General features: G+C 66.1%; 52 protein-coding genes, 2 tRNA genes and 1 other RNA gene (1 of these 55 running past the window's edge). 29 read left to right on the forward strand and 26 right to left on the reverse strand.

Translation table 11 applies throughout. The features are described 5' to 3' along the window. Positions 1-472: 472 nt before the first annotated feature. The gene (locus AC5QAB_RS18565; protein ID WP_014646159.1) at positions 473-877 is read left to right on the forward strand and encodes a DUF6165 family protein; all 405 of its coding nucleotides are present in this window, start codon (positions 473-475) and stop codon (positions 875-877) included. An 18-nt stretch (positions 878-895) separates the two neighbouring features. On the opposite strand, the gene AC5QAB_RS18570 is transcribed toward AC5QAB_RS18565, so the two are convergent. Then, positions 896-1,942, reverse strand: coding sequence for a glycosyltransferase family 9 protein (locus AC5QAB_RS18570; protein WP_046429133.1), 1,047 nt, complete (start codon positions 1,940-1,942; stop codon positions 896-898). A gap of 20 nt (positions 1,943-1,962) precedes the next feature. Between AC5QAB_RS18570 and AC5QAB_RS18575 the strand changes: the two genes are divergently transcribed. From AC5QAB_RS18575 to AC5QAB_RS18585, 3 genes are read left to right on the forward strand one after another with little or no spacing between them, the layout of a single operon-like run. Beyond that, on the forward strand, positions 1,963-2,712 hold the full coding sequence (locus AC5QAB_RS18575; protein ID WP_032958195.1) for a 3-deoxy-D-manno-octulosonic acid kinase: 750 nt from the start codon (positions 1,963-1,965) through the stop codon (positions 2,710-2,712). Continuing rightward, the gene (locus AC5QAB_RS18580) at positions 2,712-3,479 is read left to right on the forward strand and encodes an MBL fold metallo-hydrolase (RefSeq protein WP_032958196.1); all 768 of its coding nucleotides are present in this window, start codon (positions 2,712-2,714) and stop codon (positions 3,477-3,479) included. The genes AC5QAB_RS18575 and AC5QAB_RS18580 overlap by 1 nt, the downstream gene beginning before the upstream one ends. Continuing rightward, positions 3,476-3,865 carry a nuclear transport factor 2 family protein gene (locus tag AC5QAB_RS18585; protein ID WP_049405685.1) on the forward strand — a complete coding sequence of 130 codons (390 nt, stop codon included), beginning with the start codon at positions 3,476-3,478 and terminating at the stop codon, positions 3,863-3,865. The genes AC5QAB_RS18580 and AC5QAB_RS18585 overlap by 4 nt, the downstream gene beginning before the upstream one ends. A 90-nt stretch (positions 3,866-3,955) precedes the next feature. Here the strand turns inward: AC5QAB_RS18585 and ffs are convergent. Then, positions 3,956-4,052: signal recognition particle sRNA small type (gene ffs, locus AC5QAB_RS18590), an RNA gene on the reverse strand. A 301-nt stretch (positions 4,053-4,353) separates the two neighbouring features. Between ffs and AC5QAB_RS18595 the strand changes: the two genes are divergently transcribed. After that, positions 4,354-4,671 (forward strand): DMT family transporter, encoded by a 318-nt coding sequence (locus tag AC5QAB_RS18595; RefSeq protein WP_005415486.1) that lies wholly within the window; start codon positions 4,354-4,356, stop codon positions 4,669-4,671. A gap of 359 nt (positions 4,672-5,030) precedes the next feature. Further along, on the forward strand, positions 5,031-15,923 hold the full coding sequence (locus tag AC5QAB_RS18600) for an autotransporter-associated beta strand repeat-containing protein (protein ID WP_495233547.1): 10,893 nt from the start codon (positions 5,031-5,033) through the stop codon (positions 15,921-15,923). 100 nt (positions 15,924-16,023) lie between these two features. Here the strand turns inward: AC5QAB_RS18600 and AC5QAB_RS18605 are convergent, their stop codons facing one another. The 15 genes from AC5QAB_RS18605 to AC5QAB_RS18675 form a co-directional block, all read right to left on the reverse strand. Next, complete coding sequence (locus AC5QAB_RS18605; protein WP_032958203.1) at positions 16,024-16,650, reverse strand: hypothetical protein; 627 nt, start codon at positions 16,648-16,650, stop codon at positions 16,024-16,026. A 1-nt stretch (position 16,651) separates the two neighbouring features. After that, the gene (locus tag AC5QAB_RS18610; protein WP_032958205.1) at positions 16,652-17,338 is read right to left on the reverse strand and encodes a TadE/TadG family type IV pilus assembly protein; all 687 of its coding nucleotides are present in this window, start codon (positions 17,336-17,338) and stop codon (positions 16,652-16,654) included. After that, entirely contained in the window at positions 17,335-17,718 is a 384-nt protein-coding gene (locus AC5QAB_RS18615) for a DUF192 domain-containing protein (RefSeq protein ID WP_032958206.1), read from the reverse strand. The genes AC5QAB_RS18610 and AC5QAB_RS18615 overlap by 4 nt, the downstream gene beginning before the upstream one ends. Before the next feature lie 10 nt (positions 17,719-17,728). Continuing rightward, positions 17,729-18,619 (reverse strand): type II secretion system F family protein, encoded by an 891-nt coding sequence (locus AC5QAB_RS18620; RefSeq protein ID WP_197561579.1) that lies wholly within the window; start codon positions 18,617-18,619, stop codon positions 17,729-17,731. Then, complete coding sequence (locus tag AC5QAB_RS18625; RefSeq protein ID WP_014646168.1) at positions 18,616-19,470, reverse strand: type II secretion system F family protein; 855 nt, start codon at positions 19,468-19,470, stop codon at positions 18,616-18,618. The genes AC5QAB_RS18620 and AC5QAB_RS18625 overlap by 4 nt, the downstream gene beginning before the upstream one ends. Further along, positions 19,463-21,193: an ATPase, T2SS/T4P/T4SS family gene (locus AC5QAB_RS18630; RefSeq protein ID WP_197561578.1), complete on the reverse strand. Its 1,731-nt coding sequence runs from the start codon at positions 21,191-21,193 to the stop codon at positions 19,463-19,465. The genes AC5QAB_RS18625 and AC5QAB_RS18630 overlap by 8 nt, the downstream gene beginning before the upstream one ends. A gap of 13 nt (positions 21,194-21,206) precedes the next feature. Continuing rightward, positions 21,207-22,703 (reverse strand): type II and III secretion system protein family protein, encoded by a 1,497-nt coding sequence (locus tag AC5QAB_RS18635; protein ID WP_069117568.1) that lies wholly within the window; start codon positions 22,701-22,703, stop codon positions 21,207-21,209. Beyond that, a complete protein-coding gene (gene cpaB / locus AC5QAB_RS18640) occupies positions 22,690-23,484 on the reverse strand; it encodes a Flp pilus assembly protein CpaB (protein WP_014036170.1) in 795 nt (264 codons plus the stop codon). Before cpaB ends, AC5QAB_RS18635 begins: the two co-directional genes overlap by 14 nt. Further along, positions 23,481-23,666 carry a hypothetical protein gene (locus AC5QAB_RS18645; protein WP_014646171.1) on the reverse strand — a complete coding sequence of 62 codons (186 nt, stop codon included), beginning with the start codon at positions 23,664-23,666 and terminating at the stop codon, positions 23,481-23,483. Before AC5QAB_RS18645 ends, cpaB begins: the two co-directional genes overlap by 4 nt. Before the next feature lie 10 nt (positions 23,667-23,676). Further along, positions 23,677-24,345, reverse strand: coding sequence for a hypothetical protein (locus AC5QAB_RS18650; protein ID WP_014646172.1), 669 nt, complete (start codon positions 24,343-24,345; stop codon positions 23,677-23,679). Next, positions 24,329-25,144, reverse strand: a complete 816-nt coding sequence (locus AC5QAB_RS18655) for a TadE/TadG family type IV pilus assembly protein (protein WP_197561577.1) — start codon at positions 25,142-25,144, stop codon at positions 24,329-24,331. Before AC5QAB_RS18655 ends, AC5QAB_RS18650 begins: the two co-directional genes overlap by 17 nt. Before the next feature lie 15 nt (positions 25,145-25,159). Further along, on the reverse strand, positions 25,160-25,945 hold the full coding sequence (locus AC5QAB_RS18660; protein WP_197561576.1) for a hypothetical protein: 786 nt from the start codon (positions 25,943-25,945) through the stop codon (positions 25,160-25,162). Next, positions 25,942-27,471 carry a pilus assembly protein TadG-related protein gene (locus AC5QAB_RS18665; RefSeq protein WP_227864258.1) on the reverse strand — a complete coding sequence of 510 codons (1,530 nt, stop codon included), beginning with the start codon at positions 27,469-27,471 and terminating at the stop codon, positions 25,942-25,944. Before AC5QAB_RS18665 ends, AC5QAB_RS18660 begins: the two co-directional genes overlap by 4 nt. 112 nt (positions 27,472-27,583) lie before the next feature. Next, positions 27,584-27,856 carry a hypothetical protein gene (locus AC5QAB_RS18670; protein WP_014036176.1) on the reverse strand — a complete coding sequence of 91 codons (273 nt, stop codon included), beginning with the start codon at positions 27,854-27,856 and terminating at the stop codon, positions 27,584-27,586. Between the two features lie 539 nt (positions 27,857-28,395). Then, positions 28,396-29,112, reverse strand: a complete 717-nt coding sequence (locus AC5QAB_RS18675; RefSeq protein ID WP_230374590.1) for an OmpA family protein — start codon at positions 29,110-29,112, stop codon at positions 28,396-28,398. Here AC5QAB_RS18675 and AC5QAB_RS18680 point away from each other — a divergent pair. After that, positions 29,086-29,295, forward strand: coding sequence for a hypothetical protein (locus AC5QAB_RS18680; RefSeq protein ID WP_238381416.1), 210 nt, complete (start codon positions 29,086-29,088; stop codon positions 29,293-29,295). The genes AC5QAB_RS18675 and AC5QAB_RS18680 overlap by 27 nt on opposite strands. Before the next feature lie 152 nt (positions 29,296-29,447). Here AC5QAB_RS18680 and AC5QAB_RS18685 read toward each other — a convergent pair whose 3' ends face one another. Continuing rightward, positions 29,448-29,777 (reverse strand): hypothetical protein, encoded by a 330-nt coding sequence (locus AC5QAB_RS18685; RefSeq protein WP_126411778.1) that lies wholly within the window; start codon positions 29,775-29,777, stop codon positions 29,448-29,450. Positions 29,778-30,270: 493 nt separating this feature from the next. Further along, positions 30,271-30,363: transfer RNA gene (locus tag AC5QAB_RS18690), tRNA-Ser, on the reverse strand. Between the two features lie 143 nt (positions 30,364-30,506). Here AC5QAB_RS18690 and dnaX point away from each other — a divergent pair. The 4 genes from dnaX to AC5QAB_RS18710 all read left to right on the forward strand — a co-directional run bounded on the left by dnaX (position 30,507) and on the right by AC5QAB_RS18710 (position 34,009). Beyond that, positions 30,507-32,573, forward strand: a complete 2,067-nt coding sequence (gene dnaX / locus AC5QAB_RS18695; RefSeq protein WP_495233548.1) for a DNA polymerase III subunit gamma/tau — start codon at positions 30,507-30,509, stop codon at positions 32,571-32,573. Between the two features lie 6 nt (positions 32,574-32,579). After that, positions 32,580-32,900 (forward strand): YbaB/EbfC family nucleoid-associated protein, encoded by a 321-nt coding sequence (locus tag AC5QAB_RS18700; protein WP_005408298.1) that lies wholly within the window; start codon positions 32,580-32,582, stop codon positions 32,898-32,900. An 82-nt stretch (positions 32,901-32,982) separates the two neighbouring features. Then, positions 32,983-33,582: a recombination mediator RecR gene (gene recR, locus AC5QAB_RS18705; RefSeq protein WP_014646178.1), complete on the forward strand. Its 600-nt coding sequence runs from the start codon at positions 32,983-32,985 to the stop codon at positions 33,580-33,582. A 67-nt stretch (positions 33,583-33,649) separates the two neighbouring features. Continuing rightward, the gene (locus AC5QAB_RS18710; RefSeq protein WP_014646179.1) at positions 33,650-34,009 is read left to right on the forward strand and encodes a histidine triad nucleotide-binding protein; all 360 of its coding nucleotides are present in this window, start codon (positions 33,650-33,652) and stop codon (positions 34,007-34,009) included. A gap of 103 nt (positions 34,010-34,112) precedes the next feature. Here the strand turns inward: AC5QAB_RS18710 and AC5QAB_RS18715 are convergent, their stop codons facing one another. From AC5QAB_RS18715 to AC5QAB_RS18730, 4 genes are read right to left on the reverse strand one after another with little or no spacing between them, the layout of a single operon-like run. Then, a complete protein-coding gene (locus AC5QAB_RS18715) occupies positions 34,113-34,640 on the reverse strand; it encodes a Slp family lipoprotein (protein ID WP_014036182.1) in 528 nt (175 codons plus the stop codon). Continuing rightward, the gene (locus tag AC5QAB_RS18720; protein WP_495233549.1) at positions 34,637-36,586 is read right to left on the reverse strand and encodes a transglutaminase TgpA family protein; all 1,950 of its coding nucleotides are present in this window, start codon (positions 36,584-36,586) and stop codon (positions 34,637-34,639) included. Before AC5QAB_RS18720 ends, AC5QAB_RS18715 begins: the two co-directional genes overlap by 4 nt. Beyond that, positions 36,579-37,502 (reverse strand): DUF58 domain-containing protein, encoded by a 924-nt coding sequence (locus AC5QAB_RS18725; RefSeq protein WP_495233571.1) that lies wholly within the window; start codon positions 37,500-37,502, stop codon positions 36,579-36,581. Before AC5QAB_RS18725 ends, AC5QAB_RS18720 begins: the two co-directional genes overlap by 8 nt. Positions 37,503-37,525: 23 nt before the next feature. Next, entirely contained in the window at positions 37,526-38,479 is a 954-nt protein-coding gene (locus AC5QAB_RS18730) for an AAA family ATPase (RefSeq protein ID WP_032958559.1), read from the reverse strand. A gap of 42 nt (positions 38,480-38,521) precedes the next feature. Here AC5QAB_RS18730 and AC5QAB_RS18735 point away from each other — a divergent pair, with 42 nt between their 5' ends. Continuing rightward, a complete protein-coding gene (locus AC5QAB_RS18735; RefSeq protein ID WP_197606096.1) occupies positions 38,522-40,357 on the forward strand; it encodes a glycosyltransferase family 39 protein in 1,836 nt (611 codons plus the stop codon). A gap of 103 nt (positions 40,358-40,460) precedes the next feature. Here the strand turns inward: AC5QAB_RS18735 and AC5QAB_RS18740 are convergent, their stop codons facing one another. Then, positions 40,461-41,030 (reverse strand): Maf family protein, encoded by a 570-nt coding sequence (locus tag AC5QAB_RS18740; RefSeq protein WP_014646184.1) that lies wholly within the window; start codon positions 41,028-41,030, stop codon positions 40,461-40,463. Positions 41,031-41,143: 113 nt separating this feature from the next. Here AC5QAB_RS18740 and AC5QAB_RS18745 point away from each other — a divergent pair, with 113 nt between their 5' ends. The 17 genes from AC5QAB_RS18745 to AC5QAB_RS18825 all read left to right on the forward strand — a co-directional run bounded on the left by AC5QAB_RS18745 (position 41,144) and on the right by AC5QAB_RS18825 (position 55,585). Next, positions 41,144-41,653 (forward strand): YceD family protein, encoded by a 510-nt coding sequence (locus AC5QAB_RS18745; protein ID WP_164166527.1) that lies wholly within the window; start codon positions 41,144-41,146, stop codon positions 41,651-41,653. A gap of 107 nt (positions 41,654-41,760) precedes the next feature. Beyond that, the gene (gene rpmF / locus AC5QAB_RS18750) at positions 41,761-41,955 is read left to right on the forward strand and encodes a 50S ribosomal protein L32 (protein ID WP_004154640.1); all 195 of its coding nucleotides are present in this window, start codon (positions 41,761-41,763) and stop codon (positions 41,953-41,955) included. A 91-nt stretch (positions 41,956-42,046) separates the two neighbouring features. Next, positions 42,047-43,024 (forward strand): beta-ketoacyl-ACP synthase III, encoded by a 978-nt coding sequence (locus AC5QAB_RS18755; protein ID WP_014646186.1) that lies wholly within the window; start codon positions 42,047-42,049, stop codon positions 43,022-43,024. A 77-nt stretch (positions 43,025-43,101) separates the two neighbouring features. After that, positions 43,102-43,884: a BUD32 family EKC/KEOPS complex subunit gene (locus AC5QAB_RS18760; protein WP_049404890.1), complete on the forward strand. Its 783-nt coding sequence runs from the start codon at positions 43,102-43,104 to the stop codon at positions 43,882-43,884. A gap of 160 nt (positions 43,885-44,044) precedes the next feature. Further along, positions 44,045-44,989, forward strand: a complete 945-nt coding sequence (fabD, locus tag AC5QAB_RS18765; protein WP_032958546.1) for an ACP S-malonyltransferase — start codon at positions 44,045-44,047, stop codon at positions 44,987-44,989. An 82-nt stretch (positions 44,990-45,071) separates the two neighbouring features. After that, positions 45,072-45,815 carry a 3-oxoacyl-ACP reductase FabG gene (gene fabG, locus AC5QAB_RS18770; RefSeq protein WP_005408312.1) on the forward strand — a complete coding sequence of 248 codons (744 nt, stop codon included), beginning with the start codon at positions 45,072-45,074 and terminating at the stop codon, positions 45,813-45,815. Positions 45,816-45,967: 152 nt separating this feature from the next. Further along, positions 45,968-46,207 carry an acyl carrier protein gene (gene acpP / locus AC5QAB_RS18775; protein ID WP_005415509.1) on the forward strand — a complete coding sequence of 80 codons (240 nt, stop codon included), beginning with the start codon at positions 45,968-45,970 and terminating at the stop codon, positions 46,205-46,207. A 142-nt stretch (positions 46,208-46,349) separates the two neighbouring features. Further along, a complete protein-coding gene (fabF, locus tag AC5QAB_RS18780; RefSeq protein ID WP_049471064.1) occupies positions 46,350-47,612 on the forward strand; it encodes a beta-ketoacyl-ACP synthase II in 1,263 nt (420 codons plus the stop codon). Positions 47,613-47,704: 92 nt separating this feature from the next. After that, on the forward strand, positions 47,705-49,069 hold the full coding sequence (locus AC5QAB_RS18785; protein WP_014646190.1) for an aminodeoxychorismate synthase component I: 1,365 nt from the start codon (positions 47,705-47,707) through the stop codon (positions 49,067-49,069). Between the two features lie 192 nt (positions 49,070-49,261). Beyond that, entirely contained in the window at positions 49,262-50,323 is a 1,062-nt protein-coding gene (gene mltG / locus AC5QAB_RS18790) for an endolytic transglycosylase MltG (protein WP_046429210.1), read from the forward strand. Next, positions 50,320-50,985, forward strand: a complete 666-nt coding sequence (gene tmk, locus AC5QAB_RS18795; protein ID WP_495233550.1) for a dTMP kinase — start codon at positions 50,320-50,322, stop codon at positions 50,983-50,985. Before mltG ends, tmk begins: the two co-directional genes overlap by 4 nt. Continuing rightward, positions 50,982-51,938 carry a DNA polymerase III subunit delta' gene (locus tag AC5QAB_RS18800; protein WP_046429215.1) on the forward strand — a complete coding sequence of 319 codons (957 nt, stop codon included), beginning with the start codon at positions 50,982-50,984 and terminating at the stop codon, positions 51,936-51,938. The genes tmk and AC5QAB_RS18800 overlap by 4 nt, the downstream gene beginning before the upstream one ends. Then, positions 51,935-52,288 (forward strand): PilZ domain-containing protein, encoded by a 354-nt coding sequence (locus AC5QAB_RS18805; protein WP_005412452.1) that lies wholly within the window; start codon positions 51,935-51,937, stop codon positions 52,286-52,288. Before AC5QAB_RS18800 ends, AC5QAB_RS18805 begins: the two co-directional genes overlap by 4 nt. Positions 52,289-52,421: 133 nt before the next feature. Further along, positions 52,422-52,496: transfer RNA gene (locus AC5QAB_RS18810), tRNA-Val, on the forward strand. 172 nt (positions 52,497-52,668) lie between these two features. Further along, on the forward strand, positions 52,669-52,944 hold the full coding sequence (locus AC5QAB_RS18815; RefSeq protein WP_495233551.1) for a hypothetical protein: 276 nt from the start codon (positions 52,669-52,671) through the stop codon (positions 52,942-52,944). 357 nt (positions 52,945-53,301) lie between these two features. Continuing rightward, positions 53,302-54,309, forward strand: a complete 1,008-nt coding sequence (locus AC5QAB_RS18820; protein WP_495233552.1) for a nucleoid-associated protein — start codon at positions 53,302-53,304, stop codon at positions 54,307-54,309. Positions 54,310-54,457: 148 nt separating this feature from the next. Continuing rightward, positions 54,458-55,585, forward strand: coding sequence for a hypothetical protein (locus AC5QAB_RS18825; protein ID WP_495233553.1), 1,128 nt, complete (start codon positions 54,458-54,460; stop codon positions 55,583-55,585). Positions 55,586-55,671: 86 nt separating this feature from the next. Here AC5QAB_RS18825 and AC5QAB_RS18830 read toward each other — a convergent pair whose 3' ends face one another. Beyond that, entirely contained in the window at positions 55,672-55,878 is a 207-nt protein-coding gene (locus AC5QAB_RS18830) for a hypothetical protein (RefSeq protein WP_495233554.1), read from the reverse strand. A 104-nt stretch (positions 55,879-55,982) separates the two neighbouring features. Then, positions 55,983-56,111: the 3' portion of a hypothetical protein gene (locus AC5QAB_RS18835; protein ID WP_495233555.1), read on the reverse strand. 435 nt of this gene lie beyond the right edge of the window; 129 of the gene's 564 nt are visible here — the last part of the coding sequence; its start codon lies off the right edge, out of view — the gene reads right to left on this strand; its stop codon occupies positions 55,983-55,985.

Here is a 56,111-nt window from a genome sequence, read left to right on the forward strand (position 1 = left end):
ATCTGGCGCGGGACGCGACGCGCTCTGCGCGTCGCCCCACACGTTGCTGCGCAACGCGTGGGCCCCTCCCTTTGCCGGCCTCTCCCCGCCCCTGTCGGGGCAGCCCCTCAACAGAGGGGCTTGGTCCTCCAGATGCATCACGGGAGATCCGCGCGGTGCGTGGATGCGCGGCGGGAATCACGCCGTAGTGACCCTGTACTGATCTGGCGCGGGACGCGACGCGCTCTGCGTGTCGCCCCACACGTTGCTGCGCAACGCGTGGGCCCCTCCCTTTGCCGGCCTCTCCCCGCCCCTGTCGGGGCAGCCCCTCAACAGAGGGGCTTGGTCCTCCAGATGCATCACTGAGATCCGCGCGGTGCGTGGATGCTGTTCCTGCTGGCAGGCTCATCCACGCATGGCGTGGATCTACCGGGGATATCCGTGCGGACGCTGCGGGTTACCATGTACGCATCACCTGCTGGAGCTTTTCCCCATGACCGCTGAAATCCTCGTTCCCGTTTCTTTCGGCGAGCTGCTGGACAAGATTTCGATCCTGCAGATCAAGTCCGAGCGCATCAGCGACGAGGGCAAGCTGGCCAACGTGCGCAGGGAGCTGTCGGCGCTGGAGCAGACCTGGATGGCACACCCGGCGGCCGTGAAGGACATCGCCAGGCTGCGTGCCGAGCTGAAGGTGGTCAACGAGCAGCTGTGGGAGATCGAGGACGACATCCGGCTGAAGGAGAAGGCGCAGGCGTTCGACCAGGGCTTCATCGACCTGGCGCGCAGCGTGTACCTGCGCAATGACGAACGCGCGCGCATCAAGAAGGCGATCAACCTGGCGCTGGGCTCGGCGTACGTGGAGGAGAAGTCCTATCAGGATTACGCGCAGCGCGTGTAATCCCGGGCGGCCTGCCGCTCACCCCAGGTGGTCGGCGACGTAGCGTTCGAAGGCAGCGATACCGTCTTCCACGGTGATCAGTTCCATCACATCGTCGAACTCGATCTTGGTGCCCCACTTCAGATCGGTGGCCTGCTTGGCGAGGTACTTGCGTGCCGCATCGTCGTAGCGGTCCACGCAATAGCGACGATCCGAGTACGGGCCGCTGCGGTTCGGATTGCTGGCCGCATGCAGGCCCAGCACCTTGGCGCCCATCGCGTTGGCGATGTGCATCGGGCCGGAATCGGGCGTCATCACCAGGTTGGCGCGGGCCAGCAGGGCGGGCAGCTGCTTCAGCGTGTCCTTGCCTACCAGGTCCAGCGCCGGCGTGTGCAGCTGTGCCTGGATGGCGTCGGCCATGCTGCGCTCAAGTTCGCTGCGGCCACCGCACAGCACCACCTGCCAGCCGCGCGTGACCGCGTGGTTGGCCACGGCGGCGTAGCGGTCGGCGTACCAGTTGCGGCGCACGTGGCTGGAGCAGGGCGAGATCATCAGCACCGGGCGACCATCGTCGTGCCACTGCGCGGCGGCCCACTCATATGCCGACTGCGGCACGGCCAGGTCCCAGCTGACCTCGGTCTGGCGCAGGCCCAGCGGTTCGCAGAAGCTGCCGATGGCATCGAGCACATGGATGCCGGGACGGTCGGGAATGCGTTCGTTGATGAAAAGCCCATGCAGGTCCTTCGAGCGGCTGCGGTCGTAGCCGATGCGGCGCTCGGCCGGAATGAAGGCCGACAGCAGGTTGGCGCGGAACGCGACCTGCATCTGCAGCAGCGCTTCGAAGCGCCCCGGCGGCAGCTGCCTGCGCAGTTCCTTGACCCCGGCCATGCCGCTCTTCTTGTCGTAGGCATGGAAGGTGACGCCGGGCAGGCCGTCGAGCAGCTTGTGGCCGACCTTGTCGATGATCCAGTGGATCGGCGTGTCCGGGCGCGCGGCCTGCAGGGTACGCACCAGGGGCACCACGTGGGTGACATCGCCAAGTGCGGACAGGCGCAGGAGGCACAAGGAGGAGGACGCTGATGCCATGTGTTGTTAGACTCAATGAAATGGTCGCATTCGACGCCAATGAAGCGCTGACGCCATGCCGCGAGGGTCGCGGCATCGGGGCCATTCTGTTCGACCGCGAGCGGCTGCGGCAAGCCGAGATCGGCCTGTTCTCGCCCCAGCACTGGGGCAGCAGGGCCCGGCCGGTGGGCGAGGGCGGCCGCGGCAGCGCCTGGTTCGTCGATGCGCCGTTCGGTGCCAGCGTGCTGCGCCACTACCTGCGCGGCGGCATGGCGGCCCGTATCAGCCATGATCAGTACCTCTGGCGCGGCTCGGACCGGACCCGCAGCTTCGCCGAATTCCGCCTGATGCGCGCCCTGCGCGAGAAAAAGCTGCCGGTGCCACGGCCGATCGCCGCGTTCTACATGCGCGAGGGCCTGCGCTACCGGGCGGCGATCCTGATGGAGCGGATCGAGGGCGTGCGCTCGCTGGCCGACCGCGCACTGGTGGCCGGCCGGGGGGCTCCCTGGGAGGAGACCGGGCGCCTGATTGCCCGTTTCCATCGTGCCGGCCTGGACCATGCCGATCTCAACGCGCACAACATCCTGTTCGATGGTAGCGGCCATGGCTGGCTGATCGATTTCGACCGCGGCGTGATCCGCATCCCGGCGACCGCCTGGCGCGAGCGCAACCTCAAGCGCCTGCTGCGCTCGCTGATCAAGCTGCGCGGCGAGCGCAGCGTGGAAGACGTGCAGAAGGACTACGCGCGGCTGCGCCGTGCCTATGACATGGCCTGGAACCGGGGCACCTGATGGACTGGTCGCTGCGTTTCCTCGGCGTCGGCAATGCGTCGGCGGTCGAGCTGGGGTCGCCGATGTCGGTGATTGAACGGGAGGGGCGCCCATGGCTGACCATCGATTGTGGTGGCGAAGGCCTGACCGCGTTCAAGGCGCACTACGGGCAGATGCCGCAGGCGCTGTTCGTCACCCATGTGCACCTGGACCACGTGGCCGGCTTCGAGCGCCTGTTCGTGGATACCTTCTTCAATGCGCACCGGCGCGGCAAGGTGCGCCTGTACGTGCCCGCCACGGTGGTGCCGCTGCTGCACAAGCGCATCGGGGATTACCCGAACGTGCTGGCCGAGGGCGGTGCGAACTTCTGGGATGCCTTCCAGCTGATCGTGGTGGGCGAGGCGTTCTGGCACGAGGGCGTGCGCCTGGAAGTGTTTCCGGTGCGCCACCACTGGCCGGAGACGGCCTATGGCCTGCGCCTGCAGGGCGCGCTGACCTGGAGCGGCGATACCCGGCCGATTCCGGAGATGCTGGCACGCTTTGCCAGTGACAACGAACTGATCGCTCACGATTGCGGCCTGCACGGCAATCCCTCGCATACCGGCGTGGACGATCTGGAGCGTGAGTACAGCGCCGAACTGCAGGCGCGGATGATGCTGTACCACTACGCCAGCGCGGCCGATGGTCTGGCGCTGGCTGCGCGTGGGCACCGCGTGGCGCAGCCGGGGCAGTGCGTGCCGCTGGCGAGCCCGACCGCCCCGCACGTGCTGGCCCAGGACCCGCCGTGAGCGGTACCGGCCAGCCCGCAGGTGCGGCGTTGGCTGCCGGGCTGGAGGCGCTGGAGCGCGCACTGCATGCGCCGCAGGTGCGTGCCGACCGCGAGCAACTGGCCGCATTGCTGGATGAGGATTTCAGCGAGATCGGCAGCTCCGGCCAGTGCTACGACCGTGCGGCCGCGCTGGTGGAGATTCCGCTGGAGCGTGCCCAGGTGCAGATCGAATCGGAGCAGTACGCCGTCTGGCTGCTGTCGCAGGACCTGGCCCAGGTGCGCTACCGCAGCCGCCATCACCTTGATGGGCAGCTGCAGCACTGGGTGCTGCGCAGTTCGCTGTGGCGCCGGCACGGGGACAGATGGCGCATGGTGTTCCACCAGGGCACGCCCGAGGCAGGGTAGCGCGGCGCCATGCCGGGCCAAGAATGCGAAGCCGGGGTCAGATCCCTTTGCCATGCAAAGGGAACTGACCCCAGTGCGGAAAAGGCGGTGGCCCCGCCGGCTGACCTCGGCGCCCGCGTCGATCGATACCGTTGCTGCCTTCCGGCCCTGGCGGGGTTTTCGACCTAGCGTCGCGAGGGGCCGACGGGGCCACCATAGAGACGTTGGCCGCCCGATGGGCGGCCAGTTCACGGATCAGGGGAAACAGCGCGCGGCGCGCCGGAGACCACAGCCGGACTGCACATCGGGATGGCCGATGGCAGACGCGTATTCTAGCGCAGACGGGCCCATCGACGCCAGCTTCATGCACTGAATCGGCTGTAACCCGCTTCCGGCGGCAGCGGCCGGTACCCACCCCCGTTGCTAGAATGCCGGCCAGGAGGAACGACCTCCCCCACATCGGGAACCAATGACCAGGACGGCCTGGCCCTACCAAGAGGAGGGCCGTCATGGCCTGGATCTATCTGTTGTTTGCCGGCCTGCTGGAAATCGTCTGGGCCGTGTCCATGAAGCAGTCCGAAGGCTTCACCCGGCTCACCCCCACCGTGGTCACCATCATCGGCATGATCGCCAGCTTCTGGTTGCTGGCGGTGGCCATGCGCAGCCTGCCGCTGGGAACCGCCTATACGATCTGGACCGGCATCGGCGCGGTCGGGGCGTTCGTGGTTGGCATTGTGTTCCTGGGCGAGCAGGTCAGCCCGATGCGGATCGGTGCGGCGGTGTTGATCGTTTCCGGCCTGGTGCTGATGAAACTCTCCAGCAGCTGAATCCATTTACTTATGGCGGGGAAGGGAATCTCCGCTTGCTGCAGGTATATGCATTTTCGGCAAAACCATTTTGTCCGCCCCTGTTATTTGACGCACGTCATAAAAATAGCGCGCGTGATTCACATGCCGCTGGCACCGTCGGTCGCACAGTGCCGCCATTCGTCGGGCGAAATCGGGGAGTTTTCGCCTTGACGGACGCGCTGGCGCACCTGTCCCCGGGTGCGATCGCGTGAAGATTTGAAGATTTTCAGGAGTTAATGCCTTCAGGCCTTGTTCCCGTTCGGGGAGCCGGGGTGGGCCGCATTGTCTCCAAAAAACCTGCCAGCTGTGCCATCCGGTCTTTTCATGGAGATTTACCGATGAACCGCATTTACCGTCTGGTTTTCAATCGTGCCCTTGGGGTAATGCAGGTTGCTTCGGAGGTCGCCCAGAACCCCGGCGGAAGCGCGGTCAGCGCAGGGCGGGTGCCGCGATTGCGGGCGCACCAGCTGGCGGCGGCTTTGGCCGCCACACTGGCCAGCGGATCGGCATTCGCAGCGTGCACCGGCACCACAACCGTAAACTGCGACAGCACCACCAGCATCAACAACTACTCCAACGCGACCAACGGCCTCACGCTGAACATCGACGCGGGTGCATTGCTGCGTACGCCGCCGATCGTAGGCGGCGGCAACGCAGCAACGCTGACCGGCGACAACGTGACGGTCAACAACAATGGCACGATCGATCCGAGCTCGATCATCCTCGCCTCGCCCGGCCTGGTCATCGGCAATGGTTCTGCCAACAACAGCGCGATCGTCGTCAACAACAACGCCAGCGGACAGATCAAGGGTGTCGTCAACATCGCAACGCTGCTGGGCTTCGGTGGACAGGCGCTGGTGGCACAGAATGTCAACGGCACCACCACCATCAACAACGCCGGCCTGATCAGCACGTCGCTGATCGGTGCAGGCAGCGTTTCCGACGCGACCACGGTAGTGACCTATGGTGGTGCAGCCGCCAATGTGACCAACACAGGCACCATCGACGGACGCGTCGGCCTGGGTGCTTCTGGCGGTAACACGTTCCTCAATGCGGGGGCGGTCAGTGGCAGCGTTCACCTGGGTGATTCAACCGGCGGCAACACCTTCACCGCAGTGTCGGGTTCCAGCGTTGTGAGCGGCGGCGGCAGCGCTCTTGCCGGCGTGATTACCGGTGTCACCGGGGTAAAGGTTGCGGCTGCGGGATCGGTCGACGCCGGTACCGGCAGTGGTGCGGCCAACAACACGCTGGTGTTGCAGAACGTCGTCAGCGGTCCGGGGTCCGGCACCGGCGGAGCGGTGACCACGCTGGGCTGGAACCAGTACCTCAACTTCCAGAAGCTCACCGTCAACAGCGGCACCTGGAACCTGCAGGGTGCGTGGGCGGGTGCAGGTACGACCACGCTCAATGATGGCCTGGTCAATTTCAACAATGCCGGTTCCTTCGGCACAGGGCTGTTCACCGCCAACGGCGGTGCCATCGCCTCTGCCACGGCCGGTCTGAACCTGGCCAACGCTTTCAGCCTTGGTGGCAATCTGTCCCTGGCAGGGACCAATGCGTTCAGCCTGGGGGGCTTGCTGTCCGGTACTGGCGGGCTGACGGTCAACAACACCGGCATCGTTACTCTCGGCGGCGCAAACCTGTTCTCCGGCGGCGTCAACCTCAATGCCGGCGGCCTGGTACTGGGCAATGCCGGTGCACTGGGCAGCGGCAACCTGACCGTGGGTGGCAGCGCTTCACTGGATACGACGGCGGGCTTCACCCTGGGCAACAATCTGGTGATCAATGGCGGGGGCTCGCTGAACCTGCTGGGCAGCAATGCGTTGTCATTGAACGGTTCGATCTCCGGTGCCGGCAACCTGACCAAGAGCGGCGCCGGCACCCTCACCTTGAACGGCGCCAATGCGCTGACCGGCAGTTTCAACCTGGCCGGAGGCGCGTTGGCGCTGGGCGCGGGCGGCAGCCTGTCACCCACCGGCGCGATCACGGTCGGCGTCGGTACCACCCTGGACCTGTCGGCGGCCGCCAACCAGACCATCGGTTCGCTGGCGGGCCTCGGCGGTTCGGTCAACCTGGGCAGCCACACGCTCACCCTCGCGGGGCTGGGCGATACCAGCTACAGCGGCACGTTCGCCGCAGGCACGGGTGGCCTGGTCAAGCTGGGCACCGGCGTGCAGACCTTGTCGGGCGTGAACAACCTCAGCGGCGGCGTGGCATTCAACGGCGGCGGCCTGCTGCTGGGCAATGCTGCTGCGCTGGGCAGCGGTGCGCTCAGTGTCGGCGGCAACGTGACGCTCGATGGAACCACGGGGGCGCTTGCACTGGCCAACGCGGTCAACCTCGGTTCGGGTGCCAGCCTCAATCTGCTCGGCAACCAGGCGTTGACGTTCAACGGCGTGATCGGTGGCACCGGTGGCCTGGTCAAGAGCGGTGCGTCGTCGCTGACGCTCAATGGCGCCAACACCTTCGGCGGCGGCGTGGCGTTCAATGCCGGCAGCCTGGTGCTGGGCAACGCTGGAGCACTGGGAACCGGTGCGCTGAATGTTGGTGGCGTGGTGTCGCTCGACACCAGCGCGGCGCTTGCGGTCGGCAATGGCATCACGCTGGGCGCGGGTGGCTCGCTCAATGTGCTGGGCTCGAACGCATTGACGCTGGGCGGCGCCATCGGTGGCACCGGCAGCCTGGTCAAGAACGGTGCAGCCACGCTTACGCTGGGTGGCGCAAATACCTTCACCGGCGGCCTGGCGATCAATGCCGGCAAGGTTGCGGTGGGCAGCGGCGGAAGCCTGGCTGCCGGCGGTGCGGTCAGCCTGACCGGCGTTGGCGCGGACCTGGACATCTCGCTCGGCGGCAACCAGACCATCGGCGCGCTGTCCGGTATTGCCGGCAGCACGGTGACGCTGGGCAGCAGCACGCTCACCTTCGGTGATGCCACCAACCAGACGTTCGCGGGCGTGATCGGTGGTACCGGCGGCCTGGTCAAGCAGGGCACCGGCGTGCAGACGCTGACCGGCGCCAATACCTTCAGTGGTGGCCTGGACCTTACGGCCGGTGGCCTGGTGCTGGGCAATGCCGGTGCGCTGGGAAGCGGCGCGCTGACGGTCAGTGGCAACGGTTCGCTGGATGCCACGACAGCGCTGAACCTGGGCAATGCGATCAACCTCGGCGCGGCCCTGACCCTGCCGGGCAGCCAGAACCTGGCCCTGGCCGGCAACATCACGGGCACCGGCAGCCTGGTCAAGAACGGCGCGGCGACACTGACCTTGAACGGTACCAACACCTTCAGTGGTGGACTGAGCGCGAACGCTGGCGCCCTGCTGCTGGGCAACAGCGGCGCACTCGGCACCGGGACGCTGGGCATCGGTGGCAACGTCTCGCTCGACGGCAGTGCGCCGCTGAACCTGGGCAACAACGTGGCACTGGCTGCAGGCGCCGCGTTGTCGCTGCCGGGTTCGCAGTCGATCACGCTGGGTGGGGTGGTGTCCGGTGCGGGCAGGCTGGTGAAGAACGGTGCCACCACCTTGACCCTCAATGGCGCCAACAGCTTCGGTGGCGGGCTGACCGTCAACGGCGGCGGCCTGCTGCTGGGCAATGCCGGCGCGCTGGGCACCGGTGCATTGTCGGTGGGGGCCAACACCACGCTGGACAGTTCGGTGGCGCTGGACCTGGCCAACAGCGTCAACCTCGGCGCCGGTGCGGTGCTGGATCTGCTGGGCAGCCAGAACGTGTCGCTGGGGGGCGTCATCAGCGGCACCGGCGGGCTGGTCAAGAACGGTGCGGCGACACTGGCGTTGAACGGCGCCAATACGTTCAGCGGGGGCGTCGGGCTCAACGCGGGCGTACTGCAGCTTGGCAACGCACAGGCGCTGGGTACCGGCCAGCTGGACGTGGGCGGCAACGCTTCGCTGGATGCCACTGCGGCGCTTTCGGTGGGCAACACCCTCGGCCTCGCCGCCGGCGCCAACCTCACCGTGCTGGGCAGCAATGACCTGACGCTGACCGGTCCGGTGTTCGGCGCCGGCGGGCTGATCAAGGATGGCGCGGCGCGCCTCACGCTGTCTGGCGCCAACACGTTCGGGGGTGGCACCACCGTCAACGCCGGCACGCTGGCGCTGGGGGCCGGTGGCAGCCTTGCCGCGGCCGGTGCGGTGGATCTTGCCGGTGCCGGTGCGACGCTGGACATCTCCGCAGCCGGTGCCGCGCAGACCATTGGCGCACTCAACGGCGTCGCAGGCAGCCAGCTGGCGCTGGGCGCGCAGTCGCTGACCTTTGGCGGCGCCGGCAACGGCAGCTTTGCCGGCGTGATCGGTGGCACTGGCGGCCTGGTCAAGACGGGTACCGGCGTGCAGACGCTGTCCGGTGCCAACACCTTCAGTGGCGGTGTTGCACTCAACGCGGGTGGCCTGATCCTCGGCAATGCCAGCGCGCTCGGCACCGGTGCGCTGGGCATCGGAGGCACCACCACGCTGGACAGCACGGTGGCGTTGAACCTGGCCAATGCAGTGAACTTCGGTGCGGGCACGCAGCTGACGCTGGGCGGCAGCAACGATGTCACGCTCGGTGGCGTGGTGGCCGGCAATGGCAGCCTGGTCAAGAATGGTACGGGCCTGCTGACCCTCAACAACACCAACACCTTCGGTGGCGGCCTGACCCTGAACGGTGGTGGCCTGGTCGTCGGTGCGGATGGTGCGCTTGGTACCGGCGCGCTGGCGGTGAATACCAGCACCACGCTGGATGCGGGCGCGGCAGTGACGCTCGGCAATGCGGTCACGCTGGGCTCGGGCGTTGCACTGACGGTGCCGGGCAGCAATGCGCTGACGCTGTCGGGCGTGGTCGGCGGCAATGGCAGCCTGATCAAGAACGGCGCTACCACGCTGACGCTGTCCGGTGCCAACACCTACACCGGCGGTACCACCATCAATGCCGGCACGCTGGCGCTGGGCACGGGCGGCAGCCTGGCCGCGGCGGGTGACGTCACGTTGGGGGCGGGCGCCGGCTTCGATATCTCCGGTGCCGGCAGCAGCCAGACCATCGGCGCACTCAATGGTCTGGGCGGCAGCACGCTGGCGCTGGGCGGAAACTCATTGACGTTCGGTACGGCCGGCAACGCCGCGTTCGACGGCGTGATCAGTGGCGGCGGGGGGCTGATCAAGGTGGGCGCGGGCGTACAGACGCTGTCCGGTGCCAACACCTTTGGCGGCGGCGTGACCCTCAATGCAGGCGGGCTGGTACTCGGCAATGACGCGGCGCTGGGCACCGGTGCATTGACGGTCGGCGGTGCTGCCACGCTGGATACCACCGGCCTGGCAACGCTGGCCAACAACATCGCGCTCAACGCCGGGCTGACCGTGCTCGGGACCAACGCACTGACGCTCAACGGCGTCCTTTCCGGTGCCGGCAGCCTGACCAAGAACGGCAGCGCGACGCTGACCTTGAATGGCATCAACACCTATACCGGTGGCACCAACATCAACGCCGGCACGCTGGCGCTGGGGGCCGGTGCCAGCCTGGCGGCGAGCGGTACCGTGAACCTCGCCACAGGTGCCACGCTGGATCTGTCTGCCGGCAGCGGCACGCAGGTGTTCGGAACCCTGGTCGGCAACGGTACGGTGAACCTCGGCGCCAACTCGATCGAAGTCGGCGGCGCCACCAATGGCACCTTCAGTGGCTCGATCGCAGGCACGGGTGGCCTGACCAAGGTCGGTACGGGCATCGAGACGCTGACCGGTGCCAACACCTACACCGGCGGCACCTTCATCACTGCCGGTACGCTGGCGATTGGTCCGGGCGGCAGCCTTGCAGCCACCGGCGCGGTGACGCTGAGCGCTGCAGGCACCGGCTTCGATATCTCCACCGCAGGGGCCAACCAGACCATCGGCTCGTTGAACGGCGTGGCGGGCTCGACGGTGAGCCTGGGTGCACAGACGCTGACACTCGGTGGTGTGGGCAACAGCCTCTTCGATGGCGCGATTTCCGGCACCGGTGGCCTGGTCAAGAATGGCGCCGGCGTCCTCACACTGGGAGGCGCCAATCTGTTCAGTGGTGGCGTCGCACTCAACGGTGGTGGCCTGGTGGTCGGCAACAACGCTGCGCTCGGCAGCGGTGTGCTGGCAGTGGGCGGCAACGCGACGCTGGATGCATCGACAGGCGTCAACCTGGCCAACAACATCGGGCTCGCAGCGGGCGCGAACCTCGACCTGCTTGGCAGCCAGGCGCTGACACTGGGCGGTGTGATTTCCGGTACCGGCGGCCTGGTCAAGGACGGTGCGGCCACCGTGACCCTGAGCGGTGCCAACACCTACACCGGTGGTACCACCATCAACAACGGCACGCTGGCGATCGGCGCGGGTGGCAGCCTCGCCGCGACCGGCGCGGTGAACCTGGCCGGTGCCGGCACGTTCGACATTTCGGCGGGCAACCAGGCCATCGGCTCGCTGGCCGGCGTCGCCGGCAGTACGGTGGCGCTGGGCGGCAGCACGCTGACCCTGGGCGGCACCGTGGACAGCACCTTCAGCGGTGCGATCAGTGGCAACGGCGGCCTGGTCAAGAACGGCGCAGGCGTGCAGACGCTCAACGGCGGCAGCACCTTCAGCGGCGGCGTAACGCTCAACGCCGGCGGCCTGGTGGTCGGCAACAATGCTGCGCTGGGCACCGGTGCGGTGACGGTCGCAGGCGCTGCGACGCTCGATTCGAACACAGCGGTCACCCTCGCCAACAACTTCACCCTCAACAACGCGTTGACCGTCCTCGGCAGCAACAACCTCACCCTCAACGGCAACCTGAGCGGCACCGGCAGCCTGACCAAGGAGGGAGCCGCAACGCTGACCCTGAACGGCACCAACACCTACACCGGTGGCACCAACATCAACGCCGGTACATTGGCACTGGGTGCTGGCGCGAGCCTGCACGCCAGTGGCATCGTCAACCTGGCCTCGGGTGCGACCTTCGATCTGTCGGCGGGCAGCGGCACGCAGCAGTTCGGCACACTGGTCGGCAACGGTACGGTGAACCTGGGGGCCAACACGCTGACGATCGGTGATGCCAGCAATGGCACGTTCAGTGGTTCGTTGGCCGGCTCGGGTGGCCTGATCAAGGAAGGCTCGGGGACCCAGACGCTGACCGGCACCAACACCTTCACCGGGGGTACCACCATCAACGCCGGCACGCTGGCGATCGGCGCCGGTGGCAGCCTGGCGGCGACCGGTGCGGTGAACCTGGCCAATGCCGGTACCACCTTCGACATCAGCGCGGGTGGTGCGCAGGCGATCGGTTCGCTGGCAGGCGTGGCGGGTTCGACCGTTGCGCTGGGCGGCAGCACGCTGACCCTCAATGGCGTGGGCAATACCACGTTCGCCGGCACCATCGGAGGGGCCGGTGGCCTGGTAAAGAACGGCGCAGGCATCCAGGGCTTGACTGGCGTCAACGTCTTCACGGGTGGCGTGACCCTCAATGCCGGTGGCCTGCTGCTGGGCAACGACGGTTCGCTGGGCACCGGCGCGCTGACCGTGGGCGGCAACGCCAGCCTGGACGGCACCAGCGCGCTGACCCTGGCCAACACCGTGCAGCTGGCCAATGGCACGCTGACCCTGGCGGGCAGCAACGCGCTGACCTTGAATGGCCCGATCAGCGGCGCTGGCGGCCTGCTGAAAGATGGCGCGGCAACCGTCACCCTGGGCGGCGCCAGCACCTACACCGGTACCACCACCATCAACAGCGGCACGCTGGCGGTGGCGGCCGGTGGCAGCCTGTCCGGTGCCAGCACGGTGAACCTGTCCGGCGCCGGCACGTTGGACATCAGTGCCGGTGGCAGCCAGAGCATCGGTGGCCTGGCCGGCGTGACCGGATCCAGCGTGGTGCTGGGCGGTGCGACCCTGACCACCGGCGGCAACAACGGCAGCACCACCTTCGGCGGTGTGCTCAGTGGCACTGGTGGCCTGGTGCAGAGCGGCACCGGCACGCTGACCTTGAGCGGCGACAACGTCTATACCGGCGGCACCACCATCAATGGTGGCAGCACGCTGCAGATCGGCAACGGCGGCAGCACCGGCTCGGTGCTGGGCGACATCACCAACAATGGCAGCCTGGTCTACAACCTGGGCACGACGGCAACCGTGGGCGCGGTGGTCAGTGGCAGCGGCGGCCTGACCCAGGCCGGTAGTGGCACGCTGGTGCTGACCGGCAACAACACCTACACCGGCGGTACCACCATCAATGCCGGCGGCACGCTGCAGGTGGGCAATGGCGGTGCGACCGGCGCGATCGTCGGTGACATCACCAACAACGGTGCGCTGGTGTCCAACGTGGCCGGCAACACCTTGCTGGGCGGCACCATCAGCGGCACCGGTGGCCTGACCCAGGCCGGTGCCGGTACGCTGACCCTGACCGGCAACAACACCTATACCGGCGGTACCACCATCAATGCCGGCGGCACGCTGCAGGTGGGCAATGGCGGTGCCACCGGTGCGATCACCGGCAATGTCGCCAACAACGGCAGCCTGGTCTTCGACGTCGCGGGCAACACCACCGTCGGCGGCGCGATCAGTGGCAGTGGTGGCCTGACCCAGGCCGGCAGCGGGGTGCTGACCCTGGTCGGCAACAACACCTACAGCGGCGGTACCACCATCAATGCCGGCGGCACGCTGCAGGTGGGCAATGGCGGTACAACCGGCGCCATCGCCGGCGACATCACCAACAATGGTGCGTTGATTTCCAACGTGGCCGGCAACACCGCGCTGGGCGGCACCATCAGTGGCAGTGGCGGCATGACCCAGGCCGGCAGCGGTACGCTGCTGCTGACCGGCACCAACACCTACACCGGCGGTACCACCATCAATGCCGGTGGCACGCTGCAGCTGGGCAATGGCGGTGCGACCGGTTCGATCGTCGGTGATGTCACCAACAATGGCACGCTGCTGTCCAACGTGGCCGGCAACACCACGCTGGGCGGCACCATCAGCGGCAGTGGCGGCCTGACCCAGGCCGGCAGCGGCACGCTGACCCTGACCGGCAACAACACCTATACCGGCCCGACCACCATCAACGCCGGTGGCACGCTGCAGGTTGGCAATGGCGGTGCGACCGGTGCGATCGGCGGCAGTGTCGTCAACAACGGCAGCCTGGTGTTCAACGTGGGTGGCAACAGCACCGTCGGCGGCGCCATCAGCGGCAGCGGCGGCCTGACCCAGGCCGGCACCGGCACCGTGGTCCTGGCCGGCAACAACACCTATACCGGCGGCACCACCATCAACACCGGCGGCACGCTGCAGGTCGGCAACGGTGGCGCGAGCGGTGCGATCACCGGCAACGTCAGCAACAACGGCAGCCTGGTGTTCAACGTGGGTGGCAACACCACCGTCGGCGGCACCATCAGCGGCAGCGGCGGCCTGACCCAGGCCGGCACCGGCATCGTGATCCTGACCGGCAACAACACCTATACCGGTGGCACCACCATCAACGCCGGTGGCACGGTGCAGGTCGGCAACGGTGGGGCCAGCGGCGCGATCACCGGCAACATCACCAACAACGGTGGCCTGGTGATCAACACCGGTGGCACCACCACGCTGGGCGGCAACATCAGCGGCGGCGGCAGCATCGTGCAGGCCGGCCCCGGTGGCCTGAACCTCGGCGGCAACAGTGGTGGCTTCAACGGTACCGGCCAGGTCACCGGCGGCGGCCTGAATGTCACCGGCACCATCGGCGGCCAGTGGACCATCGGCAGCGGTACCACGCTGTCCGGCACCGGCACCATTGGTGGCACCGGCGGTGGCGTGACGGTGTCCAGTGGTGGCGTGCTGTCGCCGGGTAATGGCCCGGGCAACGGCAGCGGCACAGGCAATGGCACCGGCACGATCACCGTGGGTGGCAACCTGACCCTGTCGCCGGGCAGCACGCTGGGCATCGATCTGGGTGCCAGCGGCAGCGATACGGTACAGGTGGGCGGCAGCGCCAACGTGGGTGGCAGCACCGTAAAGGTGAACACCATCTCGCCGAGCACCAGCTACCAGCAGGGCCAGCAGTACACGGTGATCAATGCGGGCGGTGGGGTGAGCGGGCAGTTCGCCTCGGCGAACTCGCCGTCGGCCTTCCTGACCATCACCCCGGTCTACACCGCCAATACCGCCAACCTGCAGATCGACGTGGCGCAGACGGCGGCGTTCACCACCGTGGCCAACACGCGCAACCAGTACAACACCGCTGCGGCGCTGGACAGCCTGCCGCAGAGTGGCGCGGCGCTGGGCCTGTACAACACGGTGCTGCTGTATGACGCCAGCACTGCGCGCAGCGCATTCGACCAGCTCTCCGGCGAAGTGCACGCGGCCAGCCGCGCGGTGCTGCTGTACGACAACTATCTGGAAGAGGGCATCCGCCAACGCCTGGGCAGTGAGCTGCCGACCGTGCGTGGTGAGCGTGCCTCGGCCTGGCTGGCCGGTAGCGGCAAGGTGTTCAAGCAGGATGGCGATGGCAATGGCGATGAGATCCGTTCCAACCGCAATGCGGTGATGGCGGGTGTGGACTGGCAGCTGGGTGAACACGTGGTGCTGGGTGCGGCGGCCGGCAACGAACGCCTGGATACGCGCCTGTACGATCGCAGTTCGCGCGCCCGCCTGCGCGGCAACACGTTCGGCCTGTATGCACAGGGACAGTGGAACAACGGCTTTGCGGTCGGTGGCAGCGTGTCGCGCGGTGACTACCGCACGCGCACCACGCGTGAGGTGCCGCTGCTGGGCCAGACCCTGTACAGCCGCCAGGATTCGGACGTGACCATCGCCCAGGTCGAAGGCAGCTGGACCTGGACCCATGGCAGGACCCAACTGCAGCCGTACGTGCAGTTCACCCGGCACTGGGTCGACAGTGATCGTGCGCTGGAGCAGGGTGGCAGTGCCGCACTGGTGCTGGAAGGCGGCAAGGACACGCTCAACGTCAGCACGGTGGGCGTGCGGGGCCGCTGGGACGTGGGTAGCGGCGCGCGCTTCCCGGCGCAGCTGACCGTCGGCCTGGGCTGGCAGCATGCATCGGGTGACACCGATGTGGCCAGCCGCAACCGCTTCGCGGTCGGTGGCGATGCCTTCGATGTCTACAGCGCGGTGATGGCACGCAATGCGCTGGTCAGCCAGCTCGGCGTGGCGGTCGGCCTGGGTCGCAACAGCCAGCTGTCGATGTTCGTGCAGGGCCAGCACGGTGATGGCCGCCGCGATGTCGGCGGGCAGATCAACCTGCGGGTAGGCTTCTAAGGGGGGCGGGCCAGCGGTAGATCCACGCGCTGCGTGGATCTACCGGCGCGGAGGGAGTGAGACCTCCCGCGCCACGGTGTCGGCACTGCAACCACCTCGCTCAGTTCGCCGCATCCTGCGTGCGTCGACGCAATCCGGCGGGCGGGTCGAACAGGCTCGACGGCACCTCATCGAAAGTGACCTCGGTAACCCGCAGGCCGCGTTCGGTACGCTGGTTGCCGGTGCGTCCGCGGTAACCCAGCAGCAGGCCCGTGCGGGTATCGATCCACAACGTGCCGGAGGTGGTGCCATCAGGGCCCTGCGCATTGTCATAGCGCCAGCCGGCAGCGAGGCGACCCAGGATGAACTCGCCGGGTGCGGGAGAGCAGCGCCCTCCGATCGTGTGGCATGGGGCGGCAGGATCGTACCAGTAGGGACCACTGGCGTCGGCGACCGGCAGCGTGTAGTTGCCGCGCTCGCTCACCAGCCATGCCCGGCCGCGCTGGCCCTGGGTGGTGAGCCATGCATCGGGCGCATTGTCGCCGCGGAAATCAATACGGATGGCAGGCCCGCGCAAACGGATCTCGACCTCGACCTCACCACCAGGCGAGCTTGGACCGAGTGGGCCCAGGCCATAGGCGCGTGCCAGCAATCGCGCCTGTGGAGGTTCGTTGTCAGCAGCGTCTGTGGATTGCGCGGCGACGGCCCAGGTTGCTGCCATCAACAGGCTGGCCAGCAGCACCTGCATGTCAGCGCGCCAGGTTGTTGCTGTCATGCACGGGGCTCTGCATGCGGACGATCGCGTAGGACTCGATCGGCATGCGGCGATGGCCGGTGATCGGGTCTTCGATCAGCATCGAGGCCGGGCGGAAGCTGTCGCCTTCGCTGACCAGGTCTGAAAGACCGGCAATCACCCGGTCGGCAAAGGGAACGATCAGGGGCATCGGATAGGTGACCTTGATCTTGAGGATGTTGGCGTCCTGCACGCTGACGCGGCTGCTGCCGACACGTGCATCGCGGAAGGCAAGATTGTCGTTCGGCAGCGCATAGCGCCCATCGAACTGGCGCTCGCGGAACTCGTTGTACGCCGCGCGGCTGGGTGAAATGACCTCGATCTTCGGTGACAGCAACGGGTTCTTCCACAGCAGGGCGACCTTGGCGCGGGCGGCGACGGCACCGGCGGCATCCGGCGAGGTCGCGTACAGGGGAGCCATTGCCATTTCCAGTGCGCTGCGCATCTCGGAATGATTGACGCCACTGACCGCGCCGGCACGCGCGGCCTGCAGCGTGGCGAAATCCAGCAGCGACTTGGCGCGATAGATCAGGACGAACTGGAAGATGACCAGGATGAGGAAGACGAAGGCCGGAACCACGATGCAGAATTCAATCAGCGATTGCCCCCGCTGCTGGCGGATGGATGTGCGGATGTGCTTCATTGCAACGCCCTCGTGGATGGCGGTGCCGCAGGCGGAGAAGGGCACCATTGGAACGTCTCGCCCAGCACCGGGGCAATATGCCTGAGGCTGTCCACCGGCATTTCCAGCGTCGAGTAGGCGCCGCGGCACCAGGCGCCGCGCCATGGGCGCACGGCCTCGCGCCAGCCAACGGCGCGCTGATCGCGGTCCAGGAACAACAGGTCGAGCGGATACCCCATGGCCAGGGTGTGCACGCTCGAGCAGGGGGTTATCAGCAGGCCCTGCCCAGGCTGGAGTGGCGCGCGCAACAGCAGGCCGCGCAGCCGCTGGTGCCAGCGATCGGCATGCCAGACGCAGCTGAGCAACTGCTGGTGGTCGCGGATCAGGGCGCCGGTTCTCATGCGCGGGGACTCACAGGATGCCCTGCTGCTTCATCTGCAGGAAGATGAAGTAGGCCAGGACGACGAAGATCAGCGGGAAGAAGAACAGCACCAGCGGCAGCATCATCTTCACCGGTGCTTCCAGGGCCAGCTTCTCGGCGCGAAGGAAGCGCTCTTCGCGGCGCTGCATGGCCTGCGAGCGCAGTGTGTCACTCAGGCTGGCACCCACCCGGTCCGCCTGGATCAAGGCGCTGGTGAAGCTGGTCAACTGGGAGATGTCGGCGCGATCGGACATGCGTCGCAGTGCTTCGGCGCGCGGAAGGCCCGCGCGCAGATCACGCAGCATGCGCGAGAACTCCTGTGACAACGGTCCGGGCGGCCCCTTGTCGACGGACTGTTCGATCGCACCGGTGATGTTCAGGCCCGCTTCGACGGCCATGGTGATGAAGTCGAGGAAGATAGGCAGGTCGCGGATCACATGCTTGGAGCGCGCTTTCCGCCGTTCGCCCAGCCACAGCGTGAGATACATCCACCCGAAGGGTGCGCCGAATGCCAGGGCCATCAGCACGGAGCCGACTCCGAACCGGCCCAGCAGGATGATGGTGAGCAACAGGAAGCTACTGGCCACGGCGGCGGAGACGATGCGTGCGCCATACAGTTCTTCCGGTGACAGCACGAAGTCCTGGCCGGCCGACTGCAGGCTGCGATGCGCGCGCTCCAGCTGTGCCGAGGACAGGCGCGGCCCGGCCAGGCGCGTAGCGACCGTAATCAGCGGCCACAGGATGCGCAGCAGCAGCGGCAGCGGATCCTGGTAGTTGCGCTGGTCCACCTCGACCGACTGCACCAGTCCGCGCAGCGCGAATGCAAGCAGCCCAACAGCGGCAGCGGCAAGCAGTGCGACCAGGATGAGCAGGGCGTTCATATATCGATCGTCATGATTTTGCGGCACATGCGGTAGCCGAGGTATTCCAGTACCCCGATCAGGGCCATGACGCACCAGCCGATGAAGGTGTGGAACATGGGGTTCATCGTTTCTGGATAGAACAGCACGAGGAAGCCGACAAGGCCGGCTGGCAGCATCGCCATGACGATGCCCTGCAGGCGCCCCTGCGCGGTGAGTGCCTTGACCTTGCCTTCCATGATGAGCTTGCGCCGCAGCGTTTCGGCGAGCGTGGAGAGGCTCTCGGCGAGATTGCCACCAACCTCGCGCGAAATGCTGACGGCGGCCACGAACAGCTTCACGTCGGCAATGGGCACGCGGGCGGCGAAGTTGTCCAGCGCCTCCTCCGTGCGCACGCCCATGTGCTGCTCGCGCAGTACCAGTGCCAGCTCCTGGGCCAGCGGAGGCAGGCCGTCATGGGCCAGTGCTTCCAGCGCAGGATTGAAGCCGACGCCGGCCTTGAGGCTGCCGGCCAGCATCAGCAGCCCGTCGGGCAACTGCTGCTGGATCTGGTCGAGGCGGCGCTGCTTCAGCCACAGGTAGATCTTGCGTGGCGCTATGGCCAGCAGGATCAGGGCCAGGATCGGCAGCAGCAGGTTGCCGCCGGTGACGATCCACAGCAGCACGGGAATCGCCAGCAGCATCAGGACATTGGTCCTGAACAGCACGCGCGGGTCGACGAACAGGAACATGTCGGCCAGATTGACCCGCGCCTGGTCCATGAAGTTGGCGCGGTAGCGGTCCATGAAGCCGGAGCTGGCACGCGCCAGCAACAGCACCGAGCCCGTCACGCAGGCAAAACACAGCAGGGCGATCAGCAGGATGTCACTCATTCCGCCGTCCCCCGGTACGGAAAATGTCCAGGTCAACGGCGACGCCACGCTCGGCAAGCTCTTCATAGAACTCCGGCACTGCACCGGTCGCGACGAACTCGCCCACCACCTTGCCATCGCGTCCGGCAGTGGAGCGTGCCTTGAACAGGAACACATCCTGCAGCTGGATGGTTCCGCTTTCCATGCCCGTCAACTCAGTGATGTGGCTGACCTTGCGCGAACCGCAGGGGAAGCGCTTCTGGTGCACGATCAGGTCCACTGCCGACGAGATCTGTTCGCGCACCACCGTCATCGGCAGCTCCATGCCGGACATCATGACCATCACTTCCAGGCGCGACAGCGCCTCGCGCGGATTGTTGGCATGGGCGGTGGTCAGCGATCCTTCGTGGCCGGTGTTCATGGCCTGCAGCATGTCCAGTGCTTCGCCGCCGCGGCACTCGCCGACCACGATGCGGTCCGGGCGCATGCGCAGCGCGTTGCGTACCAGGTCGCGGATGGAAATGTGGCCCTTGCCCTCCATGTTGGGAGGACGCGCTTCCAGGGCAACCAGGTTGGGCTGGACGAGCTTCAGTTCGGCCGCGTCCTCGATGGTGACGATGCGATCGGTATCGGGAATGAAGTTGGAAAGGATGTTGAGCAGGGTGGTCTTGCCGGAGCCGGTGCCGCCGGTGACGACGATGTTGCGCCGTTCGCGCACCGCAACGATCAGGAATTCCAGCATCGGCTGGCTGAGCGAACCGAAGGTGAGCAGGTCCTTTCCTTCCAGCTTGCGCTTGGCGAACTTTCGGATGCTGATGCTCGGGCCGCGCAGCGCCACCGGCGGAATGATGGCGTTGACGCGGGAGCCATCCTTCAGCCGCGCGTCGACCATCGGCGAGCTTTCGTCGATGCGGCGACCGAGGGGCGTCACGATGCGCTCGATGGCTGACAGCACCGCGCGGTCACTGGTGAAGACAATGGGGGACCGTTCGATCCGGCCCGCACGTTCAATGAAGATCTGGTCGTGCGCGTTGACCATGATTTCCGTCACCGTCGCATCGTCGATCAGGTCTTCCAGAGGGCCCAGGCCGATGGCCTCATCGAGCACCTCCTTGGCCAGCCTGCGTGGGTTGATCGTCTTGGGAAGCTCGGAGAACTCCCGTTGCATCACTTCATCGATCAGCTTGATCGTGGCGTTGCGCAGCGACTCATCGTCCATGCTGCGCACGTCAAGCCGGCGCAGGTCCATCTGCTTGACCAGCGAGGCATGCAGCTTTGCACGATAGACCGCCATATCCGGCGGCAGCTGCTCCGGCCGCGCCAGCTGGCGTTCGCTGGATGGCTGCGCCGGTGCGGGTGCGGGTGCCGGTGCGGGCGTGGCGTCCACCGGTACATCGTTGGCCGCGCCCGCATTGAAACTTCCAGCATCGGCGGTGGGTTCGGCCGGCGGGTCGTCGTCCACCACCTGCAGCAGGTAGTCGCCGATCTGCACCCGGTCACGGCTGGTGAGCGGGCCACGGCTGCCTTTGACCTGTTCGCCATTCACCAGTACCGGCGAGCGGCCTCCCAGGCTCTCGATGAAGATGCCCTCGTCCTCGCGCTTCAGCGCCGCATGGCGTTGGGCGATGCTCCAGCCCTGCAGCACCACCAGGTTGCCGTCGCCACGGCCGATCCCGCATTCACGGTGCAGGCAGCGGACACGTCGCTGGTCGCGGTTGGGTGTGTCGATGAGGATGTTGAACATGCGACGGCTCCGGTCACTGCACGAAATCTTTGTTCCTGCGCGGCATGGCCTGCTGGCCGCGCTCCTGGATCTGTCGCGCACGCTCCAGGCCATCGAGGTTTTCCTGCGAGCCCGGCGTCACCACGCGCGGAGTAACGAACATCACCAGCTCGGTACGATTGCCACGGAAGCCATCGGAGCGGAACAGCTTTCCGAGGATCGGGATATCGCCCAGCAGCGGCAGGCGCTTGGCATCCTGCTGCGCGCTGGAGTCGATCAGCCCGGAGATGACGATGGTTTCCCCTGCGTGGACGTTGATTTCCGACTCGGTGCGGCGGGTGGTGAAGCCAGGCACGCCCTGCACGGTCACCGTCGGATCGACGCGGCTGACCTCAGCCAGGATGCGGGTGGAGATGTCCTGGTTGAAGTTGACCAGGGGCTCGATGTCGAGCTTGATGCCGTATTCCTTGTAGTCGACGGTGACCTGGCCGAAGCCCTGCGGAACCGGGATCGGCACTTCGCCGCCGGCCAGGAACTTGGCCTGCCCGCCGCTGCGGGCGCTGAGTTGGGGCGAGGCCAGCAGGAACGCCTTGCCCTTGTTCATCATCAGGTTGATCGCCGAGCCGATCTGCGTGGCGATGCCAAAGAAGGCCTGGGTTCCCTGCAGCTTGTTCGGCAGCAGCACGCCGTTGGCCGGGCTCTGCTCGGGGTTGATGCGGTAGTAGTTGTTGTTGGTGAAATCCTTGACGATGCCCGCCACCGGGCCACGGATGACGTTGTCCCACTGGATGCCGAGTTCTTCCAGCGCATTGGTGTCGAATTCCATGATCTTCACGTCCATCTGCACCATCGGGCGCATGCCCACCGGGTCGGCGGTAGTGAAATTCAACACCGTCGGGTAGATCTTCTGTATCGCATCGATGCGGCTGCCGATGCCCGGGTTGATGTCCTGGCCGGTAATGACCACACGGTCGGCGACCGCATGCACATTGATCTTTTCCACGTCGGCCAGCAGGGTACGGATGGTCTCGGCCAGGCTGACGGCATCGTTCTCGGAGATGTCCACCTGCACCTGCAGCTGCTTGCCGTTCTGCAGCCACAGGTGAACCGTGGTGGAGCCGGGCTTCATGCCCATCATGATCAGGTCGCGCGGGCCGACGTTGGTGACCTCGAGCATCTCGCCACTACCGACGGCCACGCGCTTGAGCCCGCTGGGCAGCGTGTAGACGGCGGCCTGGCCGGCATAGATCCGGGCGCGGGTGGGCAGTGGCACCGCGGGCATGGCCGACGCGCTGGTGCGATAGGCGGGATCGGGAACCGGCGCCGGGAAGGCGCTCTGCCCACCGGGTACCGGTGCATGGTTGGTGCTGGGCTGCGGTTGCGCCTGGACAGCAGGGCGCGGTGCGGCCATGACCGGTACCGGGGTCAGCTGGGTGCCGGTGGTCTGTGCCACGGCCAGCAGTGGCGAAGTGACAACAGCGATGGCCGCAGTGGCGGCGATGAGGCTGCGGATTCCATTATTGCTGCGCATTCGTCGACCCTTTGCCCCCAATGATGAATTGCACGCCAGCACGACCCTGCGTGCCGTTGCCGAGCAGTTCCCTCTGCGTCATGCCACTGAGGCCGAACGCACCACGATCCTCCACCTGGCGAAGCATCACCCGCATCGAACCGGCCTTGGCGGCGACCGTGAGTCGCTGCGCCTGTGCCGGTGTCAGTTCCAGAGTGATGTTCGAATAGCCCTGCTGGTCTTCCGAGGCCGGCGTTTCGCCGACGCGGTTGCCGGTTGCCAGCACGTTGATGTCCTCAAGCAGCGGCAGCACCCGGGCACCGGTCTGTTCCTGCTCGACGGTGAGCAGGATGTCGACGTGATCTCCGGGAGCAATCATGCCGGAGATCGAGTTCGTCTCGTCCACCTGGAGGGTGTAGCCCACGTTGCCCTTGGCGATCACGCGCGAGAACTGGTCGTACAGCGGTACCAGTGCACTGGCACCCAGCGGTGCACCTTCGCGGATCGGCGCGCGCAGCATGCGGCCGCTGTATTCGGACACATTGTCCGGCGTGATCGCATCGGCAGGCGGCAGGTCGGCGGGGACTTCGCGCACTGCAAGGTCGGCAACGGTGACAATGCTGCCCGGCTCCATGTCGGTCTTGGGCACGGCTACCGGCACCATTTCCACCGGCGGAGCGGCACGCTCGTTCACTGCCTTCTGCACGTAGCGCACGGCGACCAGGGCCGCGAACAGGCCGAGCGCGAGGGCGATGATGATGAAGACGACGTTGCGGTTGGCTTTCAGCGGGAGCGCCTTCATACGACTCCCATCGACAGCATATAGGTGAACCCCTGGTACGCCTTGCGCAGTGAATCGATCAGCTCGAGCACGATGTTCGGCTCGGCGACCAGGACCAGGACACCGACGGAAGCGACCACGGCGTACTCGATCAGTGCGGCCCCGCGCTGGCGGCGTAGGGACGGGGGAATGCGTTTTCTCATGGCGGTGGTCTCAGTGCTGCGACTGGTTGACGACAATCGAGGTTCCCTGCTCGTGCCGGTTGAAGGTCATGGTCATTTCCTGGCTGCCCTTGCTGTAGCGGACAACGCACTGCAGCGCGATCATCGAACACCCCGCAGGGCCGGAACTTCGGCTCCAGCCGTCCGCAGGGAGGCGGCTGGCATAGAAGGCATCGGTCTGGAACGGAGACAGCGTGCTTTCCATGGACAGGCTGCGCCCGGGCGTGTCCAGGTAGGTGATGTCATTGATCACCTGCGTCCCGGACGGTTTCGGGAAATCGGCGCCGGCCGCGGCATCGGGCTTGCGCTTGAGCAGGCGTGTAATGCCGATCTGTGACTGGCTGCCACTGCCCTTGGCCGATACCTCGATGGTCACGTAGTACTCGCCGTGTGCGTGGCCGATCACGGTCTTGCCGCCGACCTCGTTGATCACGGTCTGCCCGGGCCATTCGCGGTTGTAGTAGCTGACGATGGACGACACCGGCAATGCGGACGTGAAGCGCGAGATGCGCATGGGCAGGCCGTTGTAGAGCATGTCCTTGGCCACCCACTCGCTCTGCGCGCCCTCGGGCTCGGGAATGTCCGGCCAGGACGCGGCCAGCGCAGGCCAGGCGAACAGCAGCGCGGCCAGTGCCGCCAGCAGGTCAACGCGACGGCGCATAGGCAGGCAACTTGTCGACAGGCACCACGTCGGGCGCGATGTAACCGGGATCAAGCCTGCTCAGCGTCCCGATCATCGGGATGCCGGAGAGGCCGTCAAACGCCTTGGCGATGCCCGCCATGTGCTGGGATGGCACCAGTGGCCTGACCTGCGCGATCACCGAGCGTGACGAGTTGACCTTGAGCCCGGAACCGGCTGCATTCCAGGGGTCGGCCAGCACCACATGGGTGGCCTGCAGCTTCAGGCCCAGCGAATCGAAGGGTTCCAGATAGGCGGCAGCACTGCCGTTGGCACTTTTCAGATCCTGCACATCCAACCGCAGCTGGGCCTGGGTCAGGCCGTTGCGGTTGGGCGGGAACGAACCGAACATCGAGGTCACGTCGCCGATCTTCTTCATCAAGCCGCCTGCCGACGTGCTGGTGTAGGAGACCAGGGCGAGGTCACCGCGCCGCACCAGCGGCTGGTTGGAGAAGGTATTCATCAGGACGTCGCCGACGGCGGCATCGCGTGCGCCGGTCTGCGCCTGGCTGACGATGGGATCGTTGGCACGCCCGAAATAGCGGTCGACGGCAAGATCGCGCTGGCGGCCGCTGGCCGGCAGCTTGTAGTCCGGCGATACGGTGGCTTCCCAGGCGATCGCGCGCGCGGCCTGCTGGGTGGCCTGGCGGGCGTGGATGTACTTGGCCAGGATCGGGATCAGCAGGAAGATCGGCACCAGCACGGCGCAGAGCACGGCGACTTCGGTGAGACTCTGGCCGCGCTGGCGACGCGCGCCGCGGAATGGGCGTTCCCTGTCCATGGCTACCTCAGCAGGTCATCGTTGGGAGGACGGTTCGCTCGGTACCTCGAGGTCGCCGCGTTCAAAGGGTTGGCCCACCGTCATGCGCTGCGTGGTCAGGCGGGTGCCATTGCCGTCGAGGGGTTCCTGCTCCAGGACAATGGCGTAGCGGCTCGGCCGGTAGTCGTTCAGTGCACCGGGGGTGAAGCCCCAGCTGGCACCAGCCGACCACACGCACTGGCTGAACCGTCCATTCTCGTCCTTCCACACGTTGCACGGCTGGCCAGCGACCCTGCGGTTGCCCGCGCGCTGGAAGCCCGGCGAGGCGCTGCCTTCGTCGGCTTCGGCGGCAAAGCGGGTGAGCCCGTCGCTGTCGGCGGGGGACTGGCTACGCTCTCCCGTTGCCAGATCGACCTGCTCCACGCCGGAGGCGCTCTGGGTCTCCTGCAGGCCGGTAGCCTCCAGCCGGAACTGGCAGCTGGTCGCAGGGCCATCGTTGAGCAGGCGCCACTCGCGGGTACGGAACACTTCCTCTTTGCTGGAAAGCCAGGCTTCGTAACGAACGGTTCCCAGGCGGGCGACATCGGCGTCATCCAGTGCGCGGGTCGGCAATCCTGCCGCCTGGCAGTCGCTCAGTGCCTGCTGGTAGCTGGTGCGCGCCGCGTTGCGTCCATCCACCAGGGTTTCGGCAATCTGGTCAAGATGGATGCCCGGCATGTTCCTGGCAGCGGCGGGCTCGCCGTTGTCCGCCGCGCTGCCACAGCCGCTGATCAGCAGTGTGGCGATCGACAGGTGCAGGCGATTGAAAACAGCAAACGTCATGGCATCAAGGCTCCGGCTGCCGCCAGGGCAGCCTTGGTGGTGGCATCGGTCTTGACCAGTCGTGCCTGCCAGTAAGGGCTGAACAGGTTTCCGGTTTCACGCTTGCGGTCATCGCGGCTGAACATGCGCAGCTGCACCGGGCGGTCGAAGAACACCTGCGCGGAGGAAAGTGCGGCGATCTTGTTGTTGGCCATCCTGTCCGGCAGTTCCATCTGCGAGCCGGCCGGGGCGCCGATGCCGGCGCCGGACGTGGTGCGCGCGCTGGTGCCGGCGGTCTCGGCATAGATGGTGAAGACCGGGCCGACCTTGTCGCGGTCACGATCATTCTCGGCGTAGGGCTGCAGTGCCTGCCCGGCCTTGACGTCGTGATAGTCGCGCAGGCCGTTGTAGCCGGTGAAGAAGGCCTTGCGATGCTGGCCATTGGCGAAGCGCACGTTGGCATCCTGGCTGCGGTCGACAATCCACGCCGCGCCACGATTGCGGCGCACCGCTTCGCCATACGGGCGGTAGCGGCGGCGGTCCCAGTCCGAGTACCAGCCGTTGCCGTTGCCGAAGCCGTTGAGGAAGCGCTGGTTGCGATAGCTTTCCACGGCCTGCGCACCGCCCCAGCCGACTGGAATATCGATATCGGAAAGCGGCCATGGCAGCGGAAGCTCGACGGCCATGGTGTCCAGCGCTGCCCATCGGTTGTAGTCGACCATGTCGGTGCCGCCGGACTGCACCAGGAAGCCGAGGAAATCATCGCTGCGGCTCTTGCTGAAGCCATCACGCGACTGCATCACCACATTGCGGAAGCGGTCGGCGCCCTGGCGCTGCGTGGCCGAGCCACCGTTGGCGGTACGGGGAATGCTGTAGCGCTGCAGCAGCCGGTTCTCGGCCGTGGCCAGTTGCGTGCCGAGCACCGCGGTTCCGATGGTGCCCAGTTGTGCCTGCGGTGAGTTCCGCTGCAGCACATCCTTGGCGATGGTGTAGCTGTCCAGCCGCGATACGCCCTCGATGACGAGCTGCACCGAGGCGGCGAACATCATGTTGAGCTTGTCGATGGCGATGATGGCCGCCTGCGCGACAGGCTGGAACGCCTGGCGGGTGACCTTGAGAATGCGTTCGGCGACCTTGAAGGCGGTTGCCAATGCCTTGAACACCACGCCGATGTAGGGAATGGCGGAGAGCACATCCAGCGTGGTGCGGATGACGATGGAGGTGGTGTGCATCTGGTTCAGCCACGAATAGAGGCTGATCGTCTGTGCCACGGCCACTTCGTTGGCAACGCGGGCACGGTTCATGTAGGCCGCGTAGTTCAGTGCGCGTGCCTGCTGGATCGCAACGCTGTAGGCGGCGGCGTCGGCCGCATTGACCAACTCCACCTTCTTGTTCACCACCTGCCCTGTGTTGAACAGCAGGACAATCCCGATGCATAGAACCAGAATCAGTGCCAACCCGAGAACCATTGCTTGGCCGGCGACCGTTCGGTGGCTGGAAACGCCCCGGGCCGCACGGCTTCGTGCCAAAGCCAATGCGCTGCGCATAACGAATTCCTGGGCCGGAGGCCATGGCTGCCCGTCGCGCGCCGCGTGCGGTGCGCGCAGGGAGATTATGCTGGGAGGGCCCTGGCGGCTTCATGCCGCCAGGGCTGGGGTATTACTTGTTCTTGTACGCGTCCATGCCCTTGGTCTTGTCAGCTTCCTGCTGGGCGCTGTTGGCCTGGTTCTTGGCGCGGTTGATCGACTGCGTCGCGCTCTGGCCGGAAAGTTCTTTCGACATGCCTGCCACCTGGCTGCGAACCGTGCCTCCGAAGAAGGTGACGGCTCCGATCGCGGCGATGGCGATCAGCGCGGTGATGATGATGTACTCGGTCATGCCCTGACCGGCCTGCTTACGGGAAAAACGGATGTGACGACGGCTGCGTTCCATGTATTTCCTCCTTGATGGCAGGAATCCTCCCGGGTGTGCGGGATATTCGGCGTGTCCGCTGGGGGATCCTGATTAATGGCAGGGCGAGGTAAAGACAGGAAGCTCACACCCTGGTTCGTCGAAAATTTGTCGCTTGTTCGAGAACGGGGCCAAGCCTATCGACAGAAAATTGACGATACAAGTCAGGTTTTTCCGATATGCAATGAAATATTTGAAAATGTGATGCACATTGCAGATTAACAATTGTCTGCACATAATCACGTCAAATTTGAGCTAGATGCACCGCTTTTCGTTAAGGAAATTAACACTTAACTGACATATTTGTGTCACGCAGGCGGCTTGTGGTGCCGGAATATTGGCGCGCTACAGAGGGCGCGTGCACGGCCTGCTTCTTGTTCGAATGGGATGAGAGATCCGCGTGTTTTTATCTCGTTGCATCCGCGGCAAAACAAATGACCGTGCGGCGCGGAAAAGAAAAAAGCACATGCAGGGCATGTGCTTTTTCCGGAGCGCTTCAACGCAGTAACGTCGTGGTGATATCAGCGCTTGACCAGTTCCACGCGACGATTGGCGCGACGTCCTTCTTCGGTTGCGTTGTCGGCGACCGGCTGGCTCTGCCCATAGCCTTTCGCGCTCAGGCGTTCGGCTGCGATTCCACCGCCGACAAGACGCGTGCGCACCGACTCCGCACGCGCCTGCGAGAGCGTCTGGTTGTGCGATTGGCTGCCGCTGTTGTCGGTGTGTCCTTCAACGGAAAGGCGAAGCTGTGGGTCGGCCTTCAACAGCTGGGTGACCTGTGCGATCTGCGGTTCCGAATCGGGCAGGATCTCGGCGGCGTCGGTTGCGAAGTTCACCTGGATGGATACCTTGCCACTGCTGTCCAGTGCCTGTTTCAGCGTGTCCGCTTCAATGACCTTGGCCGTGATCTGCACCGGTTTTGTCTCTGCGACGAGCAGGCCGCCGGAGTTTCCACCCGAGCCCAGGTGGATCCAGATATCGCGATCTTCGCGATGGATGACATAGGTTTCTGCGGGTTCGTTGTAGATGTCGCCGATGCCGCCGACATAGGTGGTCGCCGCCTTGCTGTTGCCGATGTCACGCGATGCATCGGCCGGTATGGTGCCGGAGAAAATGCGCTTGCCCCCCAGGGCCTCGACCAGGCTCTGTACATTGCGGCTGAGCTCCAGCTGCGAATAAGGGTGATCGCTGCTGCTCTGCAGGACCGAAGAATGAACCTTGCCTTCAATCCATTCCACGCGATCGCCGGTCCAGAACGGTACGCGATCGAATTCGCTGTCTACGACGTCCTGGCTGGTGTAGCCCTGCGGCAGTCCGAGATAAGGGAAGCTGCCGATCGTTGCCTGCGATACGGGCAGCTCGGCAACATTGAACGCTGCGGCCTTCTGGCTTCCATCCGTGGCCGCAGCCGCCTGCGGTGATGGTTCGGCTGCGGTGCTGGAAGGTGCGGCCGAGGAAGCGCCACCCTCTGCAGGCGCTTCGCCAGCGCGCTTGCAGGCACCCAGTGCCAGTACCAGGCTGGCGGCCAACAGGCTCGCGCGCACTGCGGACATCGTCGATCCGTGCTTCTGCGTCATGAACGCACCTGCTTCATCAGTTCGTTGCAGACTTCGCTGGTGGGCTTGTACTGGCCCTTCTTCCAGGCATCGGTGATCTTCTTCTGTGTCTGCGCTTCGGCCGTGTCATAGGCCTGGTCGAAGCCTGCTTCGGCGCCGAACACGGTTTTTGCCTGTGCCTTGTGGCTTGCGCGCAGCTTGGCGGCCTGTTCCGGGGTTGCGCCGCACGCCAGGGCATTGCCTGCATGCGTGCCTCCCAGTGCGCCGAACTGCGCCGCACCGCCGCCCTGTGCGACTGCGGTGCCGCTGCCGATCAGCAAGGCGGAGGTGATCACTAGCTTCGTCATGAAATACCGCATGTTGATGTTCCTCATCCGGCCCGATAGCGGGCATCAATCCCCTGTGGCCCGAGCATAGCAACAGGCAGTGAGTGCCAGCGTGTCGTTGCATCGCCACGGCACGGCCAGTGGTCAGGGCGTGGACAGGAAGCGCGGGGTGCCACGACGTGGGGCAGATCCTGTCGTTGGACGGCCATCGAACGTGGAAGCGGGACGGTCGACCAGGCATCCCCGCACGGCGGAAACCCATTGATGGATCTGGAGCAACAAGCCCCTCTGTTGAGGGCTGCCCCGACAGGGGCGGGGAGAGGCCGGCGGAGAGAGGGGGATTGTCGGGTGCATCCATGCACCCGATCCCGGTGCGCGCTGCGCCCCGGGACCCGCCTTCGGCGGTCCGGTTCTGCTCCTGCAGAACCGTCGAACCCCGGCAGGGCTTCTCTCGCCCGATGCTCTCCGCCAGCCAAATAAAAAAGCCGCCCAGAGGGCGGCTTCTTCATTTGTCTGGCGGAGAGAGGGGGATTCGAACCCCCGAAGCGCGGTTTAGACGCTTACACACTTTCCAGGCGTGCTCCTTCAACCACTCGGACACCTCTCCGGATCCCTGCCATCGGCAAACGCCTCAGCAGGGGCGCAGATTCTAGCGGGCGGCGCGGCCGGACACAAGCACCCTGATCAGGGGCGCATCCAGCGGCATCGTTGGCGAGGGGGCTGGACAGGCATGGCACAATGGAACATCCGATGGAAAACGGTGGCCTGATGTCCTATCTCGTCCTTGCCCGCAAGTGGCGTCCGAAGCGTTTCGCCGAGCTGGTGGGCCAGGAACACGTGGTCCGTGCGCTCAGCAACGCGCTGGACAGCGGCCGGGTCCACCACGCGTTCCTGTTCACCGGCACCCGCGGCGTGGGCAAGACCACCATCGCGCGCATCTTCGCCAAGTCGCTGAACTGCGAGCAGGGCACCAGCGCCGACCCGTGCGGCCAGTGCGCGGCCTGCCTGGACATCGACGCCGGCCGCTACATCGACCTGCTGGAAATCGACGCCGCGTCCAACACCGGTGTGGATGACGTGCGCGAGGTGATCGAGAACGCGCAGTACATGCCCTCGCGCGGCAAGTACAAGGTCTACCTGATCGACGAAGTGCACATGCTGTCCAAGGCGGCGTTCAACGCGCTGCTGAAGACGCTGGAAGAACCGCCGGAACATGTGAAGTTCCTGCTGGCCACCACCGATCCGCAGAAGCTGCCGGTCACCGTGCTCAGCCGCTGCCTGCAGTTCAACCTCAAGCGCCTGGATGAAGACCAGATCCAGGGCCAGATGACCCGCATCCTGGCGGCGGAAGCGATCGAGGCCGATGGCAGCGCCATCGTGCAGCTGGCCAAGGCCGCCGATGGCAGCCTGCGTGACGGCCTGTCACTGCTGGACCAGGCGATCGCCTATGCCGGCGGCGCGCTGCGTGAGGACGTGGTGCGCACCATGCTGGGTACCGTGGACCGCACCCAGGTGGCGGCGATGCTCGATGCGCTGGCCGACGGTGATGGCCCGCGCCTGCTGCAGGTGGTAGCCGCGCTGGCAGAGTTCTCGCCGGACTGGAGTGGTGTGCTGGAAGCGCTGGCCGAAGGGCTGCACCGCATCCAGGTGCAGCAGCTGGTGCCGGGCGCTGCCGCGGCGGAAGGTCTGGATGTCGCCGTATTCGCCGAGCGCCTGCGCCCGGAAGTGGTGCAGCTCTGGTACCAGATGGCCCTGAATGGCCGCCGCGACCTGCCGCTGGCACCCAGCCCGCGCGCGGGCTTTGAAATGGCCGTGCTGCGCATGCTGGCGTTCCGTCCAGCCGCAGCGGTACCGCCGGTGCCGAAGGCCGTCGACGGTGCGTTGGGCGGCACGCCGGGTGGCAACGCTGCCGGTGGTGGCGCCGGTACCGGTAGCCGCGATGCGACGCCGGCCGCTGCTGCCGCTTCGGGCAGCCCGGCGGTAGCGGCGCAGGCAGCCGCGCCGGTGCAGGCCGCGCCGCGCGAACCTGAACCCGAGCCCGAACCGGCCCCGCAACCGGAACCAGATCCGACGCCGGAGCCCGAGCCGGTTCCGGTGGAAGAGCCCGTGTCGCCGCCGCCGGTGAAGGCTGAGCCACAGGTGCCGGCGCCTGCCGTCACTGCAGAGGCAGGCGACGACCTGCCGCCGTGGGCCACTGACGAAGCCGAGGCGCGTGACGAGGCATTGGCGGCCGAGATGTCCGGCCCGGACGCCGCCATGGCTGCGCCCTGGCACGAACCGCCGGCTCCCGTCGCGGCTCCCAGCGAGCCTGCGCCGCCCGAGCGCCCGTTCCGCGCCGAAGGCATTGCCATTGCGCCGGCCGAACATGCCAAGCCGGCCCCGGCGCATGCCGCCGCGCCGCAGGAAGGTGTCAGCGAGCTGGCCACGGCCGAAGACTGGCTGGACCTGGTCGCCAACAGCGGCCTGAGCGGCCCCTCGCGACAGCTCGCCGCCAACGCCGCGTTCATCAGCTGCCAGCACGGGACCTTGAAACTGGGCCTTTCGCCCGGATTTGAATACCTGCGCTCGGAGCGCGCGCTGGCTGCCCTGGGCGAGATGCTGCAGAAGGCCCTCGGCCAGGCGCCGAAGATCGTGGTCGAGACCGTGGAAACCGAACACGTTCCGGCCGAGACCCTGCATCAGCGGGCCGACCGCCAGCGTGGCGAGCGGCAGCAGGTGGCAGAGGCCGTTTTCATGGACGACCCGGAAGTGCAGGTGCTGATCCAACAGCACGGCGCGCGGGTTGTTTCCGATTCCATCCGTTCTTTTGACGAGTAAGACACCATGCGCGGAAACATCGCCCAACTGATGCAGCAGGCCCAGAAGATGCAGGAAAACCTGCAGAAGGCCCAGGAAGAAATCGCCAAGATCGAAGTGACCGGCAGTGCCGGCGGCGGCATGGTCAGCGTGACCCTGACCGGTGCCAAGGAATGCCGCAAGGTGCGCATCGACCCGTCGCTGACCAGCGACCCGGAGATGCTGGAAGACCTGATCGCCGCCGCCTTCAACGACGCTTCGAACAAGATCGACGCCGAGTCGAAGTCGAAGATGGGTTCGGCCACCGCCGGCATGCAGCTGCCGCCGGGCATGAAGCTGCCGTTCTGATTGCCAGCGTGGCACCCGTGCAAGCGGGTGCCACAGAATCTGTAGCTGTCGAGCCTGCTCGACGCCATGAAAGCATGCCGCCGTGTCCGCACCCCTGCTTGAACAATTGATCGACGCACTGCGGGTGCTGCCTGGCGTGGGCCAGAAGACCGCACAGCGCATGGCCTACCACCTGCTCGAGCGCGAGCGCGAAGGTGGCCAGCGACTGGCCGAAGCCCTGGCGCTGGCGGTGGAGCGCATCGGCCACTGCGCGCAGTGCCGCGACTTCAGCGAAACCGAGCTGTGCCCGACCTGTGCCAACAGCAGCCGCGAGCGCAGCCAGCTGTGCGTGGTCGAATCGCCGGCCGACCGCCTGGCCATCGAAAACGCCACCGGCTTCCGCGGTGTCTACTTCGTGCTGCAGGGCCGGCTGTCGCCGCTCGATGGCATCGGCCCGCGCGAGCTGGGCCTGGAGCAGCTGGAGCAGCGTCTGGCCGACGGTGAGGTGCAGGAGCTGATCATCGCCACCAGTGCCACCGTCGAAGGCGAAGCCACCGCGCACTACCTGGCGCAGCTGGCGCGCGCGCGCAAGGTGCAGCCCAGCCGCCTGGCACAGGGCCTGCCGCTCGGTGGCGAGCTTGAATACGTTGACCGCGGCACGCTGTCGCACGCGTTCGGAACGCGCAGCGAATTCCGCGATTGAGCGCCACCCGGGCATCGCCCGGCGCGGCCGGCCTACAATGCGGAAGACACTCCCGCCGAGGCCGACCATGAGCAACGAAACCCTCTTCAGCAAGATCATCCGTCGCGAGATCCCGGCCACCATCGTCTACGAGGACGACGAGGTGCTGGGCTTCAAGGACATCGCACCGCAGGCGCCGGTGCACGTACTGTTCATTCCGAAGAACGAGATCATCCCGACCCTGGACGACCTGCAGCCGTCGCAGGCGCACCTGATCGGGAAGCTTGCCCTGGCTGCCGCCGAATATGCGCGCCGCGAAGGGTTCGCGCAGGACGGCTACCGCATCGTGATGAACTGCCGCGAGGATGCCGGGCAGACCGTGTTCCACATCCACATGCACCTGCTGGCCGGTGCGCCGCTGGGGCATTTCGGTACGCCGGGGCGCTGAGCGCCTGGCATCCACCATTGCCCGCAGTGGATCCATGCGATGCGTGGATGAAAAAAAGGCCGCCCGAAGGCGGCCTTTTTCGATCACGCATGGCCGGTGGCGATCACCACCAGCCCCAACGGCCGTAACCACCCCAGTACGGGCCATACGGGCCCGGGCCCCACGGGCCATAGGGGTAGGGCACCACATCGACCTGGCGCTGTTCCGGCCACAGGTAGATCACATCGGCCGACAGCTTCGGCAGGCGATAGTCGTACTCCCCGATGCGGGTGTTCTGGTAGCCGTCGATCTTGCCGATGAAGGTCACGTCGCGGCCGGCTTCAAACACGGCCGGGTCGTAGAAGCCGGCGCGGCAGGCAATGAAGCGGCCGTCGCTGGCGTCGGACGAGGTGGTGTTCGGGCGGCCACTGGCGTTGAGGGGGCGCGAGATCATCTGGAAGCAGGTCTCGCCCTGGCCGGGCTTGGTCTCAATGATGCGACCACCCCATCGGACCGGCGTGCCGACCTGCTGGGTGGCGACCGAGTCGCGCGGGGAGACCAGGCTGAACTGTCCCTGCAGCGGCTTGGGGGCCGTGGCGCAGGCCGACAGGGCCAGCGTGGCCACAGCGGTGAGGAGGAACTTGGTGTTCATGGGGAGGCTCCGGAAGTCGGGCGATGCCTGCGCAGGTCCCGCAATAATGAAGCGAGGTCGGTGCAAGTTCCAGCGTAACGCGCGTCGGCGAAACGCTGGCTGAGTGCCAGCAGGGCGGGGTCGGGGCGCACGGCGTGTACCCGTCGTGACCAGTCGCATGCCGTCTCGTGGGGTACGCGGGCCAGGCCAAGGCGTGCATAGCGCCGCCCCAGCCGGTGCCAGGCGCGCAGCAGCGGGTCGCGCTCGCGCTCGCCGCGGGCCAGCAGCCAGGCCATCCATGCCAATGCCAGCAGTGCGGCGACCACGAAGCCGGCCACCAGCTGCGCCGGCCCGAGATCATCCAGCCCGAACGGCCTGAGCAGCTGCTGCTGACGGCGTGCGTCGAAGGAAAGCACCAGGTCGTTCCAGCCACGGCGCAGCCAGTCACCCATCTGCCCCAGCTGCAGCCAGCGCTGCTGCAGCGGGGTGTCCGTGCCGGCCTGCAAGCGGTCGTCCAGCGTGTCCAGGATGCGTTCCGGTGCCACGGCCGCAGTCGGGTCGACCCGGACCCAGCCGCGCTGGGGCAGCCAGACTTCGGCCCAGGCGTGGGCGTCCATGCGCCGCACTACCCAGTAGTCCCCGATGCGGTTGCGGGTGCCACCTGCGAAGCCGGTCACCACCCGGGCCGGAATGCCGGCGTTGCGCATCAGCACCACGAAGGCCGAGCTGAAGTGCTGGCAGAAGCCGGCCTTGTAGTTGAACAGGAAATCGTCGACCGGATCGCGCCCGGCCACCGGGGTATCGAGCGTGTAGGAGAAGTCGCGGGTGATCCACTGCAGCGCTCGGCGGACGATGGCTTCGTCATCGTTGCCGGCCTCCTGCCGCCATTGCCGTGCCAGCTGGGCGGTGCGCGGATTGAAGCCGGGGGGAAGCTGCAGCGCGGCACGGCGCAGGTAGGGCGACAGATCGGTGTCGAACCGTTGCGGAGGCGCCGAATGCAACCGCCAGCGGCTGAGCGCGGACAGCGTGCGGTCGCTGCGCAGGCTCATGTCCGCATCGAAACTGCTGCCTTCCGGTGCGCGGCTGGGCAGGTCCAGGGCCACCAGCAGGCGACGGTCGGTGGGTTCGTAGTCGATCTGGTAGTCCCATCCCTGTGCGGTGGCTTCGACCACGGGGGCGGGGCGCCGGGCCGTCGCGCGATCGCGGCTCCAGCGGTGGCCATCGAAGGAAGTCAGCACCGGGCCGCGCCAATAGCGCTGCGTGGGCTCGGGCACCGCGCCGAAGAACTGCACGCGCAGCGCCGGGGTATCGTCGGCCATCAGGTCCAGCCATTGGTCCGGCGCCATGCTGTCAGCCAGGCCGGGCGTACCCACCGCTCGTTCGGGTACGCCCCACAACGGCGTGGACAAGCGCGGGAACAACCAGAAGCAGGCCAGTGCCAGCGGCAGGCCGATGCCAAGCAGGCGGCCGACGCCGCGCAGTTGACCGTGCAGTGGCAGGCGTGGGCTGCGGCCCTCGTCCTGGGCCAGGCGTTGCAGGGCCAGCAGTGCGGCAACCGCGGCCAGCGCAGCCAGTCCCGTGGTCAGCGGGCCCTGGTCGAGCAGGAAGGCCGCGAACGGCGAGAACAGCGCGAAACCGAGCAGGCTGCGCGCATCACGCAGGTTGCGCAGTTCGCTGGATTTGATGGCCAGCATCGCCGCCAGCAGCGCACAGCCGGTATCACGCCCCGGCCGCACCATGCCCATCTGCCAGACGATGGTGGCGAGCATGGCCAGCACCAGCAGCAGGCGCACCGGCATCGGCAGCACCCGCCGCCAGGAAAGCGCAGCGGTCAGCACGGCGGTGATCGCGATCACGACGGCCAGCACCGGCGGCAGCTGCAGCAGCAGTGGCAGCAGCGCCAGCGCTGCGCTGGCCAGGGTCCAGCTGCGGGCGTTGCGATCGAGCAGGACGGCAGGCTCAGTCATGGGGCATCAGCGCCAGTGCGCGCAGGCACAGGTGGTGGTGGCTGGCGCCCTGGCCGGGCCCGAACGGGGGATGGGCTGGAAGCAGCAGCGTGTAGCGCCGGCCTTCGCGCTCGGCCATGTCGACCCAGCGTGCCAACCGCGCGATGCGTGCTTCATGGCCCAGCGGCGCCAGCGTGCGCCAGTCCAGCACCACTTCGATGCCGATCGGCTTCTCGTATTCGCGTACCAGCAGGCTGTCGCGGCGTGCCGAGTGTTTCCAGGCAATGCTGCGCGGGGCGTCGCCGGCACGATAGGGGCGCAGCTGGTGCAGCTCGTCGCCACTGGTATGGGCGCGGGTGTGCAGTGGATCGCTGCCACTTTCCGGAAGGGGTGGTGCCAGTGCCTCGGCCAGTGGATAAACCAGCAGCGGCTGCTCCGGCCACACCCACGACCATGCCCGCACCAGCCCCAGAGGCTGCGTGCTGGACAGGCGGATGCGCGGCAGTTCCAGCCAGCCGCGGCGCTCGCTGGGGACATCCAGCTCCACTTCGCCGCGACCGTGTGCAGGCAGTGCGACCCACGCCTCGCTTGCGCCCAGCTGCAGGTGCAGCCCGTGGCGCGCGCGCGGGTCGCGCAACGACAGGTCCACGCGCAGGCGCAGGGGGTGCCCGGCCGGAACCGGCTCGGCGGAGATTGCATCGATCTGTATGCCGGACAGCTGCAGGTGCGCGGCAATGGCGCTGGCGATCGCTGCTGCGGCCAGCAACAGTGCCAGCAGCAGGGCCGGGTTGTTGTTGTAGTTCAATGCGCCCAGCAGCATCGCCGACAGCAGGGTGGCGACGAACAGGCCGAAGCGCGTCGGCAGTATATAGATGCGATGGCGATCCAGTCGCTGCGGCAGGGCTTCGGGCCTGCGTGGGCGTGCCAGCAGCTGCATGCGTGCCCAGCGTGTGGCCACCTTCAGTCCACCGCGACGGTCTGCAGGATCGCCCGCGCCAATGCCGGCCCGGAGCTGGATTCGGCCTCCGCCACCAGGCGATGGCCGGCCACTGCCACGAACAGGGTCTGCACGTCTTCGGGCACCACATGCCCGCGGCCGAGCAGCAGTGCATGCGCCCTGGCGGCACGCAGCAGGGCCAGCCCGGCGCGCGGTGACAGGCCCACGCGTACGCCGGCATGCTGGCGGCTGCGGGTCAACAGTGCCTGCACGTAGTCGATCAGCGCGTCGCTGGCGTGTACCTGGCCAACGGCTTCACGCAGCGCACGCACCTGGGTGTCATCCAGCTTCGGCACCGCGCGGGCGATCAGGTCGCGGCGATCGCTGCCACGCAGCAGCTCGCGCTCGGCCTGCACGCTCGGGTAGCCCATCGCCAGCCGCAGCAGGAAACGATCGAGCTGCGAATCCGGCAACGGGAAGGTGCCGGACAGGTCGACCGGGTTCTGCGTGGCGATCACGAAGAATGGATCGGGCAGTGGATGCGTCTGTCCATCCAGGGTGACCTGCTGCTCGGCCATCGCCTCCAGCAACGCACTCTGCGTGCGCGGCGGTGCGCGGTTGATCTCATCGGCCAGCAGCACGTGGGTGAACACCGGGCCGGGGTGGAACTGGAACTGGCGGCTGCCGGCCTCGTACACCGATACGCCCAGTACGTCCGCCGGCAACAGGTCGGAAGTGAACTGCACGCGCTGGAAGCTGAGGCCGAGGCTGCTGGCCAATGCATGCGCCAGCGTGGTCTTGCCCAGCCCGGGCAGATCTTCGATGAGCAGGTGGCCGCCGGAAAGCAGGGCGACAAAGGCCAGCCTGACTTCCGGCACCTTGCCCAGTACCAGTGCGTTCACCTGATCCTGTGCCTCCCGCAGGGCCTGGCGCAGTTGATCGGTTAGCATGCTGGGATTGGGGGACGAGGCTGGCATGATCGTCTCAGGTCTGGAATCCACTCGATTATCCATAGAGCAATGCAAGGCGAACAGCGCGCACGGGCAATATTTCTCTGGTTATGGACGCTGATCACAGCGGCCAAGCTGGTGGTGGCTGCACGCCTGCCGCTGTTCGTCGATGAGGCGTTCTATTGGCAGGAAGGCCAGCACCTGGCCGCCGCCTATTCCGACCTGCCGGGGTTGACAGCATGGCTTGCACGCCTGGGCGTGGAAATCGGTGGCCATCACGTGCTCGCATTGCGCCTGCCGTTCCTGGCCATCGGTGCGTTGCTGCCGTTGCTGGTGGTGCGCATCGCCACGCGCTGGTTTGGCAACGTCGCAGGGTGGCAGGCGGGCAGCCTGACCCTGCTGATGCCGCTGTCGGCCACGCTGGGCCTGCTGGCCGTGCCGGATGTGCCGATGGCGCTTGCGGCGGTGATCTGCCTGCAGGCCGGTGCGCGCCTGCTGCACAACGTGGATGCGTCGTCGGCGATGAAGCTGGCGCTGGGCCTGCTGATCGGTGCGCTCAGCCACTACCGTTTCATTGGCGTCATCGGTGTCGGCTTCATTGCGCTGCTGGCGCTGCCGCAGGGCCGCCGCATGCTGGCCGACCCGCGCGTATGGGTGGCGCTGGCGGTGGGTGTACTGGCCTGGCTGCCGTTGCTGGCGTGGAATGCGGACAACCATGATGCCGGCCTGAAGTTCCAGGTGGTCGAGCGCCACCCGTGGACGTTCGAGTGGGAAGGGCTGTGGTTCCTGGTGATCCAGCCGATGCTGGTGACGCCGATCCTGTGCATCGCGATGTGGAAGGTCGCCCTGGCGGGTACCCGCAGCGGTGGTGGTGTGCGGGTGCAATGGCGCTATTTCGGCCTGGTGGGCGGGGTGTCGACGCTGGGCATCTTCCTGCTGGGCTTCTTCACCGATGTCGAGCGGATCAGTTTCCATTGGCCGTTGCCGGGCTACCTGGCGCTGCTGGTGGCCGTGCCGGTGGTCCTCAACGGCTGGCCACGCTGGCTGCGCCGCACCGGCTGGTGGCTGGCAGCTGCAGGCACCGTACTGGCTTTCGGCTACTACCTGATGGCGTCCACGCCGGCGCTGCGCGAGCAGATGGCCGGCAGCAAGTACTACCCGCGCAACTTTGCCGGCTGGCAGCCGCTGGCCGTGGCGGTGCGCGACGAACTGCGGCAGATGCCGCCGGGCACGCGTGTGCTGGCGGGCAACTTCAAGGTCGGTGCCGAACTGGGCTTCCAGCTGGGCAACGGTGATATCGAGGTGTTGCCGCATCCGCTCAACGACAAGCATGGGCGGACCGCACAGCTGGCACAGTGGGGCCTGCTGCACGAAGGCCCGCGCAGTGCGCCGATGCTGCTGGTGCTGTCACCCAGCGACCAGCGCTACCGCGATCTGCTGGCGCGCTATCACGCCATCTGCGAGCAGGTGGGGCCGTTGCCGGCGCCGCGCGTGGTCAGCAGCGATCATGGTTTCCAGCGCTTCCTGCTGTTCCAGCTGCCGGTGCAGCGCGCGCAGGGGCCCTGCGTGACGCCGGCAATGGCTTGGCTGGATGCGCCGTCCAACGGTGAGAAGGTCTCCGGAACGCTCGCCATCAAGGGCTGGGCATTCAAGGATGGCGTGGGGTTGGCGCGCATCGAAGTGCTGGTCGATGGCCATTCGATTGGCGATGCGCGCTACGGGCGCATGTTCGACATCCGCCACACCTGGCCGGACAGCACCGATCCGCAACATCCGGCGGTGGGCTTCGACGCATCGCTGGATACCACCACGCTGGCGCCGGGGCGGCATTGGCTTGGCCTGCGCCTGCACGGCCGCGACGGCAGCGTGGAGGCGTGGCAGGAGCAGCCGTTCGAAGTTCGTTGAGGTCCCCTGGTCCTGTAGAGCCGAGCCGATGCTCGGCTGCTTCTGCTACAGATGGCGGGCAGCCTAAAAAAAAGACGGCCGAGCAAGGGCTCGGCTCTACCGTTCACGGCACCGCGAATCCAGCCCTGCGCAGCAGGCCGCACACCGCGATCAGTGGCAGGCCGACCAGCGCGGTCGGGTCGCGGTTGTCGATTGCCTCGAACAGGCTGATGCCCAGGCCCTCGCACTTGAAGCTGCCGGCGCAGTCCAGCGGCTGCTCGGCGGCGACGTAGCGGATGATTTCCTGCGGGTCCAGCACGCGGAAGCGTACTTCGGTCAGATCCAGGGTGGCGAGGGATTCTCCATCCCGCCTGAGACTGATTGCCGTGTGAAAGCGCACCGTCTGTCCGGACATTGCCGCCAGCTGCGCACAGGCCGCCTCGACCGTGCCCGGCTTGCCCAGCGGCTGACCGTTCAGGTCGGCCACCTGGTCCGAGCCGATCACCCAGGCGCCCGGATGGCGGGCGGCCACGTCGGCGGCCTTGGCGGCGGCCAGGCGCGTGGCCAGGGCCAGCGGGGTCTCGGCGCCCAGAGGGGTTTCATCCACGTCCGGGCGTGCGCAGTCGAAGGGCAGGCCCAGCCGTTCCAGCAGTTCGCGACGGTAGCGGGAGGTGGAGGCCAGGACCAGTGACATGTGACAATACCGGGGCAGGGCGCGGCAGTCTGGCCCCTCCGCGGCGCCAGCGGCAAGTCCTGCAGGGCGGACATTTGACAGCGGGCGGTGCGATCCTTAGTATTCAGCGGCTTATGTCCGCGAACGTGCCCGAAACGCTGGATGCCTGGCGGATGGTTGTAGCGCGAAGGCGCTTCGACGGTCAGGTCTCCCTGGCTGAATTGACCCGCCTGCAGGGGTTGGTCGCAGATACCGACGGCGAGTGTGTCTACTCGCTTGAATTCGGTCGCGACGACGTCTTGCGGGTATCCTATGTGGAACTGACCATCGACACCGCGCTGCCGCTGACCTGTCAGCGCAGCATGCAGCGATTCCTGTTGCCGGTGAAGGTGACCCAGAGGCTTGGCCTGATCCGCGACGAGGACGAGGAATCGTCCCTGCCGGAGGAATACGAGGCGTTGCTGGTGCCGGAAGACGGCCAGCTGCGTCCGCTGGATCTGGTCGAGGACGAATTGGTGCTGGCGGTGCCCGTGGTGCCGCTGTCGCCCGACGGTGAAGCAGTCGACAGGGACTGGGCACCGAGCGAAGAAGAAACGAAGAAGGCCAACCCGTTTGCGGCGTTGGCAGCACTGAAGAAACAATAGCAGCCGGATTGTCGTCGGCGGCTGCGGCGAAAGCGAAAGTGTGCTGGGCGCTGGCGTCCTGCGCGACGATACGACGAAGCAAATCGAACCGAGTTTGGAGCAATCCCATGGCTGTGCAGAAATCCCGTGTCACCCCGTCCCGCCGCGGCATGCGTCGTGCCCACGACGCCCTGAGCGCCAAGCAGCTGTCGACCGACCCGACCACCGGCGAAGTGCACCTGCGTCACCACATCACTGCCGACGGTTTCTACCGCGGCAAGAAGGTCATCCAGACCAAGACCTCGGCTGTCGAAGAAGATTGATGTGCCGGGAAGGCCGCTGCCTCCGGGCAGCGGCCTTTGCCTTCTTTCCCGGGCGTGCCGGTGATCGGCGGCCCGCGCAACAGGAAACATGATGAGCAAGCGGATCTATTCGAGGATCGCGGGCACCGGTAGCTATTTGCCGGAAAAAGTCCTGACCAACGCCGACCTGGAAAAAATGGTCGAAACCTCGGATGAGTGGATCCAGTCGCGCACCGGTATTCGTGAACGGCACATCGCGGCCGAAGGCGAAACCACCAGCGACCTTGGCTACAACGCCGCCCTGCGCGCGCTTGAAGCCGCAGGCATCGATGCCTCGCAGCTCGACATGATCGTGGTCGGCACGACCACCCCTGATCTCATTTTCCCGTCCACCGCGTGCCTGATCCAGGCCAAGCTCGGTGTGGCCGGATGCCCCGCCTTCGACGTCAACGCAGCCTGTTCCGGCTTCGTGTTCGCGCTGGGCGTGGCTGACAAGTTCATCCGCTCCGGCGACTGCAAGCACGTGCTGGTGATCGGCACCGAAACGTTGACCCGCATGGTCGACTGGAACGATCGCACCACCTGCGTGCTGTTCGGCGATGGCGCCGGCGCTGTAGTGCTCAAGGCCGACGAAGACACCGGCATCCTCAGCACCCACCTGCATGCCGATGGCAGCAAGAAGGAACTGCTGTGGAACCCGGTCGGCGTTTCGACCGGCTTCAAGGACGGCGCCAACGGTGGTGGCACCATCAACATGAAGGGCAACGACGTGTTCAAGTACGCCGTCAAGGCGCTGGACTCGGTCGTGGACGAGACCCTGGCTGCCAACGGCCTGGACAAGTCCGACCTGGACTGGCTGATCCCGCACCAGGCCAACCTGCGCATCATCGAAGCCACCGCCAAGCGGCTGGAGATGTCGATGGACCAGGTCGTGGTGACCGTCGACAAGCACGGCAACACCTCCTCCGGCTCGGTGCCGCTGGCGCTGGATGCCGCGGTGCGTTCGGGCAAGGTCGAGCGTGGCCAGTTGCTGCTGCTGGAGGCCTTCGGCGGCGGCTTCACCTGGGGTTCGGCCCTGCTGCGCTATTGATAGTGCAAGTTACGACAATGTGAAGTCTTGTCGTTACGGCCCCTCCGGGGCCGTAACGCGTTTAAGGAGGACCTGTCATGGTTGAGCCCATCGTCATCGAAGGGCAACGTGCCTGGCTGAAGCAGTACGGCAAGGGAAGCCGGGCAATGGCCTTGGGCCTGCTCAATTTTGTTGCGCGCCGTTTCCATCTGGATGCGCTGCGCCCGCCGCCGCACCGCGGTGGCGACGCCGCACGCGAAACCGAGGCCCGCCGCCTCGCGGAACTGCAGGCGCAGGGTGTGAACGTGCCGGACGTACTGGGCGCCGGTCATGCCGCGCTGGTGATCGGCGACAACGGCAGCTCGTTCAATACCTGCCTGCGCGAAGCCGACGAAGCCGGTCGCGATCAGCTGGTGATGGCGGCGATGCTGGCCATTGCTGAAGCTCATGCCCGCGGCGCCTATTTCGGGCAGCCATTGCCGCGCAACCTCACATGGGATGGCGAGAAGGTCGGCTTCATCGATTTCGAGGAAGATCCGCTGGAAGTGATGGATCTGTCCGAAGCGCAGGCCCGCGACTGGCTGATGTTCGGTTACGGCGTGGCCAAGTACTACGCCGACCGCCCCGGGCACCTGCAGGCGATGATGGCCGAGGCGATGGGTGACGTTCAGGCGCCGGTGCGCGAGCACGTGCATGCGGTCAGCGGCCGCCTGCGCAGCCTGGCCCGGGTCTGCATGAAGCTGGGCCGTTCGGCGCGCGCGCTGGCCCATTCCATCTTCATCGCCCACGGCGCCAGCACCGCCGGCGTGTTGATGCTGGTGGGCCTGTGCGTGGATTTCCTCGCCGACGGCGACCTGGACGTCCTGCAGCTGTTCTGCTGATGGCTGACAGGGGTCAGATCCCTTTTCCTGCGGAAAAGGGATCTGACCCCGTTGCGCTTGCCCGGTCGCGCTCCATACGCCTGCATACGCGCACGTACAGACGACACAGCGGATTCGCCCTTATCATGGCCCGCTTCGATTGCAACAAGCGGATGACCGCGTGACCGTATCCACCCTCGCTTTTGTCTTCCCCGGCCAGGGCTCGCAGTCTGTGGGCATGGTGGCCGAGCTGGCCGAACTGCACCCACAGGTGCGTGAAGCCTTCACCGAGGCATCCGATGGTGCCGGCGTCGATCTGTGGGCGCTGTCCCAGGGCGGCCCGGAGGAAATGCTCAACCGTACCGAATACACCCAGCCGGCCCTGCTGGCCGCGAGCATCGGCGTGTGGCGCGCCTGGAACGCCGTGGGCGGTCCGCGCCCGTCGGTATTGGCCGGCCACAGCCTGGGCGAGTACACCGCCCTGGTTGCCGCAGGCGCACTGAGCCTGCATGACGGTGCGCACCTGGTGCGCCTGCGCGGCCAGCTGATGCAGGAAGCCGCACCGGCCGGTGTCGGCGCCATGGCCGCCGTGCTCGGCGCTGAAGACCAGCTGGTGCTGGACGTCTGCGCCGAAGCGGCAGGCAGCCAGGTGGTGGTGCCGGCCAACTTCAATTCGCCGGGCCAGATCGTGATCGGTGGCGACGCCGACGCGGTCGACCGTGCGCTGGCGCTGCTGGCCGAGAAGGGCGTGCGCAAGGCGGTCAAGCTGGCCGTCAGCGTGCCCTCGCACACCCCGCTCATGCGCGAAGCCGCCAACCGCCTGGCCGAAGTGATGGCCGGCCTGTCCTGGCACGCGCCGCAGCTGCCGGTGGTGCAGAACGTCGACGCCCAGGTGCACAGCGGCATCGACGCGATCCGCACCGCGCTGGTCCAGCAGCTGTACCAGCCGGTACAGTGGACCGGGTGCGTGCAGGCGCTGGCTGCCCGTGGCGTCACCCGGATCGCCGAGTGCGGCCCGGGCAAGGTGCTGACCGGCCTGGTCAAGCGCATCGACAAGGCCATCGACGGCCGTTCGCTGGCCACGCCGGGCGACTTCGAAGCCGCCCGCGAGGCATGGTCGGCCTGATCCCCCCTGTTCCTGCCGACCGTACCGGTGGCCGCGGCAAGCGGCACGGGTGCGGCGGTCGCCCCAGCCTGAGGAAAACATCATGAGCAAGCCCCTGCAGGGTGAAATCGCACTGGTCACCGGCGCCAGCCGTGGCATCGGTGCCGCCATCGCCGATCTGCTGGCCGCCCAGGGCGCCACCGTCATCGGTACCGCCACCACTGAATCCGGCGCTGCCGCGATCGGCGAACGCCTGGCCGCCCACGGTGGTCACGGCCGCGCGCTGAACGTCACCGATGCCGCCGCGCTGGACAGCGTGCTCGATGGCATCGCCAAGGAATTCGGCCCGATCTCGATCCTGGTCAACAATGCCGGCATCACCCGCGACAACCTGCTCATGCGCATGAAGGACGAGGACTGGGCGTCGATCATCGACACCAACCTGACCAGCGTGTTCCGCACCAGCAAGGCGGTGATGCGCGGCATGATGAAGGCGCGCAAGGGCCGCATCATCAACATCGCATCGGTGGTGGGCGTGACCGGCAATGCCGGCCAGGCCAACTACGCCGCGGCCAAGGCCGGCATCATCGGCTTCAGCAAGTCGCTGGCCAAGGAAATCGGTTCGCGCGGCGTCACCGTCAATGTTGTCGCACCTGGCTTCATCGACACCGACATGACCAAGGCGTTGCCGGAAGAAGCGCGCACCGCGCTGATCAACGACATCGCCCTCGAACGCCTGGGATCGCCGGAAGACATCGCCCATGCGGTGGCCTTCCTGGCCAGCCCGGCTGCCGGTTACATCACCGGCGAAACCCTCCATGTGAACGGCGGCATGTACATGCCGTAAGCAAGGGGCGCAGGGATTGCGCCGCAAGTGGTTGATCTGCGGAGGTTTTTGCTGCAATGCAAGGCCGCGCCGGTTTCCACTACACTATCCCACGGCCATCGCCCTTGATGGCGACCACTTTTGAACCACAACTCCATCTGGAGCGAGATCCCATGAGCACCATCGAAGAACGCGTCAAGAAAATCGTCGTCGAACAGCTTGGCGTCAAGGAAGAAGAAGTCACCAACAGCGCATCGTTCGTCGATGACCTGGGCGCTGACTCGCTGGACACCGTCGAGCTGGTGATGGCCCTGGAAGAAGAATTCGAGTGCGAGATCCCGGACGAAGAAGCCGAGAAGATCAGCACCGTGCAGGCCGCCATCGACTACATCAAGGCCCACGTCAAGGCCTGATGTCAGACGGCAGTGCGCGCGCGGGCCACGCTCGCCGCGCACCGCACCCCATGGGGCCGCTGTTGCGGCCCCGTGTGTTTGGGCATCACACCGAAGCAAACCGCGTTGCCCGTTGAAATCAGCCGGGCCAGGAGAATCAGCAATGAAGCGTCGCGTCGTCGTAACCGGCCTGGGTATCGTCTCGCCGTTGGGCAATGATCTGGCCAGCAGCTGGGAAGGCATCACCCACGGTCGTTCGGGCATCGGTCCGCTGACCAACGTTTCTGATGCCTATCTGGATCGGTTCACCACCAAGATTGCCGGTGAGGTCAAGGGATTCGACATCACCGCCGACAATGAACTGTTCGGCAAGTTCCGGGTCAGCGGCAAGGATGCCAAGAAGATGGACCCGTTCATCCATTACGGCCTCGGTGCCTCGTTCATGGCCCTGCACGACTCGGGCCTGGAGATCACCGACGCCAATGCCGAGCGCATCGGCGCCATCGTCGGCGCCGGCATCGGCGGCCTGCTCGGTATCGAAGAGCAGACCATCGAGTTCCACGAGGGCAAGAAGATCTCGCCCTTCTACGTGCCCAAGACCATCATCAACATGCTGCCGGGCCAGCTGAGCATCATCACCGGCCTGAAGGGCCCGTCCTTCTCGGCGGTGTCGGCGTGCGCGACCTCGAACCACTCGATCGGCACCGCGATGCGCATGATCCAGTACGGCGACGCCGACGTGATGGTGGTCGGTGGTGCCGAACGTGGCTCGTCGCCGACCGCCGTGGGCGGCTTCTGCGCGATGAAGGCCATGAGTACCCGCAATGACGCCCCGGAACAGGCCTCGCGCCCGTGGGACAAGGACCGTGACGGCTTCGTGCTGGGCGACGGCGCCGGCATCCTGATCCTGGAAGAGTACGAGCACGCCAAGGCACGTGGCGCGAAGATCTACTGCGAACTGGCCGGCTTCGGCGCCAGCTCCGACGCGTACCACATGACCGCACCGAGCGAGAACGGCGAAGGCGCCGCGCGCTGCATGGCCATGGCCATGAAGGACGCGGGCGTGACCCCGGAACAGGTGGGCTACCTCAACGCGCACGGCACCTCCACGCCGCTGGGCGACCTGGGCGAGACGATGGCGATGAAGACCGCCTTCGGCGACCACGCCTACAAGATGATGGTCAGCTCCACCAAGTCGATGACCGGCCACCTGCTGGGTGCTGCCGGCGGCGTGGAAGCGATCTTCTCGGTGATGGCACTGCAGGACAACGTCATCCCGCCGACCATCAACCTGCAGCAGCCGGGCGAAGGCTGCGACCTGGACTACGTGCCCAACGAAGCACGCCAGGCCAAGGTCGACGTGGTGATGTCCAATGGTTTCGGCTTCGGCGGCACCAACGGCACGCTGGTCTTCAAGCGCGTCTGACCGAGTTGTAGCGTCGGGCCATGCTCGACGCCGCGTTCTACGGAGCCGCCGCAAGGCGGCTTCCGTGCATCTGAACCCCAGAACTGGCTGCCATGACCCACGCACCGCTGATCCACCCGCTGCCGCACCCGATCGATCTGCTGGCCCTGCAGCAGCATGACCCGGCGCGCTTTCCGCTGCTGATGGAATCCACTGCCTCGGGCACCGCGCAGGGCCGCTGGAGCCTGCTGCTGGCCGCGCAGGGCGATGGCCTGCGACTGGATGCGGATGGCCAGGTGCGCGACCAGCACGACGCGGTGCACGCCGGCAGCTTCCTGCAGGTACTGGACCGTGCCTGGCAGCGCGAACGCCTGCCGCATGACGGCAGCCACAGCCTGCCGTTCCGCGGCGGCTGGGCGTTGATGCTGGACTACGAAGTGGCCAGCCAGATCGAACCGGTGCTGCCGGCGCGTGCGCGCGAGGACGGCCGCCCGACCGCGCTGGCGCTGCGCTGCCCGGCCGCGGTGCTGCATGACCATCACAACGGCGCCAGCTTCGTCATCGCCGAGGCCGGCGAGCAGGCGTTGCTGGATGCGCTGGTGGCACTGGCCTCGGCCGCGCTGCCCGAGGCCGGGCAGGGCTGGCAGCCGCCGCAGGCGGTGGGCGAGGATGCGCCGCAGCGCTTCACCGACGGCGTGCGCCGGGTGATCGAGTACCTGCGTGCCGGCGACGTGTTCCAGGTGAACCTGTCGCGGCGCTGGAGCGCGCAGTTCGCTGCGCCGGTCAGCCCGCAGGCGCTGTACGCGCAGCTGCGCCGTGCCAATCCGGCACCGTTCGCCGGCCTGTTCAGCGCCCACGGCCGCCATGTGGTCAGTTCCTCGCCGGAGCGGCTGGTGTCGGTGCATGCCGGCCACGCGCAGACCCGTCCGATTGCCGGCACGCGTCCGCGCTTCGAGGGGGACGATGATGCCGCGCGCATCCAGGAGCTGGTCGGCCACCCCAAGGAGCGCGCCGAGCACGTGATGCTGATCGACCTGGAGCGCAACGACCTGGGCCGCATCTGCATGCCCGGTACCGTGGTGGTCGACGAGCTGATGACCGTGGAGAGCTACGCGCACGTGCACCACATCGTCAGCAACGTCAGCGGCCACCTGCGCCCGGAGGTCACCCCCGGCGAGGTGATCGCCGCGACCTTCCCGGGCGGCACCATCACCGGCTGCCCCAAGGTGCGCTGCATGCAGATCATCAGCGAGCTGGAGCAGGTGCCGCGCGGCGCCTACACCGGCGCGTTCGGCTGGCTGAACCGCGATGGCGACCTGGACCTGAACATCCTGATCCGCACCGCCGAAGTGGATGGCCACCAGGTCAGCTTCCGCACAGGCGCCGGCATCGTGGTCGATTCGGACCCGGACAAGGAACTGGACGAGACCCGCGCCAAGGCCCGCGGCCTGCTGCGCGCGCTCGGCCAGCAGGGCTGATCCGGTCGGGGTCGGATCCCTTGCGCACCGCGCGAGGGCTCTGACCCCCGCAGTCATGCCGCCGGGCGTTCATCCACGCATGGCGTGGATCTACTGATCGACCGTTGGCCGGCACGCAGGCGCCACCCCGGTCATGACCCCAATCCACCGGCACGGTATCCTGCACGACGGAATCGAGTTCAGAGGTAGTCCATGGCGGGAGCCAAGCGCGGGTGTCTGTTCGTGGTAACGCTGGTGGTGGTGCTGGCCGCCGTCGTGGCGGGCGCGGGCGCGTGGTTCTTCTACCAGCAGACCCGGTTCGCCGATGCCCCGATCACCCCGACCGCCGAGAGCGTGGTCATCGCCAGCGGCGATGGCATGAACAGCGTGCTGCGCAAGCTGCGCGATGCCGGCGTGGACGAGGGCCAGGACACCCAGTGGCAGCTGTTGGCGCGCCAGCTTGATGCGGCCGGCAAACTGAAGGTGGGCGAGTACGCGCTCAGTGGCGAGCTGACCCCGCGCGAGCTGCTGCTGCGCATGCGCGCCGGCAAGGTGCTGCAGCACCGGGTCACGATTGTCGAGGGCTGGAACATCCGCCAGTTGCGTGCCGCGCTCAAGCGCGCCGAGCCGCTGCTGCACACCACCGACAACCTGGATGACGCCGCGTTGATGCAGCGCCTCGGGTTCGGTGGCCAGCATCCGGAAGGCCGCTTCCTGCCGGAGACCTACGTTTACCAGCGCGGCGACAGTGATCTGGACGTGCTCAAGCGCGCCCACGCCGCAATGGAAAAGGCGCTGGACGAAGCCTGGGAAAGCCGCGCGCCGGACCTGCCGATCAACACGCCCTACGAACTGCTGACGCTGGCGTCGATCATCGAGAAGGAAACCGCGCTGGCCAGCGAGCGCCCGCAGATCGCCGGCGTGTTCATGCGCCGCCTGAAGATCGGCATGCGCCTGCAGACCGACCCGACCGTGATCTACGGCATCGGTGCCGCATATGACGGCAACATCCGCCGCCGCGACCTGACCACCGATACGCCGTACAACACCTATACCCGTGCGGGCCTGACCCCGACCCCGATCGCCATGCCCAGTCGCGACGCGCTGATGGCCGCGGCGCAGCCGGCCGCCGGTGATGCGCTGTACTTCGTCGCCGTGGGCGACGGCAGCGGCGCGCACGTGTTCTCGCCCAGCCTGGACCAGCACAACGCCGCCGTAGCCCGCTACCTGCAGCAGCTGCGCCAGCAACGTACCCAGGAGACCCCGGCGCAATGAGTCCCGCGCTGCTTCGCCACCCGCGTTTCGTCAGCCTGGAAGGCGGCGAGGGCGCAGGCAAGACCACCGCCATCAATGCCATCCGTGACTGCCTGCGCCGCCACGGCCACGAGGTGGTACTGACCCGCGAGCCGGGCGGTACGCCGCTGGCCGAGCGCATCCGCGGCCTGCTGCTGAAGCCCGATGCCGAGATCGCCGCCGAACCGCTCAGCGCCGAAGCCGAGCTGCTGCTGGTATTCGCCGCGCGCGCGCAGCATGTGCACCAGGTGATCCGGCCGGCGCTGCAGCGCGGTGCCTACGTGCTGAGCGACCGCTTCACCGATTCCAGCTACGCCTACCAGGGCGGTGGCCGCGGGCTTGACCCGCAGTGGATTGCCGACCTGGAGCGCCGCGCGGTCGGCCTGCTGCCAGGGCTGACCCTGCTGCTGGACGTGGACGTGGCCGTCGGCCGCGCGCGCGCCAACGGTCGCGACCTGTGGCCGGACCGCATCGAGAGCGAGCAGGACGATTTCTTCCAGCGCGTGCGCGCCGTGTTCCGCAGCCGCGCACAGCAGGACCCGCAGCGCTTCGCGCTGATCGACGCCGGCCAGGTGCAGGAACGCGTGGCCGCCGATGTGGTCGCACATGTCGAGCGTTGGCTGCAGGAAGGGGAGGGCGCATGAGCACGTTTTCGCCGTGGCAGCAGCGTGCGTTCGACCAGACCGTGGCCGCGCTCGACGCCGGTCGCCTCGGTCATGGCCTGCTGATCTGCGGCCCGGCCGGGCTGGGCAAGCGCGAGGTGGCGCTGGCGCTGGCCGACCACGTGCTGGCGCAGGGTGATGCAACGCACGCCACGCGTACGCGCCAGCTGATCGCCGCCGGCACCCATCCGGACCTGCAGCTGGTCAGCTTCATTCCGAACAAGAGCGGCGACAAGCTGCGTACCGAGATCGTCATCGAGCAGGTGCGCGAGATCACCGACAAGCTGGCGCTGACCCCGCAGTACGGCGTGGCGCAGGTGGTGATCGTCGATCCGGCCGATGCGATCAACCGCTCGGCGGCCAATGCGCTGCTGAAGACCCTGGAAGAGCCGCAGCCCGGCCGCTACCTTTGGCTGATCAGCAGCGACCCGGCACGCCTGCCGCAGACCATCCGCAGCCGTTGCCAGCGCCTGGAATTCAAGCTGCCGCCGCAGCACGAAGCACTGGCCTGGCTGCAGCAGCTGGGCCACAGTGAAGCATCGGCGCGCGAAGCGCTGGAGGCCGCCCGCGGCCATCCCGGCCAGGCCGACAACTGGCTGCGCGAAGACGGCCTGAGCCTGCGCCGCGAAGTTGGTCGAGATCTGGAACAGCTGGCCGCCGGCAAGACCGGCGCGGTGGAGCTGGCGCAGAAGTGGTGTGGTGATGACAACGCGGCGCTGCGCCTGCGCTTCGCTGCCGACCTGGCGCTGGCCCAGGCCAGCACCGATGCCTTGACCACGCCGGAGCGATTGCACAAGCTTGCAGCCTGGTTCGATGCGGCCAACCGCACCCGCGACCTGCTGCGCACCACGGTGCGTGCAGACCTTGCGGTGGTCGAGTTGCTGCTGGCCTGGAACAAGGTGAACGAGCGGCCTGCCGCAAGGGGAAATCGATGAGTGCCAGCAACGCCCGCCAGGGCATCCTGTCCCTGGCTGTGAAGGACAAAGCCGCGCTGTACAGCGCGTACATGCCGTTCGTGAAGAATGGCGGCATCTTCGTGCCCACGCCCAAGCGCTACTTCCTGGGCGACGAGGTGTTCCTGCTGCTGACCCTGCCCGATTCCAGCGAGCGCCTGCCGGTGGCCGGCAAGGTGATCTGGGTGACCCCGGCCGGCGCGCAGGGCAACCGCACCGCCGGCATCGGCGTGCAGCTGGCCGACGGTGCCGAAGGCGAGGGCGTGCGCCACAAGATCGAGACCCTGCTGGCCGGGCTGACCGGTTCGGACAAACCGACCCATACGATGTGAGGCTGCGCGCGGGGCCTTCCTGTAGCGCCGGGCCATGCCCGGCTGCGCCCCTCGAAATGCCCGTGAACACCCATGTGAAAAAGTGTTGACGGCCTCTGAAAAGCCCCTATAATGAGCGGCTCAGCAACACACCGGGCGGTTAGCTCAGCGGTAGAGCATTGCCTTCACACGGCAAGGGTCACAGGTTCGATCCCTGTACCGCCCACCATTTAAAATCAGTGTGTTGCGAAGAAGCCGGCCTTGAGCCGGTTTTTTCGTAAGTGCAAGGTAAGTGCATTAGCAAGGCCAATGCTCGCCACCCAGTTGGCGCCGAATCACTTCCCTGCTTCAATCAAAGTGCGCAATGACGCGCTATGCGATTGAAGGACGCAGGGGGATCGATGGCCACTTACATGATTGGTTATGACCTGAACAAGCAGGGCAAGAACTACGATGGGTTGATCGCCAAGATCAAGGAAATAAGCGACGGCTTCTGGCATCACCTTGATTCGACTTGGCTCATCGGCCATGCCGGCAACGCAATCACGATCCGCGAGGCTCTTGAGCCGTACCTGGATGCTGATGACGAACTCCTGGTTGCGCTGTTGACCAAAGGTGACTGGGCTTCGTTCGGTATCAAGGAATCTGGCGCGACCTGGCTTCACAACCACCTTTGAATGAAAGCAGGCCCTGCCATGGACGTGCATGGTAGGGCCTTCTCTAAATCACTCTCTTTCCGGTGATTTACCGATTGAGCGATACCCGCAGTGCGCGGCTCCCGGATGCGCGCCCACGCTGTGTCGTGACAGCCCCCAGTCAGTCCAAACCGATCCGCTACCTGCGCGCCAGACTCTGCCATGAGCCGAGTGTAGGGTTTTACCTACATCAGATCAGGGGATCTACCTACATCTACTCGCGAAGAAGCTGCATCAGACTGACAACGACTCTACGCCGATAGAGTACGTATCCACTGATAAGGGGGCAGCATGGGTTTTCTGAGTGACGAGGAGATTGCATCTCTTCGGATTGCAAAGATGAACTATCAGATCGTTGGCGATGAGGAGTTCGCTCCTCGGCGACCGATGGCAAATGTCGAGTTCGAGCACTTCTTCTTGGCTCGCATTGCGGACATGGACGCATCATCGCTGTTTAAGTTCTCAGAGCACTCCGCTGCCCGTGATCTCGTTCAACGCATTGCCACGGAACGTGTTCAGTTTGGCCAGGGTGGTGTGCAGCTGGCGCGAGATTTTCATGGCCGTCATGTAGGGCAAAGTTCGTCTGGGGCATTCTTCTTCTTTGAGCTGCATGTGGCAGATGAATCGGTCCGCCTGTACTCAATGCTCAAGTACGACTATCGCGAGGTTCTTGCACCGTCCAGATCGAATGGCTCCAGGCAGCTGAGGAAGATCGTTGAGGCTTTCGTTCAGGATAAGCGTGCCCTGCAGAAGTCATGCTTGATAAGAGTAAGGGACGGGATTGCAGAGGATGAGATTTCGGCACGTGATCGAAATGGGAAGTCGCCCGACATCACTGACTTCTTCTCCGCCTTTCTCAGCGTAGAGAGATCACGAGACGACAAGGAGCTTAATCAGCAGGTCTATTTGGCCCTCACAGATGTTCTAAAGAGTCACCAAGAACTTCTACCGGAGGGGGGCATATCGCAGGCCCTTGCGGTGGCTAGAGAGCGGCTCCGCACTGCGTCAGTGATCAGTGATTCAACGGCGCTTGACGCGCTGATGCTGGCAGCGGGGCGTCCGAGTGAGCCGGAATTTGCTGAGTCGCTGGAGAAGGCGCTACAGCGTTCCATGAAGAGGCGCAAAGTCTCAGGCCTTGAGTTTGCGCCAGACGAGAATGTCCTGAAGAAATCGGTTAGGAAGAAGCTCTCCACCAAGGAAGGGGTCAACCTGGATTACCCTCAGTATCTGGAGGGATCACGTGTAACAATGGAGGACCTTCCGACAGGTGGACGCAAGATCACTATCACGACCGACCGCCTGGAGGTCGACAAAGTTGTCTCCGAGACCGCTCGCGCGCTTCGTTAACAACCTGCTCGCTGCCCAAGCGGCATCCGTCACTGAAACCGGTGACGGTCCGCTAGTACTGCATGGAGTCAGCTTGCAGGCCGCTGCCGACCTGCGGGAATTAGCGGAGGACATTGGTTGGTCGTGCACTTTGGTCGATTGCTCGGACATGGAGGTCACTCTCGGTGACTTGAGTGATTACTGCGAGCCTTTTGATGTACGAATAGAGAAGATTGGTTCGCCTGACGAGCTTCTCTTTATCTCGGCGCCTGGATTCCGAGAATGGTTGGAGGGGCGCCCTTGCGGTAAGGCTCGTTATGCAGGAGCCACAGTTGGCTTTGAGACCGAGTCCTTTCTGCTCTTGGCGGCGGAGGATGAATCGCGCGAATTCACGCCAGGCTTAGAGCGTAGGAATCCGAGGGCGGTCGTCAAATCCATGGGTGAAACGCCTTTGCTCGCTGCGGACATTCGGCCGTACATTCTTGTGGGCTCGAATCATCCATGGTCGCAGCCGGCGTTCGGTATTTGGCTGGAGGTTGCGCTGCCGCGGCTAATGGTCGCATTGGCTACGGAGGTGAACTACGTCAGTTCAGAGATAGATTTTGCCGGTCCACCCAAAGTCACGCTTGAGGGGATCGACGTGTATGAGCCGGCAAAACTAGGCGCGGATGCCTTTCTTGCGTTGCAGTCTGCCGCCAAGTGGGTCTACGAAGTTGACCGAGAGGTCGAGACCCGGAAGAAGCTCTTCGGGATCGAGTTCGCAAGATCCATCAAGAGCCGCGCAAGGGCGTATGGCGCTTTTGGTGAGGGATGCAGCGATGCACTCGAAGGGGCAAGGATCGCACATCAGTTTGGACTTGCTGAAGTAAGCAGAGACGCATTGAAGTCTATGGCGGATCTCAGAAAGTCCGTAGCAGATGAGACAACGAAGATCGCGGATGCGACGCGTCAGCTCTCACTGAGCATTGCGGGTGCAATGTTCTACGGTCTGGGTTTGATTGCTGCACGCCTAGGGTCTGCTACCAACCTATATTTGCTTGATGCCATGGCGGTTGTTGGCTTGGGATACGTGGCGGCAATCATATGGATCACTCATAAGAATCTGAAGCAGCAAGAGGACTTGCGCAAAAGATGGAGGGGTAAGTTCTACGAGTTTCTTCGTACGGAGGACTACAGGACCATGGTCACAGAGCCTCTAGAGAAGTCCGAGGGCTCACTGCGATTCGCAATGATGTGCGCTGGGGCTTTGTCGTTCTTGTTGTTCCTCGTGGTGGTTGTACACAATCACGTTGCTTGATTAACCAGGGAGGCCGAGCGGGGCCGCCAAGTCGCCAGCGCTAGGTGCGCGGATCCGCTCAGATCTCCCTCGCCGCGTCGACTGGCTCAGTGGAAGTGCTGTTCGTCCGGGTCTTCATCTTCAAGCGGATGGCAGACCTTGGACTCATCGGTCGGCGTGGCCCCGAGCTTGGAGAGCATCGCGCTGAGCGCGTGCGTGGACGATACGCTCAGGTCCTCGCCCGTCTCCACGCGTGCGGCGAGGATGCACACCTGGCATAGCAATAGGTGGTGGGCGGCATTGAACCAGGGCATGTTCGAGACGCACTCCTTCCAAACCCGAACCTGTGCGGCGGTCATGCCTTTGTAGGGCGTGCCGATGGGGGCAGGTCAGGATTCAGCCGCAAGCGCACATCGCATCAGCCGTGTCCGTCCAGCAGTTCCCGCGCGATCATCGCCGTGGCATCCAGCAGGTCGTGGCCGCTGCCGGCCTGCACCACCACCGCCAACAGACTACGGCCCACCTCGGCATTGCCGCTGGTCAGTTC

The organism is Stenotrophomonas sp. YJH_SMC_127 (genome assembly GCF_059372445.1).

Bases quoted from the DNA above. Each gene is read 5' to 3' on its own strand.
- AC5QAB_RS18610 (WP_032958205.1), bottom strand. From the start codon at position 17,338: ATGAAGCACATCCGCACATCCATCCGCCAGCAGCGGGGGCAATCGCTG.
- AC5QAB_RS18615 (WP_032958206.1), bottom strand. From the start codon at position 17,718: ATGAGAACCGGCGCCCTGATCCGCGACCACCAGCAGTTGCTCAGCTGC.
- AC5QAB_RS18670 (WP_014036176.1), bottom strand. From the start codon at position 27,856: ATGGAACGCAGCCGTCGTCACATCCGTTTTTCCCGTAAGCAGGCCGGT.
- AC5QAB_RS18710 (WP_014646179.1), top strand. From the start codon at position 33,650: ATGAGCAACGAAACCCTCTTCAGCAAGATCATCCGTCGCGAGATCCCG.
- AC5QAB_RS18600 (WP_495233547.1), top strand. From the start codon at position 5,031: ATGAACCGCATTTACCGTCTGGTTTTCAATCGTGCCCTTGGGGTAATG.
- AC5QAB_RS18645 (WP_014646171.1), bottom strand. From the start codon at position 23,666: ATGAGAAAACGCATTCCCCCGTCCCTACGCCGCCAGCGCGGGGCCGCA.
- AC5QAB_RS18680 (WP_238381416.1), top strand. From the start codon at position 29,086: ATGAACCTTGCCTTCAATCCATTCCACGCGATCGCCGGTCCAGAACGG.
- tmk (WP_495233550.1), top strand. From the start codon at position 50,320: ATGAGTCCCGCGCTGCTTCGCCACCCGCGTTTCGTCAGCCTGGAAGGC.
- AC5QAB_RS18625 (WP_014646168.1), bottom strand. From the start codon at position 19,470: ATGAGTGACATCCTGCTGATCGCCCTGCTGTGTTTTGCCTGCGTGACG.
- AC5QAB_RS18630 (WP_197561578.1), bottom strand. From the start codon at position 21,193: ATGTTCAACATCCTCATCGACACACCCAACCGCGACCAGCGACGTGTC.
- AC5QAB_RS18755 (WP_014646186.1), top strand. From the start codon at position 42,047: ATGAGCAAGCGGATCTATTCGAGGATCGCGGGCACCGGTAGCTATTTG.
- AC5QAB_RS18805 (WP_005412452.1), top strand. From the start codon at position 51,935: ATGAGTGCCAGCAACGCCCGCCAGGGCATCCTGTCCCTGGCTGTGAAG.
- fabF (WP_049471064.1), top strand. From the start codon at position 46,350: ATGAAGCGTCGCGTCGTCGTAACCGGCCTGGGTATCGTCTCGCCGTTG.
- AC5QAB_RS18785 (WP_014646190.1), top strand. From the start codon at position 47,705: ATGACCCACGCACCGCTGATCCACCCGCTGCCGCACCCGATCGATCTG.
- AC5QAB_RS18830 (WP_495233554.1), bottom strand. From the start codon at position 55,878: ATGCCCTGGTTCAATGCCGCCCACCACCTATTGCTATGCCAGGTGTGC.
- dnaX (WP_495233548.1), top strand. From the start codon at position 30,507: ATGGAAAACGGTGGCCTGATGTCCTATCTCGTCCTTGCCCGCAAGTGG.
- AC5QAB_RS18700 (WP_005408298.1), top strand. From the start codon at position 32,580: ATGCGCGGAAACATCGCCCAACTGATGCAGCAGGCCCAGAAGATGCAG.
- AC5QAB_RS18730 (WP_032958559.1), bottom strand. From the start codon at position 38,479: ATGCCAGCCTCGTCCCCCAATCCCAGCATGCTAACCGATCAACTGCGC.
- fabG (WP_005408312.1), top strand. From the start codon at position 45,072: ATGAGCAAGCCCCTGCAGGGTGAAATCGCACTGGTCACCGGCGCCAGC.
- AC5QAB_RS18825 (WP_495233553.1), top strand. From the start codon at position 54,458: ATGGAGGTCACTCTCGGTGACTTGAGTGATTACTGCGAGCCTTTTGAT.
- cpaB (WP_014036170.1), bottom strand. From the start codon at position 23,484: ATGAAGGCGCTCCCGCTGAAAGCCAACCGCAACGTCGTCTTCATCATC.
- AC5QAB_RS18620 (WP_197561579.1), bottom strand. From the start codon at position 18,619: ATGAACGCCCTGCTCATCCTGGTCGCACTGCTTGCCGCTGCCGCTGTT.
- AC5QAB_RS18665 (WP_227864258.1), bottom strand. From the start codon at position 27,471: ATGCGCAGCGCATTGGCTTTGGCACGAAGCCGTGCGGCCCGGGGCGTT.
- AC5QAB_RS18745 (WP_164166527.1), top strand. From the start codon at position 41,144: ATGTCCGCGAACGTGCCCGAAACGCTGGATGCCTGGCGGATGGTTGTA.
- AC5QAB_RS18635 (WP_069117568.1), bottom strand. From the start codon at position 22,703: ATGCGCAGCAATAATGGAATCCGCAGCCTCATCGCCGCCACTGCGGCC.
- AC5QAB_RS18655 (WP_197561577.1), bottom strand. From the start codon at position 25,144: ATGGACAGGGAACGCCCATTCCGCGGCGCGCGTCGCCAGCGCGGCCAG.
- AC5QAB_RS18580 (WP_032958196.1), top strand. From the start codon at position 2,712: ATGGACTGGTCGCTGCGTTTCCTCGGCGTCGGCAATGCGTCGGCGGTC.
- AC5QAB_RS18720 (WP_495233549.1), bottom strand. From the start codon at position 36,586: ATGACTGAGCCTGCCGTCCTGCTCGATCGCAACGCCCGCAGCTGGACC.
- AC5QAB_RS18595 (WP_005415486.1), top strand. From the start codon at position 4,354: ATGGCCTGGATCTATCTGTTGTTTGCCGGCCTGCTGGAAATCGTCTGG.
- mltG (WP_046429210.1), top strand. From the start codon at position 49,262: ATGGCGGGAGCCAAGCGCGGGTGTCTGTTCGTGGTAACGCTGGTGGTG.
- AC5QAB_RS18570 (WP_046429133.1), bottom strand. From the start codon at position 1,942: ATGGCATCAGCGTCCTCCTCCTTGTGCCTCCTGCGCCTGTCCGCACTT.
- AC5QAB_RS18605 (WP_032958203.1), bottom strand. From the start codon at position 16,650: ATGCAGGTGCTGCTGGCCAGCCTGTTGATGGCAGCAACCTGGGCCGTC.
- AC5QAB_RS18660 (WP_197561576.1), bottom strand. From the start codon at position 25,945: ATGACGTTTGCTGTTTTCAATCGCCTGCACCTGTCGATCGCCACACTG.
- AC5QAB_RS18740 (WP_014646184.1), bottom strand. From the start codon at position 41,030: ATGTCACTGGTCCTGGCCTCCACCTCCCGCTACCGTCGCGAACTGCTG.
- AC5QAB_RS18800 (WP_046429215.1), top strand. From the start codon at position 50,982: ATGAGCACGTTTTCGCCGTGGCAGCAGCGTGCGTTCGACCAGACCGTG.
- AC5QAB_RS18575 (WP_032958195.1), top strand. From the start codon at position 1,963: ATGGTCGCATTCGACGCCAATGAAGCGCTGACGCCATGCCGCGAGGGT.
- AC5QAB_RS18760 (WP_049404890.1), top strand. From the start codon at position 43,102: ATGGTTGAGCCCATCGTCATCGAAGGGCAACGTGCCTGGCTGAAGCAG.
- AC5QAB_RS18820 (WP_495233552.1), top strand. From the start codon at position 53,302: ATGAACTATCAGATCGTTGGCGATGAGGAGTTCGCTCCTCGGCGACCG.
- AC5QAB_RS18565 (WP_014646159.1), top strand. From the start codon at position 473: ATGACCGCTGAAATCCTCGTTCCCGTTTCTTTCGGCGAGCTGCTGGAC.
- rpmF (WP_004154640.1), top strand. From the start codon at position 41,761: ATGGCTGTGCAGAAATCCCGTGTCACCCCGTCCCGCCGCGGCATGCGT.
- AC5QAB_RS18650 (WP_014646172.1), bottom strand. From the start codon at position 24,345: ATGCGCCGTCGCGTTGACCTGCTGGCGGCACTGGCCGCGCTGCTGTTC.
- AC5QAB_RS18735 (WP_197606096.1), top strand. From the start codon at position 38,522: ATGCAAGGCGAACAGCGCGCACGGGCAATATTTCTCTGGTTATGGACG.
- AC5QAB_RS18815 (WP_495233551.1), top strand. From the start codon at position 52,669: ATGGCCACTTACATGATTGGTTATGACCTGAACAAGCAGGGCAAGAAC.
- acpP (WP_005415509.1), top strand. From the start codon at position 45,968: ATGAGCACCATCGAAGAACGCGTCAAGAAAATCGTCGTCGAACAGCTT.
- AC5QAB_RS18725 (WP_495233571.1), bottom strand. From the start codon at position 37,502: ATGCAGCTGCTGGCACGCCCACGCAGGCCCGAAGCCCTGCCGCAGCGA.
- AC5QAB_RS18685 (WP_126411778.1), bottom strand. From the start codon at position 29,777: ATGACGAAGCTAGTGATCACCTCCGCCTTGCTGATCGGCAGCGGCACC.
- AC5QAB_RS18715 (WP_014036182.1), bottom strand. From the start codon at position 34,640: ATGAACACCAAGTTCCTCCTCACCGCTGTGGCCACGCTGGCCCTGTCG.